At 67.8% G+C, this 56243-nt stretch carries 52 protein-coding genes (1 of these 52 cut by a window edge); 28 read left to right on the top strand and 24 right to left on the bottom strand.

Annotated elements, in window-relative coordinates:
- Nucleotides 1–416 precede the first annotated feature (416 nt).
- Nucleotides 417–815, top strand: coding sequence for a hypothetical protein (locus J3R73_RS02980; RefSeq protein WP_307422242.1), 399 nt, complete (start codon nucleotides 417–419; stop codon nucleotides 813–815).
- Between the two features lie 135 nt (nucleotides 816–950).
- Here the strand turns inward: J3R73_RS02980 and J3R73_RS02975 are convergent, their stop codons facing one another.
- From J3R73_RS02975 to J3R73_RS02935, 9 genes are all read right to left on the bottom strand, one after another.
- The gene (locus tag J3R73_RS02975; RefSeq protein WP_307422241.1) at nucleotides 951–1790 is read right to left on the bottom strand and encodes a hypothetical protein; all 840 of its coding nucleotides are present in this window, start codon (nucleotides 1788–1790) and stop codon (nucleotides 951–953) included.
- A gap of 520 nt (nucleotides 1791–2310) precedes the next feature.
- Complete coding sequence (locus J3R73_RS02970) at nucleotides 2311–2565, bottom strand: helix-turn-helix domain-containing protein (RefSeq protein WP_307422239.1); 255 nt, start codon at nucleotides 2563–2565, stop codon at nucleotides 2311–2313.
- A gap of 130 nt (nucleotides 2566–2695) precedes the next feature.
- Nucleotides 2696–3736: a response regulator gene (locus J3R73_RS02965; RefSeq protein WP_307422238.1), complete on the bottom strand. Its 1041-nt coding sequence runs from the start codon at nucleotides 3734–3736 to the stop codon at nucleotides 2696–2698.
- A 3-nt stretch (nucleotides 3737–3739) separates the two neighbouring features.
- Nucleotides 3740–4186 (bottom strand): response regulator, encoded by a 447-nt coding sequence (locus tag J3R73_RS02960; protein WP_307422236.1) that lies wholly within the window; start codon nucleotides 4184–4186, stop codon nucleotides 3740–3742.
- Entirely contained in the window at nucleotides 4183–5679 is a 1497-nt protein-coding gene (locus tag J3R73_RS02955) for a sensor histidine kinase (protein WP_307422235.1), read from the bottom strand. The genes J3R73_RS02960 and J3R73_RS02955 overlap by 4 nt, the downstream gene beginning before the upstream one ends.
- A 163-nt stretch (nucleotides 5680–5842) precedes the next feature.
- Complete coding sequence (locus J3R73_RS02950) at nucleotides 5843–6790, bottom strand: threonine ammonia-lyase (RefSeq protein WP_307422232.1); 948 nt, start codon at nucleotides 6788–6790, stop codon at nucleotides 5843–5845.
- A 44-nt stretch (nucleotides 6791–6834) separates the two neighbouring features.
- A complete protein-coding gene (locus J3R73_RS02945) occupies nucleotides 6835–7821 on the bottom strand; it encodes an ornithine cyclodeaminase family protein (protein ID WP_307422230.1) in 987 nt (328 codons plus the stop codon).
- Nucleotides 7822–7976: 155 nt separating this feature from the next.
- Complete coding sequence (locus J3R73_RS02940; protein ID WP_307422228.1) at nucleotides 7977–8933, bottom strand: Rossmann-fold NAD(P)-binding domain-containing protein; 957 nt, start codon at nucleotides 8931–8933, stop codon at nucleotides 7977–7979.
- 8 nt (nucleotides 8934–8941) lie between these two features.
- Nucleotides 8942–9892: a threonine/serine dehydratase gene (locus tag J3R73_RS02935; RefSeq protein ID WP_307422226.1), complete on the bottom strand. Its 951-nt coding sequence runs from the start codon at nucleotides 9890–9892 to the stop codon at nucleotides 8942–8944.
- Between the two features lie 482 nt (nucleotides 9893–10374).
- On the opposite strand from J3R73_RS02935, the gene J3R73_RS02930 reads away from it, so the two are divergent.
- A complete protein-coding gene (locus J3R73_RS02930; protein WP_307422224.1) occupies nucleotides 10375–10932 on the top strand; it encodes a FecR family protein in 558 nt (185 codons plus the stop codon).
- Between the two features lie 17 nt (nucleotides 10933–10949).
- Here J3R73_RS02930 and J3R73_RS02925 read toward each other — a convergent pair whose 3' ends face one another.
- Nucleotides 10950–11513 (bottom strand): DNA-3-methyladenine glycosylase, encoded by a 564-nt coding sequence (locus J3R73_RS02925; RefSeq protein WP_307422222.1) that lies wholly within the window; start codon nucleotides 11511–11513, stop codon nucleotides 10950–10952.
- Nucleotides 11514–11789: 276 nt separating this feature from the next.
- On the opposite strand from J3R73_RS02925, the gene J3R73_RS02920 reads away from it, so the two are divergent.
- From J3R73_RS02920 to J3R73_RS02885, 8 genes are all read left to right on the top strand, one after another.
- A complete protein-coding gene (locus tag J3R73_RS02920) occupies nucleotides 11790–13382 on the top strand; it encodes an OpgD/OpgG family glucan biosynthesis protein (RefSeq protein ID WP_307422219.1) in 1593 nt (530 codons plus the stop codon).
- A 125-nt stretch (nucleotides 13383–13507) separates the two neighbouring features.
- On the top strand, nucleotides 13508–14032 hold the full coding sequence (gene purE / locus J3R73_RS02915) for a 5-(carboxyamino)imidazole ribonucleotide mutase (RefSeq protein ID WP_307422217.1): 525 nt from the start codon (nucleotides 13508–13510) through the stop codon (nucleotides 14030–14032).
- Entirely contained in the window at nucleotides 14029–15126 is a 1098-nt protein-coding gene (locus J3R73_RS02910; RefSeq protein ID WP_307422215.1) for a 5-(carboxyamino)imidazole ribonucleotide synthase, read from the top strand. The genes purE and J3R73_RS02910 overlap by 4 nt, the downstream gene beginning before the upstream one ends.
- 156 nt (nucleotides 15127–15282) lie before the next feature.
- Nucleotides 15283–15516 (top strand): 30S ribosomal protein S21, encoded by a 234-nt coding sequence (gene rpsU, locus J3R73_RS02905; RefSeq protein ID WP_307422213.1) that lies wholly within the window; start codon nucleotides 15283–15285, stop codon nucleotides 15514–15516.
- A gap of 258 nt (nucleotides 15517–15774) precedes the next feature.
- Nucleotides 15775–16638: a tetratricopeptide repeat protein gene (locus J3R73_RS02900; protein ID WP_307422211.1), complete on the top strand. Its 864-nt coding sequence runs from the start codon at nucleotides 15775–15777 to the stop codon at nucleotides 16636–16638.
- 278 nt (nucleotides 16639–16916) lie between these two features.
- Nucleotides 16917–17981 carry a CobW family GTP-binding protein gene (locus J3R73_RS02895; RefSeq protein ID WP_307422208.1) on the top strand — a complete coding sequence of 355 codons (1065 nt, stop codon included), beginning with the start codon at nucleotides 16917–16919 and terminating at the stop codon, nucleotides 17979–17981.
- Nucleotides 17982–18131: 150 nt separating this feature from the next.
- Complete coding sequence (locus J3R73_RS02890) at nucleotides 18132–19142, top strand: WD40 repeat domain-containing protein (protein WP_307422205.1); 1011 nt, start codon at nucleotides 18132–18134, stop codon at nucleotides 19140–19142.
- Between the two features lie 4 nt (nucleotides 19143–19146).
- Nucleotides 19147–19416 (top strand): hypothetical protein, encoded by a 270-nt coding sequence (locus J3R73_RS02885; protein ID WP_307422204.1) that lies wholly within the window; start codon nucleotides 19147–19149, stop codon nucleotides 19414–19416.
- A 53-nt stretch (nucleotides 19417–19469) separates the two neighbouring features.
- Here J3R73_RS02885 and J3R73_RS02880 read toward each other — a convergent pair whose 3' ends face one another.
- Nucleotides 19470–20051, bottom strand: a complete 582-nt coding sequence (locus tag J3R73_RS02880) for a TetR/AcrR family transcriptional regulator (RefSeq protein WP_307422201.1) — start codon at nucleotides 20049–20051, stop codon at nucleotides 19470–19472.
- A gap of 229 nt (nucleotides 20052–20280) precedes the next feature.
- Between J3R73_RS02880 and J3R73_RS02875 the strand changes: the two genes are divergently transcribed.
- The 6 genes from J3R73_RS02875 (at nucleotide 20281) to J3R73_RS02850 (ending at nucleotide 27212) form a co-directional block, all read left to right on the top strand.
- Complete coding sequence (locus tag J3R73_RS02875; protein WP_307437051.1) at nucleotides 20281–21261, top strand: efflux RND transporter periplasmic adaptor subunit; 981 nt, start codon at nucleotides 20281–20283, stop codon at nucleotides 21259–21261.
- 98 nt (nucleotides 21262–21359) lie between these two features.
- Nucleotides 21360–22433: an efflux RND transporter periplasmic adaptor subunit gene (locus tag J3R73_RS02870; protein ID WP_307422199.1), complete on the top strand. Its 1074-nt coding sequence runs from the start codon at nucleotides 21360–21362 to the stop codon at nucleotides 22431–22433.
- Complete coding sequence (locus J3R73_RS02865) at nucleotides 22430–25477, top strand: efflux RND transporter permease subunit (RefSeq protein WP_307422196.1); 3048 nt, start codon at nucleotides 22430–22432, stop codon at nucleotides 25475–25477. Before J3R73_RS02870 ends, J3R73_RS02865 begins: the two co-directional genes overlap by 4 nt.
- A 168-nt stretch (nucleotides 25478–25645) precedes the next feature.
- Nucleotides 25646–25948, top strand: a complete 303-nt coding sequence (locus J3R73_RS02860; protein WP_307422194.1) for a cupin domain-containing protein — start codon at nucleotides 25646–25648, stop codon at nucleotides 25946–25948.
- A 45-nt stretch (nucleotides 25949–25993) separates the two neighbouring features.
- A complete protein-coding gene (locus J3R73_RS02855) occupies nucleotides 25994–26575 on the top strand; it encodes an NAD(P)H-dependent oxidoreductase (RefSeq protein ID WP_307422191.1) in 582 nt (193 codons plus the stop codon).
- Nucleotides 26576–26717: 142 nt separating this feature from the next.
- Nucleotides 26718–27212, top strand: a complete 495-nt coding sequence (locus J3R73_RS02850) for a MarR family winged helix-turn-helix transcriptional regulator (protein WP_307422190.1) — start codon at nucleotides 26718–26720, stop codon at nucleotides 27210–27212.
- Nucleotides 27213–27317: 105 nt separating this feature from the next.
- On the opposite strand, the gene J3R73_RS02845 is transcribed toward J3R73_RS02850, so the two are convergent.
- The 4 genes from J3R73_RS02845 to J3R73_RS02830 form a co-directional block, all read right to left on the bottom strand.
- Entirely contained in the window at nucleotides 27318–28262 is a 945-nt protein-coding gene (locus J3R73_RS02845; RefSeq protein ID WP_307422188.1) for a 2-hydroxyacid dehydrogenase, read from the bottom strand.
- Nucleotides 28263–28378: 116 nt separating this feature from the next.
- Complete coding sequence (gene denD / locus J3R73_RS02840) at nucleotides 28379–29383, bottom strand: D-erythronate dehydrogenase (RefSeq protein ID WP_307422185.1); 1005 nt, start codon at nucleotides 29381–29383, stop codon at nucleotides 28379–28381.
- 462 nt (nucleotides 29384–29845) lie between these two features.
- Nucleotides 29846–30607 (bottom strand): VOC family protein, encoded by a 762-nt coding sequence (locus J3R73_RS02835; protein WP_307437049.1) that lies wholly within the window; start codon nucleotides 30605–30607, stop codon nucleotides 29846–29848.
- A 136-nt stretch (nucleotides 30608–30743) separates the two neighbouring features.
- Nucleotides 30744–31490 (bottom strand): DUF899 domain-containing protein, encoded by a 747-nt coding sequence (locus tag J3R73_RS02830; RefSeq protein ID WP_307422183.1) that lies wholly within the window; start codon nucleotides 31488–31490, stop codon nucleotides 30744–30746.
- A 64-nt stretch (nucleotides 31491–31554) separates the two neighbouring features.
- Between J3R73_RS02830 and J3R73_RS02825 the strand changes: the two genes are divergently transcribed.
- From J3R73_RS02825 to msrA, 4 genes are all read left to right on the top strand, one after another.
- Complete coding sequence (locus J3R73_RS02825; protein ID WP_307422181.1) at nucleotides 31555–32001, top strand: MarR family winged helix-turn-helix transcriptional regulator; 447 nt, start codon at nucleotides 31555–31557, stop codon at nucleotides 31999–32001.
- A 188-nt stretch (nucleotides 32002–32189) separates the two neighbouring features.
- Nucleotides 32190–33812, top strand: coding sequence for a GMC family oxidoreductase (locus tag J3R73_RS02820; protein ID WP_307422179.1), 1623 nt, complete (start codon nucleotides 32190–32192; stop codon nucleotides 33810–33812).
- 65 nt (nucleotides 33813–33877) lie between these two features.
- Nucleotides 33878–35248 carry a glutamine synthetase family protein gene (locus tag J3R73_RS02815; protein WP_307422177.1) on the top strand — a complete coding sequence of 457 codons (1371 nt, stop codon included), beginning with the start codon at nucleotides 33878–33880 and terminating at the stop codon, nucleotides 35246–35248.
- A gap of 147 nt (nucleotides 35249–35395) precedes the next feature.
- Nucleotides 35396–36109 carry a peptide-methionine (S)-S-oxide reductase MsrA gene (msrA, locus tag J3R73_RS02810; protein WP_307422175.1) on the top strand — a complete coding sequence of 238 codons (714 nt, stop codon included), beginning with the start codon at nucleotides 35396–35398 and terminating at the stop codon, nucleotides 36107–36109.
- Between the two features lie 63 nt (nucleotides 36110–36172).
- On the opposite strand, the gene J3R73_RS02805 is transcribed toward msrA, so the two are convergent.
- The 6 genes from J3R73_RS02805 to J3R73_RS02780 all read right to left on the bottom strand — a co-directional run bounded on the left by J3R73_RS02805 (nucleotide 36173) and on the right by J3R73_RS02780 (nucleotide 40927).
- Nucleotides 36173–36667 carry an RES family NAD+ phosphorylase gene (locus J3R73_RS02805; RefSeq protein WP_307422174.1) on the bottom strand — a complete coding sequence of 165 codons (495 nt, stop codon included), beginning with the start codon at nucleotides 36665–36667 and terminating at the stop codon, nucleotides 36173–36175.
- Nucleotides 36664–37092 carry an antitoxin Xre-like helix-turn-helix domain-containing protein gene (locus J3R73_RS02800; RefSeq protein ID WP_307422173.1) on the bottom strand — a complete coding sequence of 143 codons (429 nt, stop codon included), beginning with the start codon at nucleotides 37090–37092 and terminating at the stop codon, nucleotides 36664–36666. The genes J3R73_RS02805 and J3R73_RS02800 overlap by 4 nt, the downstream gene beginning before the upstream one ends.
- 53 nt (nucleotides 37093–37145) lie before the next feature.
- Nucleotides 37146–37613, bottom strand: coding sequence for a GNAT family N-acetyltransferase (locus J3R73_RS02795; RefSeq protein WP_307422172.1), 468 nt, complete (start codon nucleotides 37611–37613; stop codon nucleotides 37146–37148).
- Nucleotides 37610–38278: a GNAT family N-acetyltransferase gene (locus J3R73_RS02790; RefSeq protein ID WP_307437044.1), complete on the bottom strand. Its 669-nt coding sequence runs from the start codon at nucleotides 38276–38278 to the stop codon at nucleotides 37610–37612. The genes J3R73_RS02795 and J3R73_RS02790 overlap by 4 nt, the downstream gene beginning before the upstream one ends.
- 27 nt (nucleotides 38279–38305) lie before the next feature.
- Complete coding sequence (locus J3R73_RS02785; protein WP_307422170.1) at nucleotides 38306–39001, bottom strand: DUF2865 domain-containing protein; 696 nt, start codon at nucleotides 38999–39001, stop codon at nucleotides 38306–38308.
- 120 nt (nucleotides 39002–39121) lie between these two features.
- The gene (locus J3R73_RS02780; protein WP_307422169.1) at nucleotides 39122–40927 is read right to left on the bottom strand and encodes an IlvD/Edd family dehydratase; all 1806 of its coding nucleotides are present in this window, start codon (nucleotides 40925–40927) and stop codon (nucleotides 39122–39124) included.
- 297 nt (nucleotides 40928–41224) lie between these two features.
- Between J3R73_RS02780 and J3R73_RS02775 the strand changes: the two genes are divergently transcribed.
- From J3R73_RS02775 to J3R73_RS02755, 5 genes are all read left to right on the top strand, one after another.
- The gene (locus tag J3R73_RS02775; protein ID WP_307422167.1) at nucleotides 41225–42412 is read left to right on the top strand and encodes a pyridoxal phosphate-dependent aminotransferase; all 1188 of its coding nucleotides are present in this window, start codon (nucleotides 41225–41227) and stop codon (nucleotides 42410–42412) included.
- Nucleotides 42409–43323, top strand: a complete 915-nt coding sequence (locus J3R73_RS02770; protein WP_307422165.1) for a sugar kinase — start codon at nucleotides 42409–42411, stop codon at nucleotides 43321–43323. The genes J3R73_RS02775 and J3R73_RS02770 overlap by 4 nt, the downstream gene beginning before the upstream one ends.
- A 476-nt stretch (nucleotides 43324–43799) precedes the next feature.
- Nucleotides 43800–46490 (top strand): bifunctional lysylphosphatidylglycerol flippase/synthetase MprF, encoded by a 2691-nt coding sequence (gene mprF / locus J3R73_RS02765; protein ID WP_307422163.1) that lies wholly within the window; start codon nucleotides 43800–43802, stop codon nucleotides 46488–46490.
- A complete protein-coding gene (locus J3R73_RS02760) occupies nucleotides 46490–47839 on the top strand; it encodes a virulence factor family protein (RefSeq protein WP_307422161.1) in 1350 nt (449 codons plus the stop codon). The genes mprF and J3R73_RS02760 overlap by 1 nt, the downstream gene beginning before the upstream one ends.
- Nucleotides 47840–47956: 117 nt before the next feature.
- Nucleotides 47957–49486, top strand: a complete 1530-nt coding sequence (locus tag J3R73_RS02755) for a bifunctional metallophosphatase/5'-nucleotidase (protein ID WP_307422160.1) — start codon at nucleotides 47957–47959, stop codon at nucleotides 49484–49486.
- Between the two features lie 17 nt (nucleotides 49487–49503).
- Here J3R73_RS02755 and J3R73_RS02750 read toward each other — a convergent pair whose 3' ends face one another.
- On the bottom strand, nucleotides 49504–50829 hold the full coding sequence (locus tag J3R73_RS02750) for an AcvB/VirJ family lysyl-phosphatidylglycerol hydrolase (protein WP_307422158.1): 1326 nt from the start codon (nucleotides 50827–50829) through the stop codon (nucleotides 49504–49506).
- 293 nt (nucleotides 50830–51122) lie between these two features.
- Here J3R73_RS02750 and J3R73_RS02745 point away from each other — a divergent pair, with 293 nt between their 5' ends.
- The gene (locus J3R73_RS02745; protein ID WP_307422156.1) at nucleotides 51123–51488 is read left to right on the top strand and encodes a hypothetical protein; all 366 of its coding nucleotides are present in this window, start codon (nucleotides 51123–51125) and stop codon (nucleotides 51486–51488) included.
- A gap of 45 nt (nucleotides 51489–51533) precedes the next feature.
- On the opposite strand, the gene J3R73_RS02740 is transcribed toward J3R73_RS02745, so the two are convergent.
- Complete coding sequence (locus tag J3R73_RS02740) at nucleotides 51534–52445, bottom strand: DMT family transporter (protein ID WP_307422154.1); 912 nt, start codon at nucleotides 52443–52445, stop codon at nucleotides 51534–51536.
- Nucleotides 52446–52565: 120 nt separating this feature from the next.
- Here J3R73_RS02740 and J3R73_RS02735 point away from each other — a divergent pair, with 120 nt between their 5' ends.
- Nucleotides 52566–53432, top strand: coding sequence for a LysR substrate-binding domain-containing protein (locus tag J3R73_RS02735; RefSeq protein WP_307422152.1), 867 nt, complete (start codon nucleotides 52566–52568; stop codon nucleotides 53430–53432).
- Here J3R73_RS02735 and J3R73_RS02730 read toward each other — a convergent pair whose 3' ends face one another.
- On the bottom strand, nucleotides 53433–54059 hold the full coding sequence (locus J3R73_RS02730; protein ID WP_307422150.1) for an SDR family NAD(P)-dependent oxidoreductase: 627 nt from the start codon (nucleotides 54057–54059) through the stop codon (nucleotides 53433–53435). It abuts the gene before it with no gap.
- A gap of 379 nt (nucleotides 54060–54438) precedes the next feature.
- Here J3R73_RS02730 and katE point away from each other — a divergent pair, with 379 nt between their 5' ends.
- Nucleotides 54439–56243, top strand: partial view of a catalase gene (gene katE, locus J3R73_RS02725; RefSeq protein WP_307422147.1) — the 5' portion only. It continues 313 nt past the right edge of the window; only the first 1805 of its 2118 coding nucleotides appear in the window; its start codon is at nucleotides 54439–54441; its stop codon lies beyond the right edge, outside the window.

Below are 56243 nucleotides of genomic sequence, written 5' to 3'. Positions count from 1 at the left end.
CCGACGCGGGCAGAAATGGGGCCAGCCCCGCAGGCCAGGCCCCGCGAAGGGGCGTCGCCGGGTCCATGCGCTGTCTCGAGGTCTCGGCGCAGCGCTGCAAGGCCGGAACGCAGTCTCGCCACCCCGGAAGGGGGCAGGTCAGCAGCGCGATGGCCCCCTGATGGCATCATCGCGTCTGCACCACGCCCGGGGACATGATCACAGCCCCACTATCGACCAGCTTGCGACTTATTTCTGCCGTGCACGAGCGGCAATACTGCATCGGTCCTCAAGGGATCTGCGCGAATAGGCTGCCGGCTGCGTCCGTTGCATCGGGTGATCTTGCCGGCGCGATCGTCCGTGAGGACGCAGGCGGGGCCTGGGGTGTGCAGCGGGCATTGAAGGGGCGATCCATGGTGTCGAAAGAAGCGGGAGCAATGTCGGAATCCCCTGCCGTCGCGCCGGTTGCCGACGCTGCGCGCCTCGCCGCGGCACGCGACGAGGGCGTCCCTCGCCCCGTGGTCGTGCGGGTGCCGTTCGAGCGGGGCGGCAGGCGAGCCGGCTCCGCATCGGCGGCGACGGCCTCCCTCCACGCCTTTCCCGCGGGGCGAGGCCACCCCATGCAGAATGTCCGGCCGCCTGCGCCGCAGATCGAGGGCGCCGGCGACGCGATGCGCGTCATCCCGAAACTGGCGATGCCGCGCGAGGGGCGGGCCGGGTGGCGGGCGATGGGCTTCAGCGGCGACGTCTGCTCCGTCTGCAACAGCGCCGAAATGGTGCGCGAGACGGAGCGGCTGGCATGCCGCAACTGCGGCACCACGACGAGAATAGCCTGACGTCCGCCCGATGCCGGCCGCAGCGCACCCTTCCCTTTTCCGGCTATTCGAGCTGGCCGGGATGGATCGGCCGGGACGAAGAACCGCTTTCCGCCGTCCTGCCCGAGGCGGTGACGCGACTGCAGGGCGGCCCGCTTATCCCAGCACGCCGTAGCGATAGCTCGGGCTCGGGGCGGACGGGCCATATTCGAGTTCCAGGATCAGCCGCGGCTTCGTCCGGCACAATGTTCCCGTATGAAAGGTGAAGGGGTCCTCGGCAAATCCGGCCCCCGCGTCTCCGGTGACCGTCTTGATCGCGTCCGGGCCGTAATAGGCGAGCAATTCCTCGAATTCGTGCCCGACCATCAGCGTGAACTGGTGCCGGAGGCGGCGCTTGCGATGGCTTGCCTCGATATAGCGATGGGCGCCGGACTGTTCGTCGGTCGGCGTGATGTAGAAGAAGAACTTCAGGGTTCTCCAATCGTTCATGTCGAAGTGGAACTTTTCCTGTGCCGCGGCGTGGAGATCGGCATCGTCCACCCTCTTTGCCGGAAAGCTCCACCACAGCCGCGTGCGGATATTCTGCACGTCCTCGCCGAGATAGGCGTTGGCGACGCCGCAGATCAGCGGATCGACCTGCAGGCGCTCGATGGCGGCGCAATCCTTGACGCGGTCGAAATAATAGGCGGCGATGACGTCCCGCTGCCTCTCCGTATTGGCATGCTCGAATTCGCGGGGAAGAAAGCCCTTTCCCGAACCGTCGCGGGGATAGCAGACCGTGTTTTCAGCAAAGTCGAGAATTTGCCGGACGTCTTCCGGCAGAAGGCGAAAATCGGTGCATACGCCGTTCTTCACGAGGGTCGGCACCACCGAAGCGACATCGTCGGTCTGGATGCGCGTCCCGTCCGCCACCTCGACAGATTTCGGAGCCGCGCCATGCAAGAGACGTTCGGCCTTGCGTGCCGCCAAAAGCCGGGCGAAAATGAGCATGAACAACCAGGCTGGCCGTTCCTTGATATAGACTGCATAAGTGGGCAACCGTCGTAATATTCGGCTTACCTTTGAATTCATGCCCTACTGTACCCCCGCCTCGAAAAGCTGATATCGCGATGACAATCTTCTCGGGTGTGTGAATGACATCCTTGAAATGAAATGATGTCTTTGGAAAAGCCCGGCAGAACGGGAGGTCAAGCCAGCTCTGCCTCCGTCTGCACCTCTTATGGGCTGTGATACAGTCGCGATCAAGCCCCGGTCCGCGCATGCCAGCGGGCTCGGTGAAGCATCCCTCGCCAAGTCTCGACGGTGGAAAGCTTGAACGGTGACGGTGCGCGCGCCGGCGAGCGGCAAGCTTACGCGGGGAAGGACGCCTTTTTCCCGGTACGGCACGCGGACTCCATGCATGATGCCCCGTGGCAGGCATCCGGCCGCGAACGCGCAAAGCTGTTGAAAGTTCCGCAGGAAACCGCATGTCGCCGGAATTCTCCGCCAGGCGACCGGCCGGCGGGCGCAGGACCGCTCAGGCCTCGCCGTCGGCCCATTCCATGTCGGGCGGGATGTCCGGGCAGATCATCAGGCGCAGGCGGCAGGCCAGCGGGGGCGGCACGTCCTCGCGCCCCGCGATCCATCGCCGCAAGGTCGGCTCGTCGACTTTCAGGAAACGCGCGGCGTGATGCTCCGACAGGCCTATGCCGGCGAGGGTGCTGCGGAACTCCGCCGCGCCCATAGCGGAGGACCGGCCCATACCGCCCTCGCCGCCGTCCAGAATTGTCATGCTGCCTATCCGCCACGTTTCGCCGGATTGCAGTATCGTCCTTCGACGTTAAAGTTCGAGGCGACGATTGTTTCTGGATTGTAGCAATTCTTTTATAATACGTCCTCGGCCGGCCGGGGGGCATGCGCCCTCAGATCTCGAAGTCGAAGCTTACGCAGCAGCCGGCCGTTTCTCTATATTCGACCGTGGCGGCAAGGCTTCGCGCCAGCGCCGTCACGATACGGCTGCCGACGCCCGTCCCCTTCAACGGGCCGGTTCCGTTCCAGCCGACCCCGTCATCCTCGACCGTCAGATTGGCGCTGTTTTCGGACGTCCTGTGAAAGCGCACCCGGATGTCGCCGCTGCTGTCGTCGGGATAGGCATATTTGAAGGAATTGGTCACGAGCTCGGTGACGATCACCCCGATGGAGACGGCCTTGTCCGTCGGCACGGCCACCGGCTCGGCGATCAGGCGGATCGTCGACGTCTTGCCCGACGGATTGAGCGTCGTCTCCAATTCCTGCAGGACATTGGCGAGATAGCCGGAAATCTCGACCGAGCGCACATCCTCCGAGGTATAAAGCCGGCGGTGAACGCCGGCGATCGCCGAGATGCGGGTCTGCGTCTCCGCCAGCGCACGCTTGGCGGACGGCTCGGCGATGGCGTTGGCCTGCATGCGGACGAGCGCGGCCACCAGCGCCAGGCTGTTGGCGACGCGGTGGTTGACTTCGTGCAGGAGGATCTCCGCGCGGTCGCGCGCCTCGCGCACTTCCCGCTCGGCCCGGTCGCGCTCGCGCTCGAGGCGGGCCTTCTCGATCGCCTGGTCGACGGCGCTGCCCAGCAGTTCCAGGAATTCCTCGCCGGTGGTCTTGGCGACGTAATCCGCCGCGCCGGCCTTCAGGGCGGCGACCGCGACCGAGGTTTCGGCCGAAGCCGTCACATAGACGACGGGCGGCGGCGACGGCCGGGCATGCAGCTCGGCCAGGAATTCCAGGCCGGTGCCGCTCGACAGGAAGTGATCGAGCGCGATGACGTCGATGCCGCCCCTGTCCAGGCGTTCGAACCCCTGCTTGCCCGTCAGCGCCGTCTCCACGACGTAGCCGCGCCGTCCCAGCGACTTCTGCACGAGGCGCGCCAGTCCCGGATCGTCATCGATGTAGAGAATGGAAATCGGCGATGGCTGGCTCGCCATGGATCAGTTGACCTCTGGAATCTTCATGACTGAAAAGAACAGGCCCAATTGGCGAATGGCATTGGCGAAACTCTCGTAATTCACAGGCTTGGTGATGTAGACATTGGTGCCCAGGTCATAGCAGCGCTGGATCTCGCGGCTGTCGTCGGTCGTCGTCAGCACGACCACGGGCGAGCGGCGCGTATGCGGGTTCGACTTGACCTTCTGCAGGATGTCGATGCCGGTCATGTCCGGGAGGTTGAGGTCGAGCAGGATCAGCAGCTGGCGCCCCGAGCTGATGCTGCCCGAGCCGTCCGGGCCGAACAGGAACGCCAGCGCGTCGGTGCCGTTGGAAAAGGGAACGATCTCGTTGTTGACGCCGGCGCGGCGGATGTTCTTCTCGATCAGGCGCGCATGGCCCTCGTCGTCCTCGATCATCACGATGCTGACGGGTCTGGCATCCTCGGTCATGTCGCATTTGCTCCGCTGACGTCCCGCAAATCCGGCGGGAGGCTTACTGTAAAGGTGGTGCCCTGTCCAAGCGAGGACTTGAGCGTGATCTCGCCGCCGAGATTGCGCACGATGACCCGGACATGGGCGAGGCCGATGCCTTCCCCGCGCTGGTCCTGGGCGCCGGACCGCCGGAAGAGGTCGAAGACGCGCTCGTGATCATGGCTGGCGATGCCCCTTCCATTGTCCTCGATGTCGATGACGATGCGCCGCCCGCGTATCTGCCTCGCTTTGACGCGAACCTTCAGGGGCCGGCCGGGCTGGCTATATTTGACGGCATTGTCGACGAGATTGCCGAAGACCTGTTCGAGGGCCAGGCGGTCGGAGACGATCGGCGGCACCTGCGCGTCGACCTGGACCTCCCCGCCGGCTTCGATCGCCTGGTGCTGCAAGCTCGAAGCGGTCGCCTGCAACAGGGCGCCGAGATCGATTTTCTCCGGCTTGAGCGTGCGGCGCCCCTCGCGCGAGAGCTTGAGGATGGCGTTGATCAGCCCGTCCATCTTGCCGGTGGAGGTGCGGATGAAGCCGATCGCCTCGGGCAGGTCCTCCTCGACGGCCAGCCGCGCCGCCCCGGCGACGGCGTCCTCGCCCGTCGGCGCGCTCTGCGCCATATAGGCCTTGATGGCCGTCAGGCTCGTCTCCAATTCGCTGGTGAAGCCCATGATGTTGACGAGCGGCGCCCTCAGATCATGCGTCACGATATAGGCGAAGCGCTGGATCTCCTCATTGGCCCGCTGGAAGTCGGCGGTGCGTTCGCGCACCCGTTCCTCGAGGCCGGCATTCAGCGCGCTCACCTCGCGTTCCGCGGCGACGAGCTGGTTCATGTAGCGCAGCACCGTCCACACCGATCCGCCGCCGAGCAGGAGGATCGCCAGCGCGCTCAGCAGCGTGACCCAGCGCAGATAGGAAATATTGTCCCGCTGCTGGTCGAGGCTTTGCCGGACGTTCGAATCGGTCGTCTCGATCAGGCGCTGGAAGAGGTCCTGCGCCGCGTCCATGAGGTTCTGCCCGACATCGGTCCGGACGATGGCGATCGCGTCCTCATGCCGCCCGGCCTTCTGCAGATCGATCGTGCGGCGCAACTCGTCCAGCTTCCTGGTCAGCACGTCGTTGAGGCGGTCGACGATGCCTTCGATGTCGGCCTCGCCGTTGAGATAGGAGCGGACACGGGCCAGCTGCGGCTCCAGGTCCCGCCGGGCGTTTTCATAGGGCTTGAGGTAGTTCTCGTCGCCCGTGAGCAGATATCCGCGCTGCCCCGTCTCCGCTTCCTGGACGAGGCGGACGAGGTCGACGACGGCGGCGCGCTCCCGCCGCGCATTCGTCACCTTGTCGGAATAGGCCTGGGTCTGGCCGACGAGCCAGAATGTCGCGGCGACGATGAGGACAAGAGCCGCCAGGCCCAGAAGAATGAGCAGCACGGTCGAGCGGACAAAGGTGACTTTCGAAATCGGCATGATGATCGGGAAAAAACCTACCAAGCCAATATAGCAGCGCCGGCAGATGTGCACGCGCTATTTGCCTCGTTTCGAGCCGAGCCGGGAAGTGCCGGAAGAGGAAGACAGATGTTCGTGAGTGCGACGAGCACGAACCCTGCGGAGGCGGACGCTGCGGAAGCGATCAGAGCCATTCCTTGAGGAGCTTGAGGTCGACATTGCCGCCGGAGACGATGCACACGATCGGGCCGTCGCCCTTCACCCGGCCGGCATGGGCCAGCAGCCCGGCGAGGGCGGCCGCACCCGCCGGCTCCGGCGTCAGCTTGCAGCGCTGCATCAGGAGCTTCATCGCCGCGAGGATGGCGTCGTCCTCGACCAGGACGACGTCGCTGAAGCGCTGCTTCACATAGTGGAAGCAGCGCTCGCCGGCGCTCGGCGCGGCAAGGCCGTCGGCGACGGTCTTCACCGCCTGGAGGCGGACGGCATGGCCGGCCTGGAGGCTGCGAACCATGGCGGGAGCGCCGGTCGGTTCGACGCCGAACAGCTCGGCCGGCCGGTCCAGCGCCATGGCGGCCTTGGCGAGGCCGCCGGCCATGCCGCCGCCGCCGATGCCGAGGAAGATCGCCGCGGCGTCGGGCAGCGCCTCGAAGATCTCGCAGCCGAGCGAGGCGTGCCCCGTCATCAGCGCCTCGTCGTCATAGGAGGAGACATAGGTGAGCCCGCGCGCCGCGGCGACGTCGAGGCAATGCTGCGCCGCCTCCTGCGGGGTGCCGTGCAGGATGACCTCCGCGCCATAGTCCTTCGTGGCCTGGACCTTGGTCGGGTTGGCGGTCGCCGCCATCACGACGACGGTCGTCACCCCGAGGACGGCGCCGGCATAGGCCAGGCCCTGCGCCGCGTTGCCGGCCGAAAAAGTGATGGCACCGGCTGCCCGCTGGGCGTCGGACAGCGACATCAGGGCCCAGATCATGCCGCGCGGCTTGTAGGAGCCGGTCTTCTGCAGCAGCTCCGCCTTGATGTGGACGTCACGCCCCAGCATCCGGGACAGGGTGCTCGAACGCCACAGCGGCGTGTGATGAATATGGGGGCCGATCGCCGCCCGGGCCGTCCGGATGTCTGCGAGCATGTCCATCGGGGCAAACCTTTCATGATGTCTCGGTGTGGAGGCCGGAACGGTCAGAACGACGCATCCGTTCCGAGGCCGCGCTGCTGCGCGGTGGTGAAGAGGTGGTGGGCGCAGACCAGGTCCTCGGCGGCGATGCCGAGCGACTTGTAGAGCGTGATGTCGGTCTCGGAGCGCCGGCCTTGCAGGAGCCCCAGCAGCACGGCGCCGATCTCGCCGAGGATGTGGTCGTCCGTGACGCGCCCCTCGCGCTTGGCTGCGAGGAACTCGCCGCCCTGCAGGAGCGTCGAGGGCTTGTAGTCGACGAAGAAGCGCGCCTGGACCACGGCATCGCTGTCGATCTCGCGGGCGGCGGCGACACTGGAGCCGACGACGTTGAGATGGGCGCCCTGCGCGACCCAGCGACCCGCGAGGATCGGTTCGGCGGCGGCGCTGACGGTGCAGATCAGGCTGGCATCCTTCACCGCCGCCTCGGCCGAGCGCATGACCTCGATCGGCACCCCGGCGAAGGCCTGGTTCTGCCTGGCGAACGCCTCGGCCCTCTCCGGCGAGCGCCCCCATACCCGCACGCGCTTCGGCGGCCTGACGATCGCCATCGCCCTCAGATGCTGCATCGCCTGCTCGCCATAGCCGAGGATGGCGAGGTCGTCGGCATCGGCGCGCGCCAGCAGGCGTGTGGCGAGGCCGCTCGCAGCGGCAGTCCGGATGGCGGTGACCTCGCCGCCATGCACGATCGCGACCGGCGCACCGTGCTCCGTATCGAAGAGCAGGATCAGGCCCTGATGGGATTGCAGGCCCCGGGCGTGATTCTCCGGATAGACCGCCGTGACCTTGGCGCCGAAGCAGTCGGGCTTCGCCATCACGCCGGGCATCATGCCGAAACCCCGGCCCTCGCCGCCGGGCAGGCCGAGGATCCAGCGCGGGGGCTGGATGGTCTCGCCGCGGGCCGTGGCCCGCATGGCATCCTCCATCAGGCGGATGCAGCCGTCCATCGGCAGCAATTCCCGGACGAGAGAGCGGTCGATGATGCGCAGCGCCATGGTCGCAACTCGCTTTCCGGACGTGGAGAGGGCCGCCCTCGCCCATGGCGACGACGGCGCCGATTGGGGTACCCCCGCTTGAAGCCGATGCGAACGCCGATGTCCAGATGCAGGGGCTTCCTCCCTCGCCACCTGCCGGCGCCGGCGGGAGGGTCTCAGCCGGGCCCGCCGGATGCCCGCGCCAGCACGGCCGAGGCGATCGCCACGTCCTGGACGGCGAGGCCGGTGAGGGCGGCGACGGTGATTTCGCTCTCATCGGTGCGGCCGGCGGCCCGTCCGTCGATGATCTCGCCGAGTTCCACCACGCGATCGAGCGTGATCGCACCGGCCGCGAGCGCGTGCCTGAGATCCCCACGCAGCGCACCCTGCGCCCGGCTGTCGACCGCGACGACGCGAGCCGCGCCGAACAATGCCGGATCGAGCTCCTGCTTGTCGGGCGTATCCGCCCCGATGGCGGTCACATGCGTACCCGGCCGCACCATGGCGCGCTCGAGCAGCACGGCGGCGCTCGGCGTCGCCGTGACGATCAGACGGCATCGCTCCGCCACCTCGGCCGGCGAGGCCGCGATCGTGACGGAGAAGCCTCGCTTTCCGAGCCGTTCGGCATAGTCCCGCGCCGCTTCCGGGCGGCGTCCCCACACGACCACATCCCGGCAGGGGCGCACGGACTGCAGCTGCAGGACCTGCATCTCCGCCTGCATGCCGGTGCCGATGATGCCGATGGCATCGATCTCGGCGGGGGCGAGGTGCCGGGCGGCGACGGCGCCGGCCGCCGCGGTGCGCAGGTCGGTGAGATAGCCGCGATCGTCGAGAATCGCCGCCGGCTCGCCGGTCCGCCGGCGGAAGGCGAGCACCAGGCCGTTGCCGCTCGGCAGGCCGTGGCGCGGATTGTCGTAGAAGCCGGAGGCGATCTTGACGACGTAGTAATCGCCGCCGGCGATGTGGCCATATTTGATGTGCACATCGCCGGGCGGGTCCTGGAACAGAAGCTCGCCCGGCGGCGGCACGACGGCCTCGCCGCGGGAGAAGGCCCGGAAGGCGGCTTCCATCGCCGGGACAGGATCGAAACCGTCCAGCGCCGCCCTGATGGCCTCGGGCGTGAGAAGACGCATCGGCGGGCTCACAGCACGCTCCTGAGCACCGGACGGCTGATATTGGCGCCGCAGATGACGGCCACCGAGCGTCCCTGCGTCCAGGCGGGCCCGGCCTTGCACAGGCCGGCGAGCGCCACCCCCGCCGCGCCTTCCAGCAGCATGTGGTGGCCGTCGATGAAGAGGCGCATCGCCTCGGCGATCTCCTCTTCATCGACATCGATCCAGTGATCGACGTGGTCCCGGCAGAGCGCGAAGGTGATGGTGCCCGGCTCGATGCCGCCCGCGGTGCCGTCCGACAGGGTGGCGCCGGACGGCAGGTCGAGCACCTCGCCGGCCTCGACCGAACGGGCCATGACGCAGGAGGCCGCCGGCGAACAGCCGATGATCCGGGTCCGCGGCGAGACCGCCTTCAGATAGGTGGCGATGCCGCCGATCAGGCCGCCGCCGCCGACGGAGACGAAGACGTTGTCGATCGGCCCGCCCTGGCGCAGCAGTTCGGCGGCGATGGTGCCCTGCCCGGCCACGACGTCCGGGTCGTTGTAGGGCGGGACATAGGGCCATCCCCTCTCCTCGGCATAGCGGCGGGCATGGGCCTCGGTGTCGGCGCTGTCCTCGCCGACGAACTCGACCTCGGCGCCGAGCCTGCGGATATTGGCGACCTTGGCCGGCGAGGCGCCGTTCGGCACGAAGATCAGCCCGCGGCCGCCGACGCCGCGCAGCGCATAAGCGACGGCCGCGCCGTGATTGCCGGACGAGGCCGTCACCACCTTGGTATCCGGCGCCGGCGTCCCCAGGCTCAGGATCTTGTTGGCGGCGCCGCGCAGCTTGAAGGAGCCGGTATGCTGGAGATTCTCCAGCTTCAGCAGCACCTCCTGCCCCGTGCGTTCCGAAAAGGGCGGCGAGGCTTCCAGCCCGGTCTCGCGGACGACCGGCCGGATGCGCCGGTCCGCGGCATGGATGGCGTCGAGGAATGTCATGCGGGTCTCCACTCCCTCTGCGGCGGGTTCGACCGCCGCCGGACGGCGGGCCGCCGATCCCTTATGCGCCGGAGCGAAAGGAGAGCTATTCAACGGATCGGAGAATTTTTCAAACAGGAGGATCGGCCAGGCGCCGATGACGATCGAGGCGTGTCGATGCCTTGCCCTCACGACCGGCGCCGGAGTTCGCAGGGCCTTTCGTCATCCGGCGCTGTATCTTGCGCAGCCTTATTGTGACAGTTTTCTCCGAAGTCAGGCGGCGGCGTTTTTTCGGCACAGCAAGTCAAATGGACTTCCCATTCACCTTCCTTCTGTCTAGAGTAAAAACCCGCCCGTCCCATCCGCAAAATCCCACTTCCTGGTTCGATACTGTCATGATCTTACGTTTCCTGCGCCTGATATCCGCAGCGCTTGTTTTATGCGCCCTATGTTCCGTTAGGACAGCATCGGCAGATCCCGCCGCCGCGCAGCCAGGTCCGGCGGTGATCGGGAGCGTCGTCGGCCTGACGCCGGCAGTCCATGGCAGCCTATCCGGGCTGCTCTCCATCGGCTCGCCCGTGCATCTGGGCGAAACCATCCGGACCGGGCCAAGCGGCGTGGTCGAAGTACAGTTCCTCGACAACACCCATCTGATGCTCGGCTCGAAATCGTCGGTGACGCTCGACAGCTTCGTCTATGAGGGCAATGGCAAGGCCAAGTCCGTGGTCCTGCAATTCGCGAAGGGGGCCTTCCGTTTCGCCACCGGCGATTCGGCCAAGCGGGCCTACCGGATCCATGCGCCCCAGGCCTCGATCGGCGTCCGCGGCACCAAGTTCCAAGTCGATTCGCGCACGGAGACCAGCAGCGTGACGCTCTATGAGGGCAAGACCTATATCTGCCCGCCGCATCGGCCGCAGCGCTACTGCAAGCTCGTCACGCCCGGCCAGACGGCCCTGATCGGTCCCGACCGCATCATCCGCATCGTGCCGGCCTCGGATACGCCGACCGAACATTGCACCGGCTCGCCGAATTCCAAGATCTGCGACATCTTCGGCAAATAGAGAACGCCGCGGCCTCGTCAGGGAAATTTCCTGCTAAGGAATTTCGAACCGGCCCAGCCGAAGCGCCAGGGCTGCTCGACCGCCTTGGTGATGCCGATGCGCGGCCCGACCGCGATCGGCGGCTTGTCCTCGCCGGCGAGGACCTCGAAGGGCGGCGCATCGACGCGCAGGCCGTTCTGGGCCTGCGTCAGCCCCAGCGCCCGGCATAGCCGCCCGGGGCCGGCACAGAGCAGGGATCGCGCGACCTGGCCGCGCCGCTCTTCCATGCGCTCGATCCCGGCGAGCGGCATCAGCGCCCGCAGCAGCACCGCGCTCGCCTGCCCCTCTTCGCCGCAGACGATGTTGGCGCACCAATGCATGCCGTAGGAAAGATAGATGTACATGCGGCCGGGCGGCCCGAACATCACCGCATTGCGCTGCGTGCGGCCGCGGAAGCCGTGCGAGGCGGGATCCTCCTTTTCATAGGCCTCGGTCTCGACGATCACGCCGCCGACGCCGTCGACCAGCAGGATCGCGCCGATGAGGTCGCGGGCGACGGCGAGCACGGGCCGGGTATAGAAGGCGGGAGGAAGGGCGGGCATGGCGGTCCGGCGTGAAGGGTTTGGCCGCCCATCCTGCCCCATCGCCGCCTCGCCCGACAATGACCGCCTTCCCGGCGCCGGCGGGGTGCGATCATCGTCGCACCCGGCGCGCACCCGGTGCGGGCGCGCCCGGCGAGCGCGGCACGCTCCCTTCCGCCGAAGCCTGCCCTCCCGTTAAGCTATTGATCAGAAAATGCCGGCGGTTGTGCCGGCGCGGCATTGACACGCCATATTCGCCGGCTAGCTTGCCGCCAACTCGCGCTTGGGATTTTCTCGATGAATGACGCTTTCGATCGGCGGCTCTTTCTCCAGGGTGCCGTAAGCCTGTCGACCCTGATGGCTCTCGGCCTGCCCGCGTCGGCGGCCGCCGACGAAGGCGCCCTGTCCTTCGGGCACGTCAAGCCGTTCTCTTTCGGCGTCCTCGTGGATCGTGCCCGCAAATCGGCTTCCGAGGCCTATGTGCCCCCGGAGAAGCCGGCGCCCGGGATCACTTCCAAACTCACCTATGAGGAGCTCGGCAAGATCAAGTTCAAGACCGAGGATGCGCTGTGGGCCGACGGTCCCGCCCCCTTTCCGGTGACGTTCTTCCACCTCGGCACCTTCTTCCAGAAGCGCGTCACCATCAATGTCGTCGACGGACCGAACGCGCGCGAGATCATCTATCGCAAGAAATCCTTCGACATGCCCGCCGACAGCCCGGCGCAGGCCATGCCGGACGGCGTCGGCTTTGCCGGCTTCCGCTTCCAGGAGCCCCGCGCCGGCCAGGTCGACTGGAAGAAGAACGACTGGGTGGCGTTTCTCGGCGCCTCCTATTTCCGTTCGATCGGGGAACTCTTCCAATACGGCCTCTCGGCCCGCGGCATCGCCGTCAACGCCGCCGATCCCAATCCGCCGCATCAGGAGGAATTCCCCGACTTCAAGGAATTCTGGCTGGAGCCGGTGCCCAATTCCACCAACCAGATCCGCGTCTACGCGCTGCTCGACGGCCCATCCGTCACCGGCGCCTTCAGCTTTCTGATGACGCGCGAGAAGGCGGTGCTGATGGACATCGACGCGCACATCTTCACGCGCAACGACATCAACCGCTTCGGCCTGACGCCGCTCACCTCGATGTACTGGTTCTCCGAACAGGCCAAGCCCACGGCGATCGACTGGCGCCCCGAAGTGCATGATTCCGACGGCCTCGCGCTGTGGACCGGCGCGGGCGAGCATATCTGGCGCCCCCTCAACGACGTGCCGTCGACCACCACCTCCTCCTTCTCCGATTCCAATCCCCGCGGTTTCGGCCTGCTGCAGCGCGACCGCAATTTCGACCATTACCTCGACGGCGTGCGCTACGAGCTGCGGCCCTCGCTCTGGGTCGAGCCGCTCGCTCCCTTCGGGGAGGGCTCGGTGCAGCTGATCGAAATCCCGACCAATGACGAGATCCACGACAATATCGTGGCGATGTGGGTCCCGAAGGATCCGGTGAAGGGCGGCCAGTCGTTCAACCTCAAATACCGCCTGCACTGGGCGGCGGACGAGCCTTTCCCGTCGAACCTGGCCCGCTGCGTGGCGACCCGCCTCGGCAATGGCGGCCATCCCGGTACGGCCCGTCCGGCGGGGCTGCGCAAATTCGTCATCGAGTTCCTCGGCGATGCGCTCAAGAGCCTGCCCTATGGCGTGAAGCCGGAAGCGGTGGTCACCACGGGACGGGGCGAGCTTTCCTACATCTTCACCGAAGCCGTCCCGGACGGCGTGGCGGGGCATTGGCGCGCTCAGTTCGACCTCCTGGTCGACGGTCCCGAGCCGGCGGAGCTGCGCTGCTACCTCAGGAACGGCGAAGAGGTGCTGAGCGAGACCTGGCTCTACCAGTATCATCCGTTCTGACGGCGACGGGGCGCAGGCCGGCGGCCGCAGCGCCCCCGCATCGAAGCTGCACGTCGCCGATGTCGTCCCTTCTTCCAAAATCGGCGATCTTGCTCTAGAGACGCCTTTTGCCGAAGGAAGTCTCGATGCCGCACAATGTCGTGACGGGGCAGGACAGGCCCGTCGCCATCATCATGGGAAGCCAGTCCGACTGGACCACCATGCGCCACGCCGCCAAGATCCTCGACACGCTCGGCGTCGGCTACGAGGCCCGCATCATTTCGGCGCACCGCACGCCGGAGCGCCTCTACGACTTCGCCCGCACGGCGAAGGCCCGGGGCTTCCGGGTGGTGATCGCCGGCGCGGGCGGCGCGGCCCATCTGCCCGGCATGACCGCGGCGCTGACCGCCCTGCCCGTCCTCGGCGTTCCCGTCGAATCGAAGGCGCTTTCGGGCGCCGACAGCCTTCATTCCATCGTGCAGATGCCCGCCGGCATCCCGGTCGGCACGCTCGCCATCGGCAAGGCGGGCGCCACCAATGCCGGGCTGCTGGCTGCGGCGGTCCTCGCCCTCGGCGACGAGGCCCTCGCGGAACGGCTCGAGCGCTGGCGCGCGGCGCAGACCTCGGCGGTGGCCGAGCACCCGCTCGACGAAGAGGCACCCACGGCATGAGCGGCGCGGGCAAGACAGGCGTCCGCGTCGCGCCCGGCGGCGTGCTCGGCATTCTCGGCGGCGGCCAGCTCGGCCGGATGCTCGCGCTGGCGGCGGCCGAACTCGGCATCGAGAGCCACGTCTATTGTCCGGATCCGGCGAGTCCGGCCTTCGGCATCGCCGCCCGCCACACCTGCGCACCCTATGAGGACGAAGCCCGGCTCGCCGCCTTCGCGGCGGACGTCGACGCGGTCACCTATGAATTCGAGAACATACCGGCGAGGACGGCCGCCATCCTCTCGGCCGCCCGTCCCGTCCTGCCGGCCGTCGGCGCGCTCGAGACCACGGCCGACCGCTTGACGGAGAAGACCTTCATCCGCTCGCTCGGCATCGGCACGGCCGAGTTCCGGGCCGTCGACAGCCATGCCGACCTCGCCTCCGCCGTCGGCGCGCTGGGGCGGCCCGCCGTCCTCAAGACGCGCCGATTCGGCTATGACGGCAAGGGACAGACGCTGATCCGCCCCGGCCACGACCTCTCCGAGGCGCTGGCGCGCATGGGCGGGCAGCCCGCCATCCTCGAAGCCTTCGTGCCTTTCGCGGCCGAGGTCTCCGTCATCGCCGTGCGCAGCGACAACGGCTCGGTCAGGACCTACGATCTCGTCGAGAACGAGCATCACGAGCACATCCTCGACCGTTCGGTGGTGCCCTCGCGCTTCGCCGCCCTCGTCGAGGAACGCGCCCGCTCGATCGCCGCGGCCATCATCGCCGCGCTCGACTATGTCGGCGTCCTTGCGGTGGAGATGTTCGTGACCGAAAGCCATGACGTGCTGGTCAACGAGATCGCCCCGCGCGTCCACAATTCCGGTCACTGGACCCAGGATGCCTGCGTGGTCAGCCAGTTCGAGAATCACGTGCGCGCCGTCTGCGGCTGGCCCCTGGGCTCGACCGAGCGGCACAGCGATGCCGTGATGACCAATTTGATCGGCGACGACGTCAATGCCTGGCTCGCTTTGGCCTCCGAACCTCGGGCCGCCCTGCACCTCTATGGCAAGAACGAAGCCCGCGCCGGCCGGAAAATGGGCCACGTGACCCGGCTTTCCCCCCGCAGCCGCTGACATCGGCCGTTCCCGCCCGAACCGTCGCGAAGGCTGTGGACACAAGACCTGCGATCTGATATGACGCCGCTTCCGAATTCGGCGGCGCTCCGATATCGAGGTTTCCTTGCGTCTGGCCGCCGCAGCGTTTCACATCAGGAAAATAGGACGGCCCGCGTGCAGGTTCTCGTTCGCGACAACAATGTTGACCAGGCTCTGAAGGCTCTCAAGAAGAAGATGCAGCGTGAGGGCATTTTCCGTGAGATGAAGCTGCGCGGCCATTATGAGAAGCCCTCCGAGAAGCGGGCCCGCGAGGCGGCGGAAGCGGTCCGCCGCGCACGCAAGCTCGCCCGCAAGAAGCTGCAGCGCGAGGGCCTGCTCCCGGCCACGCCGCGCGTCGTCAAGAAATAAGCCGTTTCGGCGGAGCAGGTGGATGATGCTGACGCCCGGGCATTTTGGCCGGGCGTTTGTATTTTCGCGGGTCCGGATGAGGCGGCGGATCGCCGTGCGCGGGTGACCCCGTGACGATATGCGGGTTCAATTGCCCGGGCGATTGGAATAGGCTTCCGCGCTGTCCCCGGAAGGCTTTACCTTCCAGCAAGGTTAATGCAGCAAATTGCCTCGTCGAGGGCCCGAAGGCCTGAAGCGAGTCGTCTCGAAACTGTTCGGATGAACATGATGGCAAACCCGGCACGTCCAGTCGCATCGCTCTCCGCCAGGCCCCTCCGGGCGATGGTCGCGGCGGTCCTGCTGGTGGGGTTGATGGGCTGCGAGACCGTCGGCAAGGTCGGCGGCGGCGACGACAGCGGTGAGAGTTCCCAGGTCGCCTCCACCGACATCTCGTCGCTATCGGGTGTCATCGAAAAGAATCCGAGCGATCCCGAGGCCTGGAACATGCGCGGTTCCGCCTATGCGCGCTCCGGCCAGTTCGGCCCGGCGATCTCCGATTTCAATCACGCGCTGCAGCTCGATCCCGACTTCGCGCAGGCCCTCGCCAACCGCGCCCTCGTCTTCCGCAAGACGAACCAGACCGCGCAGGCCCTGGCCGACTACAACCACGTCATTGCGGTCGATCCGAATTATGCGCCCGCCTATGTCGGCCGCGGCAACATCTATCGCCTTCAGGGCCAGACGCAGCAGGCGATGGCCGATTACGACAAGGCGATCCAGATCAAGCCGGAGACGGCCGAAGCCTATTACAATCGCGGCCTGATCCGCCAGGCGGCCGCCAACCATGAAGTCGCCATCGACGATTTCACCTCGGCGATCTCGAACGATCCCCTCGCCGAAGCGCCCTATTATTCGCGCGGCACCTCCTATCTCGTCCTGCACAAATACAAGGAAGCCCTGGCCGACTTCAACCAGGCGCTGGAAATCAACAACCGCAATCCCGCTTCCTGGGCGGGGCGCGGCCTGGCGCAGGCCGGCGCCGGCGACACGCAGAAGGCTCGCGAGAGCTTCCAGCGCGCCCTCACGCTCGATTCTTCCAATGTGGCGGCCAAGAACGGCATGGCGCAGCTCGGCAGCACCTGAGGCGCGGCGATGCGCCGGCTTGGCCGGAAAATCGGCCCGGGGCCTTCCATCCCGACCCGCCGACCCAATATAACGCTGGAGCGGGGGCGGCCGGATGATTCCGGCCGCCGTCGTTCCGCTTGAATTCATGACACGCACTGCTTTTCAAACCTCGGCATGGTCCCGGCGGCCGGTGGGCTTCCGGACAGGATCATGCGCTGAAACAAAGGGTTAGAACGTGATCGCCCGCTCGGGGCGGATCGCGCTCTAGGGCGCTTCCCGGCGCTTCGGAGATTGCCATGGCCGATACAGTTGCTTCCGACACGAATGCCTCCGCCAAAATTCCGGTGACCGTGCTCACCGGCTATCTCGGGGCCGGCAAGACCACGCTTCTCAACCGCATCCTCACGGAGCCGCACGGCCAGCGCTTCGCCGTCATCGTCAACGAGTTCGGCGAGATCGGCATCGACAACGACCTCATCGTCGACGCCGACGAGGAAGTGTTCGAGATGAACAATGGCTGCGTGTGCTGCACCGTACGCGGCGACCTGATCCGCATCATCGACGGCCTCCTGAAGCGCAAGGGCAAGTTCGACGCCATCCTCGTCGAAACCACCGGGCTCGCCGATCCCGCCCCGGTGGCGCAGACCTTCTTCGTCGACCAGGACGTCGCCGAGAAGACCCGCCTCGACGCCGTCGTCACGGTGGCGGACGCCAAATGGCTCAAGGATCGCCTCAAGGATGCGCCGGAAGCCAAGAACCAGATCGCTTTCGCCGACGTCATCGTGCTCAACAAGACCGATCTCGTCAGCCCGGCCGAGCTGCGGGAAGTCGAGATGCGCATCCGCGCGATCAACCCCTATGCCAAGCTGCACAAGACGACCCGCTCCAATGTCGCGATATCAGACGTGCTCGGCCGCAACGCCTTCGACCTCGACCGCATCCTCGATCTGGAGCCGGCCTTCCTCGAAGCCGACGACCATGACCACGATCATGACCACGGCCACGACCATGGCCACGACCACCATCATCACGATCACGGCCACGGGCTGAAGCACTACCATGACGAGACCATGCAGTCGGTTTCGTTCACCATCGACGGCGACGTCGTTCCGGAAAAATTCATGCCGTGGATCAACCAGATCGCGCAGAGCGAGGGACCGAATCTCCTGCGCTGGAAAGGCATCCTGGCCTTCAAGGACGAGCCGAAGCGCTTCGTGCTGCAAGGCGTCCACATGATCGTCGACGGCGATCTCCAGCGTGACTGGAAGCCCGGCGAGAAGCGCCAATCCCGCCTGGTGTTCATCGGCCACGACCTCAAGACCGCCGAGCTCGAACAGGGTTTCCGCGCCTGCGCGGCGTGAGCCGGCATACGCCCCGACAGCGGCGGGCGGGGTGACCGTCCGCCCCTCGATCGGAGACCCTACGCCCGGCGCCCGACGCCTTCCCGGAGCGCGGGTCTCCGGCCCCGTTGTCGATCGCGGATCGGCACTCCATTTCGAGAGACCCTCCTAGTGAGCACCACGAGCTTCCCATCCCTCTCCGAACAGGTCACGCCCGTCGCAGCCGGCAGCCATGTCGTCGCCTGCAGCTGGCTCGGCCGCACGCCGGTCTTCGCTTCCTCGGACGGGACGGCCGTCCTTGCCGGCATCGGCGAGGAGAAGCGCGGCACCCTGTTCGAGGATGCCGGCCTGCTCACGGCGGCGTCCAGCCGCACCATGCTCGTGGCCGGCAGCGATGATGGCCGGATCGCCGCCATCGGCGCCGACGGCGGCATCGCCGCGCTCGGCGAGATCAGGGGCAAATGGATCGATGCGGTGGCGGTGGCGCCGACCGGCGGGGCGGTCGCCTGGTCGGCGGGCAAATCGGTCCATGCACGCGACGACAAGGGCGTCGTGCGCAGCTGGACGGCCCCCTCCAGCGTGCGCGGCCTCGCCTTCTTCCCCAAGGGCTATCGCCTGGCGATCAGCCACTATAACGGCGTCTCGCTGTGGTTCCCCAATGCGAGCGCGGCGCCCGAATTCTACGAATGGAAGGGCAGCCATATCGACGTCACGGTTTCGCCGGATGCGCGCTTCATCGTGACCTCGATGCAGGAGAACACCCTGCATGGCTGGACGGTGGCCGACAAGAAGCACATGCGCATGTCCGGCTATCCCTCCAAGACGCGCTCCTTCTCCTGGTCGCATGACGGCAACTGGCTGGCGACCTCGGGGGCGGACGCCGCCATCATCTGGCCCTTCCAGGCCAAGGACGGCCCGATGGGCAAGGCGCCGCGCGAATGCGGCATACGCCATGCCAAGGTCTCCCGCGTCGCCTTCCATCCCAAGGCGCTCGTGCTCGCCATCGGCTATGAGGATGGCTGCATCCTGCTCTGCCGCCTCACCGACGCCTCCGAGATCCTGGTCCGCCGTTCGGTCGAAGGCTCGGGCATCACCGCCATCGCCTGGGACGCGACCGGCGCGCAGCTCGCCTTCGGCGCCGAGGACGGCGCGGCCGGCATCCTCACTCTGCCGGCGGCCTGACGCGATGTTCGGCCTGTTCCGCAAGCCCAGCGCCCCCGAACGCGAGAAGGCGGCCGCCATCAAGGCGATCGTCCGCGAGATCCAGGGGCTCAGCGACGACGCCACCCTGTCGGTGAGCGAGATCCAATGCGGCGACGCGAGCTGTCCTGGCACGGAAACCGTGATTCTCGTCATGCGCCCTGGCCTGAAGACGCAGGCCTTCAAGGTGCTGGCCCCCCTCCTCGAGGTCGACCGCGCCGCAGTGGAAGAGGCCTTGGCCACGCCGCAGGCCTAGAGATCCGGGGTCATCCTGCGATGCGCGAGGCTTCCGCTCGCAGGCGGTGGCGGCTATCGGCGATCTGTCGCCGCGAACCCGTCCAGCTTCTGGAACAGGCCTTCCAGCTCTTCTTCGCTGGGGCTGAAGAAATTCATGCCACGGCCCACCAGGATACCGAAGGCGGCGAACAGGAAGAGGTTCCGCTCGGCGCTGCCGGCTTCGCCATCGGCGGCCACAAGGCGCTGCAGGGTGCCGAACATGCCGTGGACGGCCTCGGCCGCCTCCGGGAACTCGGCCATGGCCACGAACAGGGCCGGTGAGACACCGCCTTTTTCGCGGGCGATCCGGCGGACATGAAGGGCGAGCGCTTCGGTGAAGGTGCGGGTGGAGCGCGCGGTGTCCTCGATGTCGGCGATCAGCTTCTCCATGTTCCGCCGGACTGCCGCCACAACCACCGCGCTCTTGGCCGGAAAATGGTGCAGGATGCCCCCCTTGCTGATGCCGGCCTGCGTGGCGACCATGTCGATGGTCAGCTTGTGGACGCCGACCGCCTCGATCACCGCGACCGTCGCCGCCAGAATCTGGTCTACGGTCTCGACGCTGCGTTGCTGCGGCTTGCGTGCGGTCTTGGGGGGAGAGACGGATTTCGGCATAATCGTGGAACGATCCTTCCCTTTTAACAAAACCGTCTGGACGGTTTTATTTTAAGCTGTTAAGCGAGCGCTACGCAACCCTTACCGTTCAGACGTCTGGCATACAGCGAGGACAGCGATGATTTCCAGAGCGGCATGGCCAGGCAGGAGTTGGCGCCTTGCAATCGGAATGGCCCTCGCGGGAAGCGCATTGACACCCGCCTCGGCCGGAGGAGTGCCTACGCGGGTGATGGTGGTCACCGCGCATGTCGGTGATTTCAGCCCCGATATCAGCCTCACCGGCGATATCGAAGCGCAGGTGCAGAGCGATATCTCCTTCCGCGTCGGCGGACGCATCGTCGAAAGGCTGGTGGAGGTGGGCGACCACGTCACGCCCGACCAGGTGCTGGCCCGGGTGGACGGCAAGGAGCAGCGCATCGACCTCGACACCGCCAATGCCACCCTCGCCTCCGCCCAGGCCCAGCTGCAGCAGAACGAGGCGGCCTACCGGCGCCAGAAGACCCTGATCGCCACCAACGCGACCGCCCAGAGCTCGCTCGACACAGCCCAGGAAAACCTCAGCATATCCCAGGCGACGGTGGCTGCGGCGACCGCGCAGGTCTCGCAGGCCCGGGAGCAGCTCGGCTATGCCGACCTGCGGGCCGGCGTGGCGGGAACCGTGACCTCCCGGAGCGTGGAGGCCGGCCAGGTGGTGCAGGCGGGGCAGACCGTCGTCAGCATCGCCCAGGACGGCCCGCGCGATGCGGTGTTCGACGTCTACCAGGCCGTGATCAACAAGCCGCCCGGCTCGCCCGTGATCGACATCGCACTGGTCGCCGATCCCAAGGTGACGACCACGGGCACGGTGCGCGAGGTTTCTCCCATCGTCGATGCGAGCAAGGGCACGATCCGCGTCAAGATCGGCTTGAAGGACACGCCGCCCGCCATGTCGCTCGGTACGGCCGTCCGCGGCCGGGCGAGCCTTGCCCCCAAGAGGCGCGTGGTCCTGCCCGCGTCGGCCCTGTTCATCTGGCACAGCAAGCCGGCGGTGTGGACCGTGGCCGCGGACACCCGGAAAGCCTCGCCGCACGAGGTCACGCTCGATCGCTACACCACCCGGTCCATCGTGCTGTCGGCGGGCGTCGAGGATGGCGACATCGTGGTGACCAAGGGCGGCCAACTCCTCCGCCCTGGGCAGACGGTCGAAACCGTCGAGGAGCAGCATCAATGAGAGCGACCCTGATCCGGATTGCTACGGCCGTCGGCGGCAAGGCCGGTGACGTGCCGCGCGCCCTTGTCCTCCCTTTCCGAGGGCGGGCGAAAGGGCGCATGGCACTGGCCACGGCCCTCCTCCTCGCAGCCGTGCCCGCCCTCGCCCAGGAGCCGGTCCGGCCCGTCCTCACCGTCACCGCCCACGCCCGCAGCATCGCGACGTTCGGCCCGTTCATCGGCAGCGTCGAGGCGCGCTACCAGACCAATCTCGGCTTCCAGGTCGGCGGACGCATCATTGCGCGCGAGGTCAATGTCGGAGATCAGGTCAAGCAGGGCCAGAGGCTCTCGGCCGTGGACGCCACGCTGCTGCGGCTCGCCGTGCAGTCGGCGCAGGCCGACCTCGCCAACGCCAAGGCCCAGCTTGCCAATGCCGTGCTGACCGAGAACCGCAGCAAGACCCTCGCCGTCACCGAAACGGCCTCGAAGGCCCAGGTCGATACGGCCACGGCTGCCCGCGAGACGGCACAGGCAAAGGTCGCCCAGTCCGAGGCCTCGCTGCGCCAGGCCCAGAACGTGCTGAGCTATGCCGAGCTGATCGCTCCCTATGACGGTGTGATCACCGCGGTGAATTCGGATGTCGGCAAGGTCGTTTCGGCCGGCGATGTCATCGTCACCCTGGCGCGGCCGGATGTGCGGGAAGCCGTGGTGGACGTGCCCGACTATCTGGCGCCGGAACTCCAGGCCTATCCCCGCTTCGACGTCACGCTCGCCGGCGAGGCGAGCATCAAGGCGGGCGCCACGCTGCGCCAGCTCGCGCCGGCCTCGGATGCGGTGACGCGCACCAGGCGAGCCCGGCTGCCGCTGGACAATCCTCCCCAGGGCTTCCGGCTCGGCTCGACGATTGCGGTTTCGGCGGTACGCACCGTCGCCCCCTTCATCGAAGTGCCCAGATCCGCGCTCGTCGGGACGGGAGACAAGCTCTCGGTGTGGATCGTCGATCCCGGCAAATCGGCGGTCACGACGCGTCCGGTGACGCTGGTCACCAGCAGGGACGGCTACGCCGTCGTCGACGGCCTCCATGAGGGCGACGTCGTGGTGACGGCCGGCGTCGATTCTCTCCAGGCCGGGCAGGCCGTGAAACTTCCTGCCGCGGCAATTTCCGGCGACAAGATCCCAGAGGGGCAGCAATGAACGGTCTCAATCTGTCGGACTGGGCGCTGCGCCACCGTTCCTTCATCTGGTATCTGATGATCGCGGCCGTGATCGCGGGCGCCCTGTCCTATACCAGGCTCGGCCGCGAGGAGGATCCGTCCTTCGACATCAAGACCATGGTCGTGCAGGTGCAGTGGCCGGGCGCGACGCTGGACGAGACGATCAACCAGGTCACCGACCGGGTGGAGAAGGAACTCCAGCAGATCGCCACGCTCGACTACACCCGCAGCTACACCAAGCCCGGCAGCGCGACCATCATGGTCAACCTGAAGGACACCACCAACGGGCGGGCGCTGTCGGATGCCTTCTACCAGATCCGCAAGCATGTGAACGACATCTGGTACACGCTGCCGAGCGGCGTGCAGGGCCCCTATTTCAACGACGAGTTCGGCGACGTCTACGGCAATGTCTACGCCTTCACGGCCGACGGCATCAGCTTCCGCCAGTTGCGCGACTATGTCGAAGTGGTGCGCAACCGCGTGCTCTCGGTGCCGGGCGCCGGCAAGACCCAGATCCTGGGCGCCCTCGACGAGGTGATCTATCTCGACTTCGACACCGGGCGGCTGTCGAGCCTGGGCGTCGATCGCCAATCCGTCATTGCCTCGCTCCAGGCGCAGAACGCCGTGTCGGCCTCGGGCGTGGTACAGGCCGGAGAAGATCGCGTCAGCGTCCGCGTCGGCGGCGGCTTCAAGTCGGAGGACGATCTGCGCGCCATCAATCTGCGGGTGAACGACCGCTTCTTCCGCCTCAGCGATGTCGCCACCATCACGCGGGGCTACGAAGACCCCCCATCGTCCCTGTTTCGCTATGACGGGCAGCCCGCCATCGGCCTTGCCGTCGCCATGGCGCCGAACGGCAATCTGCTGCAGTTCGGCGAGGACTTGAAGGCGGCGATGAAGGACGTCACCGCCACGCTGCCGATCGGCGTCGGCGTCCATCTCGTCTCCGACCAGCCGGCGGTCGTGGAGGAGGCGATTTCCGGCTTCACGCGTGCGCTGATGGAAGCGGTGATCATCGTGATGGCGGTCAGTTTCGTCAGCCTCGGCCTGCGGGCCGGGCTGGTGGTGGCGATCTCGATTCCGCTGGTGCTCGCCATCGTCTTCATCGTGATGGAATATAGCGGCATCTCGCTGCAGCGTATTTCGCTCGGCGCCCTGATCATCGCGCTCGGCCTGCTCGTCGATGACGCCATGATCACCGTGGAGATGATGATCAGCCGGCTCGAGGCGGGCGATACGCTCCGCAAAGCCGCGACCTATGCCTTCACCTCCACCGCCATGCCGATGCTCACCGGCACGCTCGTCACGGTCGCCGGCTTCATTCCCATCGGCCTCAACGACAGTTCGGCCGGCCAGTACACCTTCACCCTTTTCGTGGTGATCGCCGTCGCCCTGCTGGTCTCCTGGATCGTCGCGGTGGTCTTCGCGCCGCTGCTCGGCGTGACCATCCTGCCGAGGAGCATGAAGAGGCATGACGAAAAGCCGAGCCGCTTCACCGCAGCCTTCAAGGCGCTGCTGCTCGGCGCGATGCGCTGGCGCTGGTTGACCATCGCCGTCTGCCTCGGCCTGCTCGCGGCGTCGGTGGTGGGCATGGGCCATGTGCAGCAGCAGTTCTTCCCCTCGTCCGACCGGCCGGAACTGCTGGTCGACATGACCTTGCCGCAGAACAGCACGATCGCCGAGACCAAGGCGCGGATGGACGATTTCGAGAAGGCCTTCGTCGGCGACGACGATGTCGAGCGCTGGAGTTCCTATGTCGGACAGGGGGCCGTGCGCTTCTATCTGCCGCTCGACCAGCAGCTTTCCAATCCCTTCTTCGGCCAGATCGTGGTGGTGACCAAGGGGCTCGAAGCCCGCGAACGCGTACGGGCCAGGCTCGATACGCTGGCACGCGACAAGTTCGTCGGCATCGACGTGCTGGTGCATCCCCTCGAACTCGGCCCGCCGGTCGGCCGGCCGGTGCAGTATCGCGTCAGCGGCCCCGACATCCAGGGCGTGCGCGAGCAGGCGATCAAGCTGGCCGGCGTCATCGCCGACGATCCCAGCCTGGGTACGATCACCTATGACTGGAACGAGCCGGGCCGGGTGCTGCGCGTCGAAGTCGACCAGAACAAGGCCCGCCTGCTCGGCGTGACCTCGCAGGACATCGCCTCGATCCTCAACGGGACACTGGCGGGATCGGCCTTCACGCAGGTCCGTGACGACATCTACCTCGTCAACGTGGTCGGGCGCGCCCAGGCGGACCAGCGCGATTCGCTGGAAACGCTGGAGAACCTGCAGATCTCCCTGACGGGCGGCACGGTGGTGCCGCTGCGCGCGGTGGCGACTATCGGCTACGCCATGGAACAGCCGATCGTCTGGCGCCGCTCGCGCCTGCCGACCGTCACCGTCAGCGCCGCCGTCGTCGGCGACATCCAGCCGGCCACGGTGGTGCAGCACCTGCAGGCGAAGATCGCGGCCTTCTCGGCCCAGTTGCCGCCCTATTTCAAGCTGGAGGTCGGCGGTGCGGTGGAGGCGGCCGGCAAGGGCCAGTCGCCGATCGTGGCGATCGTGCCGATCATGCTGCTGACGATGCTCACGGTGCTGATGATCCAGTTGCAGAGCTTCCAGAAGCTGTTCCTGGTCGTCAGCGTGGCGCCCCTCGGCCTGATCGGCGTGGTGCTCGGGCTGCTCCCCTTCGGCCAGCCCCTCGGCTTCGTGGCGATCCTCGGCGTGCTCGCGCTGATCGGCATCATCATCCGCAACTCGGTGATCCTGGTGAAGCAGATCGAGGATCACGAGCGGGAAGGCATGGAGCGCTGGGCTGCCGTGGTCAACGCCACCGTCCACCGCATGCGCCCGATCCTGCTGACGGCCGCCGCGGCGAGCCTCGGCATGATCCCGATCGCGCGCGAGGTGTTCTGGGGCCCGATGGCCTACGCCATGATCGGCGGCATCCTGGTGGCGACGCTGCTGACATTGCTCTTCCTGCCGGCGCTGTATGTGACGTGGTACCGGGTCAAGGAGCCGAAGGCGGCCGGCTGAACCGCAACCGCCTTCCCGACCGGCGGCAGGAGGCGGCGGGCCGGACGCCTGTCCGTCCTGTCTCTTTCCGCCGCCTTAACCTTCGACAAAGCCCGCGTTCCGTTTCACACTCCGTCCGCGCACGGCCGCCGGCCGATGCGTTGCGGTATCGGATCGGGAGGATGACCCATGTGCGGCAGTCAGAGCGGCGACAATCTCGCCATCGCCACGCGCCAGATCGACGACGAGCGTGTGCGGATCACGCGGTATGATTTCTCGCCGGGCACCGAAACCGGCTGGCATCGCCACGAGTTCCCCTATGCGGTGGTGCCGCTGATGGACGGCGTCCTGCGCATGGTCGACGCGCAGGGCGAAAAGCTCGTCCCGCTCACGGCAGGTGTCAGCTATTCGAGGCCGGCGGGCGTCGAGCACAACGTCATCAATGCCGGAACCGGTGCGATGGCGTTCGTGGAAGTCGAGATGAAGGCCTGACGGGCACGGCGCCGGCCTCGCCGTGGCCCGCAGGTGGGAGGCCCGATGCGCGTCCTCGTGCTCTATGCCCATCCCTGCGGGGAATCCTTCGCGGCGGCGCTGCATACGAGGGCGGTGGCGGTCCTGCGCTCGGCGGGCCATGAGGTCGACGATTGCGATCTCTATGCCGAGAATTTCCAGCCGGTGCTGACGGCCGAAGAACGGCGCGCCTACGACGATCCGGCCCGCAATACCGGGCCGGTGGCCGGCTATGTCGAGCGGCTGCGCAAGGCGGAGGCGCTGGTGATCATGTGTCCGGTCTGGAACTACGGCTTCCCGGCCATCCTGAAAGGATATTTCGACAGGGTGTTCCTGCCCGGCGTGTCCTTCCACATCGTCGACGGCAGGACGAAGGGATGCCTGCACAATATCCGCAAGGTCGTCGCGGTGACGAGCTATGGCGGCTCGCGCTGGGCCGCCTTCCTTCTCGGCGATCCGCCGCGGCGCCTGGTCATGCGCATGCTGCGCGGGGCGGTGAAGCCGTTCGCCCCGTTCCGCTATCTCGCCCACTATTCGATGAACGAATCAACCGAGCGCACCCGCGCGGCGTTCCTGCGCCGCGTGGAGGCGGCATTCGCCCGATTCTGAGGCCGCCGCGGCGCGGGAAAGCGCCCTCCGGCCGGCAAAGCCGGCGCCGGCGGCATGCAGAGGCATGGCAAGCTCGACATTTTCCGCCAGAAAGTGCATGTTCAGCCGGCTACCTCATTTTCTCAGCCGGCGGACCATTGCCATGCGACACCCGGCCTCGAAGACGATCGGCTACCAGTTGATCCATGTCGCCCGCCTGCACCGGGCCCGCACGGCCAAGCTGCTGGAGAGCCTCGGCCTGTTTCCCGGCCAGGAACAGGTGCTGGAAGCGCTGTCCGGGCGGGAGGCGATCTCGATGAGCGAGCTTGCCGAAATGCTGCGGGTGCGCCCGCCCACCGCCTCCAAGACCATTGCCCGGCTCTCCGCCGCCGGGCTGATCGAGCGCAAGCTGTCCGATGGCGACGGACGGGTCGTGCGCGTCGCCCTCACGGCCGCCGGCCGCGACAAGGCGACGGCGATCGCCGCCCTCGCCATCGACATCGAGGCCGAGGCGACCAGCCATCTCGACGGCAAGGAGCGCAAGCGCCTGCGCAAGCTGCTCCGCCGCGTCGAGAAGGGCTTCCGCCATGCCCAGGGCAGCGAGATGGAAGCCGACGAGGACGAGGCCGCCGACGAAGGCGATGCCGACGAGGCGTGATCGTCCGATCGCCGGTGCGCCCCTGCGTCACGCCTGCCGGCGGGCATGAAGCTTGAAACGCCCCGCTCATCGCTGCGAGGCGAGGCCCCTTCTCCGGAAAATGCTCTACGCGCGCGGCCAGGGCGTTTCGGGAACCGGCGTCAGCGGCCCCTTGCCGTCGCGCCACGAAACGAGATTGTCGATCAGCAATTGCCCCATCGCCTCGCGCGTATGCACCGATGCGGAGCCGATATGCGGCAGCAGCACGGTATTGGCGAGGCCGATCAGGCTGGCCGGCACATTCGGCTCGTCGGCGAAGACGTCGAGGCCCGCCGCCAGGATCTGTCCGGAGGCCAGCGCCTCGGCCAGCGCCGCCTCGTCGACCACGGTGCCCCGCGCCATGTTGATCAGGATGCCGTTCGGGCCGAGCGCCTTCAGCACCTCGGCATTGACCATGTTGCGGGTTTCCGCGCCGCCCGGCACGATCAGCATCAGCGTGTCGACCGCTTCGGCGAGTTCCAGCAGCGTCGGATAATAGGCATAGGGCGAATCCGCCTGCCTGCGGCGGCTGTGATAGGCGATCTTCAGGCCGAAGGCCTCGGCGCGCTTGGCGATCGCCTTGCCGATGCGGCCGAGGCCGACGATGCCGAGCGTACGGCCGCGCAGCGTGCCGCGGGTCAGCGGATAGGCGCTCTTGAGCCATTTGCCCTCGCGCAGATAGCGGTCGGCCTGCGGGAATTCCCGCGCCGTGGCGATGAGCAGGCCGAGGGCGACGTCGGCGACTTCCTCGTTGAGGACGTCCGGCGTGTTGGTGACGACCACGCCATGGCGGGCGGCGGCAGCGGCATCGACCGAATCATAGCCGACGCCGAAATTCGCCACCAGCTCGAGCTTGGGCAGCGCCTTGATCAGGGCTTCGTCGACCGGGGCGTGCGCGCCGGCGGCGATGAAACGCACGAGGCCGGCGATCTGCGCCATCGCCGCATCCGGGTCTTTCGCCTCCCAGAGCTTGTGCACGGTGAATTCCCGCTCCAGGGCGGCGATGGTCTGCGGCAGGAGCGGACGGGGCATGAGAAGATCGGGAGCGGGCATGGCGGGCGGCATTCCGGTATGAGGCGTCGGGGCAGCGAGCATAGGGGGCGGGAGCGCGGCTGTCCGGCGGACATCTCGCCGCGCTCGCCGGGACTTCAGAATTGGGGACGCTTGCCGCCCAGTTCCTCGTCGATATAGGCCTCGACGATCGCATCCATGTCGCGGTCGGCGGTGAAGCCGAGCGAAAGGGCGCGGGTGGTGTCGAAGTCGCGCGCCCAGCCCGCGACGATCTTCTCGATCACCGGATCGGATTCGCGCCGGATCAGCGCCACCGCCTTGTCGCCGGCGGCCCGCCGCAGCGCCTCGATCTCCTCGGCGACCGTCGCGGAGAGGCCGGGCATGTTGAGGTTGCGCCGCGCCCCGAGGCGGGACGTGTCGATCGCGGCGGCATGGTGCAGGAAGCCGACGGCCGAGCGCGGGCTCGCGAACCAGTGCCTGACCTGGTCGGAAACCGGAAGGACCGCCTCCTGGCCGTTCAGCGGCTCGCGCAGGATGCCGGAGAAGAAGCCGGACGCCGCCTTGTTGGGCTTGCCCGGGCGGATCGCGATGGTCGGCAGGCGGATGCCGATGCCGTCGAAGAAGCCGCGCCGGCTGTAATCGGCGAGGAGGAGTTCGCCGATCGCCTTCTGCGTGCCGTAGGAGGTGAGCGGCGTGGTGAAGAACTCGTCGCCGATGCGGTCGGGGAACGGCGCGCCGAACACCGCGATGGAGGAGGAGAAGATCACGCGCGGGAAATAGCCCTCGCCGGGCCGGCTCGCGCCATGCGCCAGGCGGATGGCATCGAACAGGCGCTGCGTGCCTTCGAGATTGATGCGGTAGCCCTTGTCGAAATCGGCCTCCGCCTCGCCGGAGACGATGGCGGCGAGATGGATGATCACGTCGGGCCGCCCGCCGATCAGGCGCTCCACCACGCCCGGGGCCGGCAGATCGTCCTGCGAGGCGCTGCAGGCGAACGGCAGGCCGGCCGGGACAGCCGGCAACACGACATCGCTGAGCACGGCTTCGTCGACGCGCTTGCCGCCGAGCGTGCCGTCCCGGGCGATGCTCTCCAACAGCTTGCGGCCGATCATGCCAGCCGCGCCCAAAATCAAGACCTTCATTGCCACGCCTCTTCATTTCCTCCGGCGCGCGCCCCGCCGCACCGGAAACAGTTCCATCCCAAAATTTTCTTCTAGCGCATAATCCGGTTCAGGAAACCCGTCGGCCCGAATTAATGCCCAGGGATAGGATCTTTGGGAAGGGGAGGCAAGCCGGGCCCGGCAGCGCCAGGGCTCCGAATGCAGGTTGACAAAGGCCTGACGAGACGGGGTGGGAGGGCGGCTCGATAACGCTCCGTCATTCTCGGCGAGCCGCGCAGCGGCGAGGGAAGAGAAACCATGGGCCAGAACGCCGCCCCTGCGTCATGGATCCCCTTTCCTCGCTGCGCTCGCCGGGGATGACGGACACGACGCCTGTTGGAAATGAACCTGAATTCGCAACCCTGGGCGGCGCCTCGTGCCGGCCGGAACGACGATGCCCGGCGCAGGGCCGGGCATCGAAGAATCATCGGGGAATGCGACGCGTCAGCCGCGGGCGCCCACCAGGGCGAACATCTCTCCCTGCGGATCGCGGCATTGCAGGATCCACAGGCCTCCGGGTACTTCCTGCGGGCCGAACACCACTTGCCCGCCCTTCGCCGCCACCCGCGCGCCGGCGGCGTCGATATCCGCGACATGGACGTAATAGAGCCAGAACGGCATCGGGATATGGGGGGCCTTGGTCATGATGCCGCCGAGGTCGACGCCGTTCCTGCCGAAGATCTGGTAGACGCCCATCGGGCCCATATCCATGGCCGCGCCCTTGGTCCAGCCGAAGAGCTCCGCATAGAAATCGAAGGCGGCCGGGCCGTCGCCCGCGTGGAGCTCGCGCCAGCCGAAATGGCCGGGCGTGCCCATGGCCGGCATCGCCGGCCCCTCGCCCTGGCCCTTGAACAGGCAGAAAACCGCGCCGTGCGGGTCGGCGGCGACGGCGAAGCGCCCGATGCCGGGGATGTCGTCGGGCGCGCGCAGGACCTTGCCGCCGAGTTCCTCGATGCGCGCGGCGGTCGCATCGACGTCGTCGGCGCCGACATAGCCGATCCAGCCCGGCCTGGCGCCCATTGCAGCCGCGTCCGCCTGAACCGTCGTCAGCCCGCAGACGGGAGTGCCGTTGGCCGAGAACAGGGTGTAGGACATGCCGGGCAGCCCCGAATCGGCCGCATCCCAGCCGATGACGTCCCGATAGAAGGCCTCGGCCGCCTTCATGTCGCTCGTCATCAATTCGTACCAGACGAAAGTCCCGGCAATCTCCGACATGTCGTTTCTCCCTTTCCATTGATGGTTTCTACGGCGAGAAGATAGCGCGCGAACGTGACGGAGATCGGACCGCCGCGTCGTCTGCGGTCCGGGTGTGCCCCGCCCGCCGCCCGCCTGTTTCGATGCGTCAGGCCTCGGCCGGCCCGCCGCAACAGGTCTGCGCATGCGGCGCGGCCTCGTATTCGTCGTGCCGGCGGACGAAATCCAGGGTGGTGGTTTCGTTGCGACCCTTGGGGGCGCGGTCGAGGATCATCAGGGCGCCGATCAACTCCTCCGGACCCCGCGCATAGCTCGAATAGGTGTGGAAGACGCCGCCGTCCTCGTCCCTGGCGAAGGCGCTGAGGCCGGGCAGCTCGTCATTGGCCTCGCCGGCCGGGATTTGCCGAAAATTGTAGGACACGCTGTCCTGCCCGAGCGCCTCCTCGGAGAAGGAGACGTGATAGTCGAAGTTGAAATCGCTGCCGAAGGAGGAAACCCAGGGAAAGCGCCACCCCATCCGCGCCTTGAAGGCCTCGATCCTGGCGAGCGGCGCACGCGACACCACGACCAGCCGGACATCGTGATGTTCGAGATGCGGCAGGGCGCCGTCGAGATGGTCGGCCAGGAAGGAGCACCCGGGGCAGCCTGCCTTCCAGTCCGGGCCGAACATGAAGTGATAGACGACGAGCTGGCTAAGTCCGCCGAACAGCTCGGCGAGCGTAAGGCGGCCTTCCGGCGCATCGAACGCATAGGCCTTGTCGACCTCGACCCATGGCAGCGCGCGCCGTTCGGCATTGAGCCTGTCGCGCGCCCTCGTCGCCTCCTTTTCCCGGACCAGGAGCGCCCTCCTCGCCTCGAGCCATTCCTCCCGCGATACGACCGGATTGTTCTGCATGTCGTTCTCCATGACAGCGCCGGACTTTCTTGACAGGATAGGTTGATATCAACATCATCGCGCGATGTCAAAACCCTTGTCGGTGCCCTTCGAGACGACGCTGCTGGTCCGCGATACCTGCCTGTGCCTCCATGTGCAGCGGGCGGCGCGCCGGCTGGCGCGGCGTTTCGACGAGGCGCTGCGTCCCGTCGGCCTCACCAACAACCAGTTCTCGCTGATGATGGCGCTGAACCGGCCGAGTCCCCCCACCATGGCGCCGGTGGCGGCGCTGCTGGCGATGGACCGCACCACGCTCACCGCCGCGCTCAAGCCGCTGGAACGGCGGGGCCTGGTGGAGATCGGCACCGATCCGGCGGACCGGCGCTCGCGGCTCCTCGCCCTCACGCCGGCGGGGCGGAGCCTTCTCGCCGCCGCCGTGCCGATCTGGCAGAGCACCCATGCCGAGGTCGAGGCCCGCCTGCCCGGCGCCGATGCCGACCAGCTGCGCCGGGACCTCGCCGCGCTGGGGTGAAGCCTCGGGGAACGAGGTCCGGCCGCTCCCGCCTCCTGCGCTTGCCACCACCATGGCGCGCAGGCCGCCGCAGCGGCACTTTTTCGAAACAGGTTGCCCCGCGGCGTTCTTCATGGTCGAACGCGTATCGGGACCTCCCCGCGATCCGCCGGGTCGCAGGCGGGGATCCGCGGCCGGGAGCGCGTGCGATGGAAGCCCCTTCATCCGAGGACGTCTATGACTACATCGTCGTCGGCGCGGGATCGGCGGGGTCGGTGCTCGCCAACCGGCTGTCGGCCGATCCCTCCAGCCGGGTTCTCGTGATCGAGGCGGGCGGCCGCGACGACTGGATCTGGTTCCACATCCCCGTCGGCTATCTCTTCGCCATCGGCAATCCGCGCGCCGACTGGTGCTTCAGGACCGTCGCCGAGGCCGGGCTCGGCGGCCGGACCCTCGCCTATCCGCGCGGCAAGGTGATCGGCGGCTCCTCCGCGATCAACGCCATGATCTATATGCGCGGCCAGGCGGCCGATTACGATCACTGGCGCCAGCTCGGCCTCGAGGGCTGGGGATGGAACGACGTCCTGCCGCTGTTCAAGAAGCATGAGGACCATTATCTCGGGCCGTCGGAATTCCATGCCGCCGGCGGCGAGTGGCGCGTCGAGCCCCCGCGCATCGCCTGGGAGGTGCTCGACCGCTACCGCGACGCCGCCGCGCAATGCGGCATCCGCAAGATCGACGATTTCAACCGCGGCGACAATGAGGGTTCCTCCTATTTCCAGGTCAACCAGAAGCGGGGCGTGCGCTGGTCCGCGGCACGCGGCTTCCTGAAGCCCGCGCTCGGCCGCCGGAACCTGAAGCTCGAGACCGGCTGCCTGGTCGACAAGCTCCTCATCGAGGAGAACCGCGCCGTCGGCGTGCAATGGATCCAGGGCGGCGTGACACGCAGGGCCTCGGCGCGGCGCGAGGTCGTCCTCGCCTCCGGCTCGATCGGCAGCGTACAGGTCCTCCAGCGCTCGGGCATCGGGGCGGGCGAAACCCTGTCCACCCTCGGCATCCCGGTGATCGCCGACCGCCCCGGCGTCGGTGCCAATCTGCAGGACCACCTGCAGCTGCGGACGATCTACAAGGTCTCGGGCGTGCGCACCCTCAACGAGACCTATGCCAATCTGCTGCGCCGCGGCTGGATGGGCATCGACTATGCCCTGCGGCGGCGCGGACCGATGACGATGGCGCCGTCCCAGCTCGGCATCTTCGCGCGCTCCTCGCCGGAGGTCGAACGGGCCGACCTCGAATTCCATGTCCAGCCTTTGTCGCTCGACAAGTTCGGCGATCCCCTCCATCCCTATCCGGCGATCACCGCGAGCATCTGCAACCTGCGCCCGGAAAGCCGCGGCCATGTCCGCATCACCTCGGCCGATCCCGCCGCCCCGCCCGAGATCGCCCCCTGCTATCTGACGGCGGAGAACGACCGCCTCGTCGCCGCCCGCGCCATCCGCCTGGTGCGCAGGGTGACGGCGGCGCCCGCCTTCGCCAGGTTCCGGCCGGAGGAGGTGCTGCCCGGCCCCGCCATCGGCGACGGCGACGAAGATCTGGCGCGCGCCGCCGGCGCCATCGGCACCACCATCTTCCACCCCGTCGGCACGGCGAGGATGGGGCTGGCCTCCGATGCCATGGCGGTCGTCGACCAGCGCCTGCGCCTGTTCGGCATCGCCGGCCTGCGCGTCGCCGACGCCTCCGTCATGCCCGCCATCACCTCGGGCAACACCAATTCGCCGACGATCATGATCGCCGAGAAGGCCGCCGGCATGATCCTCGCCGACAATCGCTGAGTCTGCCGCCGGGCCTTGACGGCGCTGCCGCGCTCGCGTTCTGTGGCGCCTCACCGAGAGCCATCATGCCAGCAGACGCCCGCCCGCCCCGCCATCCCGAACTCGCCGCCTTTCTCGCCGCCCATCCGGACACCCGCTTCATCGAGGCCTTCACGCCCGATCTCACCGGCTACGGCTTTGGCAAGCGCCTGCCGATCGACGACGCCGATGCGCTCTACCGCAGCGGCATGGGCTTTTCGGCGGCGCCCTATGTGCTCGACGCCCGCCATGACGGCTACGGGTCCGGCGGCATCGGCTGGGACGACGGCGATCCGGACGCCACCGGCTCGCCCATTCCCGGCACGCTGAAGCCGATGCCCTGGGCCGCCGTCCCCACGGCGCAGGTCATGCTCGACGTCGTCTTTTCCGCCAGCGGCGAACCGCTATGGACCGATCCGCGCCACCTCCTCAGGGGCGTCGTCGCCCGCCTGGAGGCCGACGGCCTGTTCCCGACCGTCGCCTGCGAGTTCGAGTTCTTCCTGACCGACGGCGCGCGCGAGGCCGATGGGCGCATCCGCCCGCCGGTGCTCCGGCGCACCGGCCGCCCGCTCGGGCCGCCCACCAACCTCTCCGTCCTCACGCTGGAGGAAGTCGCCCAATGGTCGGCCCGGCTCGACGAGGCCGCCCGCAGCCAGGACGTGCCGCTCGGCAGCCTCATCGCGGAAATGGGCATCGGCCAGTTCGAGACCAACCTCGCCCACCAGGACGACGCCGTGCGGGCGGGCGACCATGCCGTCCTGCTCAAGCGGCTCGTGCGCGGCACGGCGCGGGCGGAGGGGTGGGACGCCACCTTCATGGCCAAGCCCTATGCGGACCAGACCGGGTCCGGCCTCCATGTCCATCTCAGCCTGCGCGACGCGGACGGGCGCAACGTCTTCGCCGATCCCGAGGGCGGAGAAACCCTGCTCCGCCATGCCGTGGCGGGCATGCAGAAGCTGATGGCCGAATCGCTCGCCCTCTTCGCGCCGAACCACAATTCCTTCCGCCGCTTCGGCGGCCTGTTCGCGCCGGTCAACCGCCGCTGGGGCGAGGACAACCGCACCGTCGCCCTGCGCATCCCCACCGACAAGGGAGCCGGGCGGCGCATCGAGCACCGCGTCGCCGGCGCGGACGCCAATCCCTATCTCGTCCTCGCCGCGATCCTGGCCTCGGCCCATCACGGCATCACCCGCAAGCTCGAGCCCGACGCGCCGGTGGTCGGCCGGCATGCCGGCTTCAAGCGGGACCGCGGCCTTCCCGCCGACGTCTTCGAGGCCTCGCGCCGGCTCGCCTCGGCGCCGGTGCTGAAGGAGTACCTGCCCAAGCGCTACCTGGAGACCTACGCCCATCTCATCCACGGCCAGCACGAGGCGCTGCTCTCCGAACTCACGCCGCGGGAATACGACTTCTTCTTCTGACGCCCGCGCTCGGAAAGGCGATGGACGTCCGTCAGGGCGCAGCACCCCTCGCCCGGCCTCCCGTCGTCACATTCCGGTGAGCGTGAAATTTTCGGCGAGAGGATACGTATACGCCGATATGACGTCGAAATCCGGCAGGAGCGCCCCATGACGAAGCCTCGCGCAACGCAGATCCGCACTATTCTGATCACCGGCCTCCTCTTCTCGGCGGCCGCGGCCCTCCGGCTGTCGCCCTCGCAGGCTGAGGAGGCGCCGCATGTCGTGCCCGCGCCCCAGGCCGACGAAACCGCACAGGCGGGCGGCCCTGAGGTGGCGGTGCTCGCCGGCGGCTGCTTCTGGGGCGTCCAGGGCGTCTTCCAGCATGTGAAGGGCGTCACCAGCGCCGTTTCCGGCTATGCGGGCGGCGACAGGCAGCATGCGCAATACGAGATCGTCTCCACCGGCACCACGGGCCATGCCGAGTCCGTGCGCGTCACCTTCGATCCCAGGCAGGTCAGCTACGGCAAGATCCTGCAGATCTATTTCTCCGTCGCCCATGATCCGACCGAGCTCAACCGGCAGGGACCGGACAGCGGCACGCAATACCGTTCGCAGATCTTCACCACCACGCCCGAACAGGCCCGCATCGCCGCGGCCTATGTCAGGCAGCTCGACGGCGCCCATGCCTTCGCGGCGCCGATCGTCACCCGCATCGGCACGCTGAAGGGCTTCTATCCGGCGGAAGCCTATCACCAGGACTTCCTGACCCTGCATCCGGACTATCCCTATATCGCCATCAACGACATCCCCAAGGTCGAGGCGCTGCAGAGCCTGTTCCCGGCTCTCTATCGCCCGGATCCGGTGCTCGTCGCAGCGAAGTAGCCTCGCAGGCGGCTTGGACCCTCGTGTCCCGATCCTTCGGGCATGGCCGCCTCGAACAGGTCCTCAGCTTCGTGGCGGCGGCCCGAACAGCCGCCGGTCCCAGAACACCGGCTCGTGCAGAGTTTTTTCGATATGAGGAAATTCGGGATGGGCGGGATTGATGAGGACATTCCTTTCAGGCCGCGCCACCACGCTCGGCACGATCAGGATGAGACTGCGCTTCTCCAGGCACCATCTCTCGCCGAACGTCCGGCTCACCGTGGCCGGCATGCTGTCCCATTCCGGCAGGGTCGGGGGTGAAAAGACCTCGTAGCCCAGCCCGGGCGGTACGGCGATGGTGATGAAGTGCTGGTTGGGCGGCAAGCGGCCACTGCCGTGAACCAGCTTTTCGAGGAGCGCCGTGGCATAATGCGCGCTCGCATAGATCACGGCGCTTCCGGCGGTGTTCCATCGCCCCGGGGCGATCGTCGATCCGGTCGCATCGAAGATCGCAAAGCGACCGGCGGGATCGCCGATCCGAAAGCAGGTCAGACTGCGATCGAGGATCTGGGCGGTCAAGCCGCCGTTCCGTATTTCACCCGTTCGAGGATATCGGCCACCAGCTCGGCCCCGAACTCGCTCTGGATGACGACATCGATCGGGCGCTTGTCCTCGATCATCGCATGGGGCCGGAAAAGAAAGTCCCGCGCCTCGTCGTCGCTTTGCCAGACATCGCGCGCCAGGCCCCAGACACGCGCCACCCGGGCCAGCCTCGAACCTTCGTCGGAGGACAGTCTATGCGTGCTCTTGCGGCGCTCATAGGTCGCCTTGGGCACGAGGCGGTATTTGAACTGAGCATCCCCGGGCGCCAGCAGCCGGGCCACCCGATCGAGTGCACCGACCGGCAGCCCCTCCTCGATCTCGATGATCAAGGCGAAGGCCGAACGTACGGGATCCCGAGCAGGCAGGCCGAGGATATCAGCGACGTCGGTGAAGGCGAGCATCTTTCTCTCTCAGCATCATTTGAGACATTATATAGCCTCGAATGATACTCCCATCAAGCTCGCACGGCACGGCGGAAATGCACGACGCGCCGATCGGGGCGCTCCTCGATGCGCTCGACGGCATAGCCCCGGCGCCGGTACCAGGCGACGTTCTCGGTGAAGCGTTCGTTGGTGTAGAGCCTGACCTCCGGCAGGCCGGCCTCGGCGGCGCGGGCTTCGGCGAAATCGAGCAGCGCCGAGCCGAGCCCTGCACCCTTGCGCTCCGGCGCCACCGCGATGCTCCAGATCAGGAGATGGTCGGGTTTCGGGTCGAGGATGAGCGCGGCATCGAGCTTTTGCGAAGGTCCGGCGAGCCAGATCTCCGTCGTCGCGAAGACGGCGGCGAAATCGGCATCGTAGGGCTGCAGGCTCATGCCGATCCGCGCCCTGAGATCGGCATAGGCCGCGCGCTGCAACGCCGCCAGCGCCGGAACGTCGCCCGCCTCGGCACGCCGCAGCGGCAGAGCCGGGTCGTCCGTCACGGCGCGGCGAAATGCAGCTTGCTGCGCTGCCGGCCGTCCGCGTCGAAATTGGCCGGGTCGAGCCAGGCCTCGTAGCCCGCCTTCAGCCTCGGCCAGTCGGCGTCGATCATCGCGAACCAGGCGGTGTCGCGATTCTCGCCCTTGGCGACCATGTGCTGGCGGAACACGCCCTCGAAGGTGAAGCCGAAGCGTTCGGCCGCGCGCTTGGAGGGCTCGTTGAGGGCGTTGCACTTCCACTCGAAGCGGCGGTAGCCCAGCGTCTCGAAGACGTGGCGGGCAAACAGATAGAGCGTCTCGGTGGCCACGCGGCTGCGCGCGATCGCCGGTCCCCACAGGATGCTGCCGATCTCGATGACGCCGTGCACGGGATCGATCCGCATCAGGGCCTGGCGCCCCTCCGCGCGGCCCGTCCGCTTGTCGATCGTCGCGAAAAACAGGGGATCATTGCCCGAAGCGGCCTTTTCGAGCCAGGCCGTGAACGCCTCGCGGCTGGCGGGCGCCGCCTCGAAGAGATAGCGGAAGCGGCTCTCGGCCCCCTCCTCGACCGCGGAGGCGAACAGGTCGTCGCCATGGCGGGCCGCATCGAGCGGCTCCAGCCGCGCATAGCGGCCCTCGAGCACCACCCGCTCGGGGCGGGGCACGCCGTTCCACTCGGAAAGAGACATGCCAAAGGACATGGGCGAATTCCAGATTTACTGCGGGGTGGCGATGCGCTGCTCGAGCGACAGGACTTCCTGCCGCACGACGCCGGGAAGCGATTTGGACGAAGCGACGGATGTGAAGTCGCTGTCGGGATGCGGCGTGGCAGTATCGCCGCGGAAGACCTTCAGCCCGTCCGGCATCACCACGATGTCGCCGTTGCGCAGCGTCGGGTCGAGCGAGATCGGGATCTGCGGCAGGCCGCGCGGCGTCGCCTGGCAGGTGCAGGCGGGATTGTCGCCGTTGCGGAAGGCATAGGCCGAGGGCAGCGACGTATAGACGTTGCCGTCCTTGTCCACCGCGCTCTCGATCGCCGGCTTGGTGTTGCCGTTGCTGCCGCTGTTCTGCACCGTCGCGGTGTAGAGCACCGTCTGGCCGCCGGTGCAGGAGGATTCGCACATCGAGGCCTGCATGTCCTCGTCGCGCGGCGAGCGGATGAAGCCCGTGGCGAAGTAATAGCCGTCGCAGGTGCGCACGCAATAGCCGCGCTCGCGGGCCGCGCTGACCACGGGAGCCGGCGCAGGGCGATATTGCGGCTGGGGCCGGGGCTGGATCGGCGCCGGCGCGACCTCGGGCTGGCGCGGCGGTCCGAACAGGAAGTCGAGCAGTCCTGCCTCGGCGCCGCCTGCCGCGATGCCGGCCAGAAGCAGCCCGGCGGTGACGGAAGCGAGCAGACGAGCGACAGCCATGGCAACATCCCGAGAGGCACGTGAGGACAGGCCGGAGGCGCCTTCGCCATCCCCCGGCCGAGCCCGTCTATGCCGCCATCCCGACGAAATCATGTCGAGACGGCATCTCCCGATGCAGCCTCAGTGATTGTCCCGGGGCACGCCATAGGTCTGGGCGACCTTCTGATACTTGACCGCGGGCTTGAGCACCATCCCCTGGCCGAGCTGATCCACCATGGAACGCTGGATCTCCTGCCACGGCGTCTGGCTCGCCGGGAAGTGGAAGCCGCCCTCGGCTGCCAGTTCGGCACGGCGCCGGGCGAGTTCCTCGTCGGAGATCAGGATGTTGGCTTCGCCCTTGTCGAGGTTGATCCGCACCATGTCACCCGTCTTGAGGATGGCGAGGCCGCCGCCGGCCGCCGCCTCCGGCGAGGCGTTGAGGATGGAGGGCGAGCCCGACGTGCCGGACTGCCGGCCGTCGCCGATGCAGGGAAGCGCGGTGATGCCGCGCTTGATCAGGGCGGCGGGCGGCTGCATGTTGACGACTTCCGCCGCGCCGGGATAGCCGATCGGGCCGGCGCCGCGGATGAACAGCATGCAATGCTCGTCGATGTCGAGGGAAGGATCCTCGATGCGGTGGTGATAGTCCTCCGGCCCCTCGAACACGATGGCGCGCCCTTCGAAGGCGTTGGGGTTGGCGGGATCGGACAGATAGCGGTCGCGGAATTCCTTGGAGATCACGCTCGTCTTCATGATCGCGGAATCGAACAGGTTGCCGTGCAGCACGATGAAGCCGGCATCGTGCACGAGCGGATTGTCGAAGCTGCGGATGACGTCGGGAAGCTCGATCTTGGCGTTGCGGCAATTGTCGCCGATCGACTTGCCGTTCACCGTCAGCGCGTTCTCATGGATGAGGTTGTGCCTCATCAGCTCGGCCACCACCGCCGGCACGCCGCCGGCATGCTGGTAGTCCTCGCCGAGATATTCGCCGGCCGGCTGCATGTTGACCAGCAGCGGCACCTTGTGGCCGATCGTCTGCCAGTCGCGCACGTCGAGCGGCACGCCGATATGGCGGGCGATGGCGTTGATGTGGATGGGCGCGTTGGTCGAGCCGCCGATGGCCGAATTCACCACGATGACGTTCTCGAAAGCTTCCCGCGTCATGATGTCGGAGGGCTTCACATCATCCCAGACCAGCTGCACCGCGCGCTTGCCGGTCTCGTAGGCCATCTGCTGGCGCTCGCGATAGGGCGCGGGAATGGCAGCCGAACCCGGCAGCTGCATGCCGAGCGCCTCGGCCAGCGAGTTCATCGTCGAGGCCGTGCCCATGGTGTTGCAGAAGCCGGTGGACGGGGCAGACGAGGCCACGATGTCCATGAAGCCGTCATAGTCGATCTCGCCGGTGGCGAGCTGCTGGCGGGCCGCCCACACCACGGTGCCGGAACCCGTGCGCTCGCCGTGCCACCAGCCGTTGAGCATGGGGCCGACCGAGAGCGCGATCGCCGGGATGTTGACGGTCGCCGCCGCCATCAGGCAGGCCGGCGTGGTCTTGTCGCAGCCGATGGTGAGCACGACGCCGTCGAGCGGATAGCCGTAGAGCAGTTCGACGAGGCCGAGATAAGCGAGGTTGCGGTCGAGCGCCGCGCCCGGCCGCTTGCCGGTCTCCTGGATGGGATGGACGGGGAATTCCATCGCGATGCCGCCGGCTTCGCGGATGCCTTCGCGCACGCGCTCGGCGAGGACGAGATGGTGCCGGTTGCACGGCGACAGGTCCGATCCCGTCTGCGCGATGCCGATGATCGGCTTGCCCGACTGCAGCTCCTTGCGCGTCAATCCGAAATTCAGATAGCGCTCCATGTAGAGTGCGGTCATGCCCGGATTTTCCGGATTGTTGAACCAGGCCTGAGACCGCAATTTGCGATTTTCGCCACCCGTCGATCCAGCCATCTGCGGCCTCCCTGTCTCCGTTTGCCGCACCCCGCAGACGGGCGGGACCGGCATATTCGTCTTTCACGCCGATGGGCGTAGCACTATTGTCAGACCATTCGCAACGACAAAGCGATACCTCCCAAAGCGGTTCGCGCTTGGGCGGTTCATGCTTTCCATGGCACATGGGATCGTCCGATCCGGAGCGCCCTGCCGAGCCCCCGGGAGAGAGCATCGATGCTTTGACCGCATCCCCTCTCGAACCCTATATGTCGACATCGACCATAGAAGACTCACGGCCCAACGGAAATGCTCAAAATGCCTCACCTGGTTCCAGCCTTTTCCCGCATCGGCGAGGAAAACGCCTTCGCCGTGCTCGCCCGCGCCACCGACCTCGCGCGCCAGGGACGGGACATCATCAATCTGGGCATCGGCCAGCCGGACTTCCTGACGCCGCCCCATATCGTCGAGGCGGCGGTGAAGGCCCTGCGGGACGGCCATCACGGCTATACGCCGGCAACCGGCATCCTGCCTCTGCGCGAGGCGGTGGCGGCCGATGTCGAGAAGCGCATCGGCGTGCCGGTCTCGCCGGACGAGGTGATCGTCGTGCCCGGCGGCAAGGTGACCATGTTCATGGCGATCCTGATGTTCGGCGAGCCCGGGGCCGAGATCCTCTACCCCGATCCCGGCTTTCCCATCTATCGCTCGATGATCGAGTTCACCGGCGCCACGCCGATACCGGTGCCGATCCGCGAGGAGAACGGCTTCGCCTTCTCGGCGGCGGAGACGCTGTCGCTGATCACGCCGCGCACCCGGCTCCTCATCCTCAACTCCCCGGCCAATCCGACCGGCGGCATCACCCCCCGGGCCGAGATCGACGCCCTCGTGGCCGGCCTCGCCGACCATCCCGAGGTGGCGATCCTTTCCGACGAGATCTACAGCCAGATGAGCTATGACGGGCTCGAGCACGTCTCGCTGCTGACCTATCCCTCCATCCGCGACCGCCTGATCCTGCTCGACGGCTGGTCCAAGACCTATGCCATGACGGGATGGCGCATGGGCTATGCGCTCTGGCCCAAGCCCTGGGGCGACGCGGCGCGCAAGCTCGCCGTCAACTCCTATTCCTGCGTCAACGCCAGCGCGCAATGGGCAGGGCTCGCCGCGCTCACCGGCCCGCAGGACGCGGTCCACGCCATGGTCGCCGAATTCGACCGCCGGCGCCGGATCGTCGTCGACGGGCTGAACGCCCTGCCGGGGGTTTCCTCGATCACGCCGAAAGGCGCCTTCTACGCCTTCCCCAACATCCGGCAGACCGGATGGAAGGCCAAGCCGCTGGCCTCGGCCCTGCTCGAGGAGGCGGGCGTCGCCACCATCGGCGGGCCGGATTTCGGCGTCCACGGCGAGGGCTATATCCGCCTCTCCTACGCCAATTCGGCGGAGAACATCCGCCGTGCCCTCGCGCGCATGGGCGATTTCCTCAGCGCGAATCCGGGCCCGCGTCCATGACCGACCTCGTCGCCATCGGCGAATGCATGGTGGAACTGTCGCGCCAGCCGTCCGGCGGGATGGCGCTCGGCTATGGCGGCGACACCTTCAACACCGCCGTCTATGCGGCGCGCCTCGGCCTCGACACCGGTTATGGCACCGCGCTCGGAGACGATCCCTATTCGCAGGCGATCTTCGACCTCGCGGCGGCCGAGCGGGTCGGCATGGCGGGGGTGCCGCGCCTGCCCGGGCGGGTCCCCGGCCTCTACGCCATCGAGACCGACGCCAAGGGCGAGCGCCGCTTCTATTATTGGCGCGACAGCGCACCCGCCCGCAGCCTGTTCGAGCTTCCCGACACCGCCGCCCTCGTCGAGCGCATCGAGGGGGCGGCCTGCGTCTATTTCTCCGGCATCACCCTGTCGCTCTACAGCGAGCCCGGGCTCGGGCGCTTCAGGGAAATCCTGCAGGCGGCCCGCGCGCGCGGGGCGAGGATCGCCTTCGACGGCAATTTCCGCCCGCGCGGATGGGCCGGCGACACGGCGCGCGCCAGGCGGGTCTTCGGCGGCTTCCTCGGGCTGGTCGACATCGTGCTGCCGACCTTCGACGACGAGCAGGCGCTGTGGGGCGACGCCTCCCCGCAGGCGACGCTGGCGCGCCTTGCGAGCCACGGCATCGGCGAGATCGTCGTCAAGGACGGCATCAACGGCGCCGTCCTCCAGGCGCAAGGCACGGCCGGCATCGTCCCGGTTCCCGTGGCCGTCACGCCCGTCGATACCACCGCGGCGGGCGACAGTTTCAACGCCGGCTACCTCGCCGGGCGCCTCAGGGAACGGCCCGCCGCCGAGGCCGCCCTGCTCGGCCATCGCCTCGCCGCCCGCGTGATCGGCCACCGGGGCGCGATCATCCCGCCGGAGGCGATGGCCGATCTGTGAGCCGGCGGGGACGGGCGGCAGGCCCGGATTACCAACAATTCATGTCGATGCCGCGGGAATGCCATGTTCCCGCAGCATGGAGGCTGTATCGAGGCGATCGGGGGCATATCAGCGCTTTGCCGCCGCCATCCGGCGGCGTGGCGGATATGCGGGTGACGGCGGGCTCGCTTGCGATTGTTCCCGCCGGCGCGGCGGGGCGGCTTGAACGGCGGCTGTTCGCTTGCTAGTGGTTCCCTGTTCGGCAAGCGGTTCGTCGGGACCGTTCGGATCATGTCGCCGATGGTCGAGGTCGAATCCCGTCCGGGCAGCCCCCACATGGCCGAAGCCATGGTTGATTTTGCTTTCGGGAGCGAAATCAAGGCTGGTCGATCGTCGTGAACGGAAGCGGGCCGATAGGTTCGCCTTGGGGCAATCTGGAAAGCGCTGATGCAATCTTCCGGCCGGAAGACATGTGCGCCGAGGAGCGAGGCTGACTCATGGTGGGTGTCGTGGGCTCTCTCGATCGCGCCGTAAGCCGCGACGAGCATGCCGGCGCGATCGTGCCGCCGGCCGACGGCGCCGCGGCCGGTGGCGAGGGCGGGGCTCCCGCGCCCGGCTCCTGGTTCGGGCGGGTGGACTGGAGCAAGGCCGGGCTCGTCGTCGGCCTGATGCTCTTCGTCGTCGCCTCGCTGGTCCTCTACGACATGCTCGAGGATCTGACCTGGGCCGAAGTCTCCGACGCCCTGTCCCGCATCGCCTGGCACCAGGTGATCCTGGCCTTCGGCGCGACGGCGCTCTCCTATACCGCGCTGATCGGCTATGACCTGCTGGCGCTGCGGCATGTCGGCGCCAGGCAGGTGCCGCTCGCGGCGGTCGCCTTCACCTCCTTCGTCAGCCAGGCCTTCACCTTCACGCTCGGCTTCGGCGTCCTGACCGGCGGCGCCGTGCGCTGGCGCATCTACCAGGGCTACGGCCTCAAGCCCGGCCAGATCCTCGGCGTCGGCGCCCTCACCACCCTCACCTTCTGGCTCGGCATCGCCTCGGTGGCGGCCGCCTGCCTCCTGTTCCAGCCGAGCGCGCTGGCGCCGATCGACGACCTTCCCCCCAGCCTCAACCTCCTCGTCGGCATCGCCGTGCTGGCGGGCGTCGCCGCGTGGATGGTGATCGCCGCCATCCGCCCGCGGGTGGCGACCTTCGGCGACTGGACCATGCCGCTGCCGGGGCCGCAGGCGACGCTCGGCGCCATCCTGGTCGGCCTGCTCGACACCTGCGCCGCCGCCGCCGCGCTTTGGCTCATCCTGCCGGCCGGGCCGGACGCCGGCTTCCTCAGCTTCCTCATCGTGTTCGCCGTAGCGACCGTGCTCGGCGTCATCAGCCATGTGCCGGGCGGCGTCGGCATCTTCGAGGCGACGCTGCTGCTCGCCCAGCCGCAGATCCCGCGCGCCGACATGGTCGGCTCCCTGCTGCTCTTCCGCCTCGTCTATTATGCCGTTCCCTTCGCCATCGCCTGCCTGATGCTCGGCCTCTACGAAGCGCGCCAGCGCCGCCAGGCCGTCGGCCGCGCGGCGCAGGCGGTGCAGTCGATCGCCCGGCCGCTGGCGCCGCGCGTCGCCGGCATCGCCGTCTTCATCGGCGGCGTCATCCTGCTGATCTCGGGTGCGACGCCGGCCGAGCAGTACCGCCTGGTGATCCTGCACCGCCTGGTGCCGCTGCCCTTCGTCGAGACCTCGCATTTCGCCGCCAGCGTCACCGGCTTCGTGCTGCTGATCGTCGCCTACGGCCTCATCCGCCGCATGGCCAATGCCTGGCGCATGGCGGTGCTGCTGCTCACCGCCGCCGCGGTGTTCTCGCTGCTCAAGGGCCTCGATTTCGAGGAAGCCATCGTCTGCAGCGTCGTCGCCGCCTTCCTGGTGTTCTACAAGGACGAATTCTACCGGCAGGCCGACCTGTTCTCGGTGCGCCCCTCCTTCGAGTGGGTCGTCGCCTGCATCGTCGCCGTCGGGGCCTCGATCTGGCTCGGCTTCTTCGTCTCGCGCAACATCGAATACCAGAACATGCTGTGGTGGGACTTCGCCTACCGCGAAGACGTGCCGCGCTTCATGCGGGCGACGCTCGGCATCGTCGTCGCCGCCGTCGGCATCGCCGCCTACATCATGATGAATCGCAGCCGGGTGGCGTTCGATCCGGCGACACCCGAGGAAATGCAGGCGCTGATCCCGCTGATCGAATCCTCCACCCGCTCGGACGCGCATCTGGCCTTGCTCGGCGACAAGCGCTTCCTGCTCTCGGCCGGCGGCAAGGGCTTCACCATGTATGCGGTGCAGGGCCGAAGCTGGGTGGCGATGGGCGATCCGGTGGCGCCGGAGGAGGAGATCGACGGGCTCGTGTGGCGCTTCAAGGAACTCGTCGACCGCCATGGCGGCACCGCCGTGTTCTACCAGGTCACCACCGGCCATCTCCCCACCTATCTCGACGCCGGCTTCTCGCTCGCCAAGCTCGGCGAGGAGGCCTGGGTCGACCTCGCCAAGTTCACGCTGGAGGGCAGCGAGGGCCGCCGCCTGCGCCAGGCCAAGGCCAAGGCGGAGCGGTCGGGCGCCACCTTCGACATCGTGCCCGCCGCCGGGGTACCGGCGATCCTCGGCGAGCTCGAGGCCGTCTCCGACGCCTGGCTCAACGAGAAGGGCAAGAAAGAGAAGGGCTTCTCGCTCGGCTTCTGGTCGCCCGACTATGTCAGGCGCTACGATCAGGCGGTGATTCGCCAGAACGGCCACATCGTCGCCTTCGCCAATATCTGGCGCGGGTCCGACAAGAAGGAATATACCGTCGACCTCATGCGCTACCTTCCCGACGGTCCGGCCGGCATGATGGACCTGCTCTTCATCGGCCTTCTCGCCCAGGCCAAGAGCGAGGGCTATCGCTGGTTCAATCTCGGCATGGCCCCGCTGTCGGGCCTGCCGCACCACCGCCTCGCCTCGATGTGGAGCCGGATCGGCGCCTTCGTCTACCGGCGCGGCGACCGCTTCTACAATTTCGAAGGCCTGCGCGCCTACAAGGACAAGTTCAAACCGGAGTGGCGACCTAAATATCTCGCATTTCCCGGTGGACTGGCCCTCCCGCAAATTCTAATGGACGTAACCGGCTTGATTGCATCGAGCCCGAGACGAGCTTTGTCCGAGGAGAATAGTTGATGCGTCGCATCGCATTGTTCTGCGTTGCCATGCTGGCTCTTGTGACGACCGCAGCGGCGGCGCCACGCGAAATCCAGGTTCAGGAAGAAATCCTCGGCAAGGCTACCGTTCTGGCGCCTCAGGACGAACCCACCAAATTCGTCGCGCTGCTGTCCGACACGGATGGCCTGTCGCCGGCCTTCCGGGCCGTGGCCGAGAAGCTGGTGGCGCAGGGCAGCGCCGTGCTGCTCGTCGACTCGCAGGCCTTCATCGCCGCCCTCGCCAAGGGCGACGAGGAAGACTGCCACTATGCCTTCGGCGACATCGAGGACGCCTCGCGCGAGGCGCAGCGCCAATTGGGCATGCAGACCTGGCGCTGGCCGGTGCTGCTCGGCCTCGGCACGCTCGGCGGCACATTCGCCTATCTGAACATCGCCCAGGCGCCCGAGAACACGGCGGCCGGCGCGGTCAGTACCGGCTTCACCACTCAGATGGCCTCGAAGCTGAAGATCTGCGAAGGCGCGGCCAGCGACAAGGTTTCGGACGGATTGTGGGCCTACAAGCCGTTCTCCGACATTCCCGGCCGCTGGACCTATGTCGGTGCCGCGGCGCCGGATGCGGTGACGCAGTCCTTCATCTCCGCCAGCAAGAGCGCCGCCTCCATCGTCGCGCCCGGCGGCGGTGATGCGGTCGTCGATGCCGCCGTCAAGGCGGCGCTGGAGATGGGCGCGCCGCCCAATGAGGAACTCGGCGACCTGCCCTTGGTCGAACTGCCGACGGTCGGCCCGCCGGCGGGCCTCGCCATCTTCCTGTCCGGCGACGGCGGCTGGCGCGACATCGACAAATCGATCGGCGAAATCCTGCAGAAGGAGGGTGTCGCCGTCGTCGGCGTCGATTCCCTGCGCTATTTCTGGAGCACCAAGCAGCCGGAGGTCATCGCCGCCGACCTCACCCGCATCATCGCCTACTACACCAAATTGTGGGGGGCCAAGCGTGTCGGCGTGATCGGCTATTCCCTCGGCGCGGACGTCATTCCCTTCACCTGGCAGAAATTGTCGCCGCAGACCCGCAACAAGATCAACCTGCTGGCCCTGGTGGGGCTCGAACCGACGGCGGATTTCGAGATATCGGTGTCCGGCTGGCTCGGTGTCGCCTCCTCCTCCGACGTCGACCTCAAGCCCTATCTGCCGAGCCTGCCGCCCGAGAAGACGATGTGCTTCTACGGCATCGACGAGGTCGCGGACCAGGAGACGGCCTGCGTCTTCCCGGAGATGAAGAACGCGACCCTGGTGGAACGGCCGGGCGGCCATCATTTCGACGGCAATTACGAGCCGGTGGCCCGCATGATCCTGGAGCGGATGAAGAAGTGACCGCCGCGCCGCCGCGCGCGAGCCATCCTCTCCCGCCCGCTCCCCGCTGCCCCCTTCCCGGAGACCCCGCCCGGGCGTGACAAAGCTGCGCCGACGAGATCGGCGATGGAGCCGCCGATGTCGAACGTCTCACGCCGCCAGACCCTCGGCCTCGGGCTCGCCGCGGGCTTCTCCGTCACCCTGCTGTCGGGAGGACGGGAGGCGCAGGCCGCGCCGGCGCCCGGCACCACGTTTTCGCTGCTGCTGGTCAACGACATCTACAAGGCCGGCGACACCGATGGGCGAGGCGGCTTTCCCAAGCTCGCCGCCGTGGTGAAGGCCGAGCGGGCCCGCGGCGTGCCGATGCTGTTCTGCCACGCCGGCGACAGTTTCTCGCCGTCGCTGATGTCGGGCTTCGACCGGGGCGAGCACATCGTCCGCCTCACCAACATGATGCGGCCGGACGTGTTCGTGCCCGGCAACCATGAATTCGACTTCGGCAAGGACGTCTTCCTCCAGCGCATGGCGCAGGCGGATTTTCCCTTCCAGGCCGCCAATCTGCGCCAGGCCGACGGCTCGCCCCTGCCCGGCATCGCGGCCAGCCGCATCGTGCCGCTGGGCGGCGTCAAGGTCGGCGTGGTCGGCCTCGCCCTCGCCGCCACCCCGCATATGTCGCAGAGCGGCGATCTCGTCTTCCGGCCGGAACTCGCCACCCTTCGGGACGAGGTGCAGGGCCTGCGGCAGGCGGGCGCCGAATTCCTCGTCTGCGTCGCCCATACCGACCGGGCGACCGACAACGAGATCGTGCGCTCCCGCCTCGTCGACGTGCTGCTCTCGGGCCACGACCACGACCTCGCCATCGGCTATGACGGCCGCACCGTCATGGTCGAATCGAGCGAGGAGGGAAACTACGTCACCGCCGTCGACTTCACGGTCTCGGTCCAGGGCGCGGACCGCCGGCTGAGCTGGCGGCCCAGCTTCCGGGTGCATGACTCCACCGCCGTGACGCCCGATCCCGACATGCAGGCCGTGGTCGACGGGCTGGAGGCGGAGCTGTCGCACCAGCTCGACGTCGAACTCGGCACCACCGCCGTCGAACTCGACAGCCGCACCGCCAGCATACGCTCGCAGGAAACCGCGATGGGCGATCTCGTCGCCGACGCCATCCGGGTCTCCACCGGCGCCGACTGCGCCATCGTCAACGGCGGCGCCATCCGCGCCAACCGGCTCTATCCGCCCGGCAGCCGGCTCACGCGGCGGGACATCCTGTCGGAGCTGCCCTTCGGCAACACCACCGTGCTGGTCGAGCTGAGCGGCAGCGAGCTCGAGGCCGCGCTCGAAAACGGCCTGTCGCAGATCGAGCACCATGCGGGACGCTTTCCGCAGGTCTCCGGCATCGCCCTCGTTGCCGATCCCCGGGCGCCCGCCGGCCACCGCCTCCTCTCGGTCGACATCGGCGGCCGGCCCCTCGATCCCGCAGGGCGCTACAAGGTCGGCTCCAACAATTTCATGCTTGCGGGCGGCGACGGCTATGCGAGCCTCGCCGCCGGCCGCGTGCTGGTCGGCGCCACCGACGGCAGGCTGCTCGCCAACGAGGTGATGGCCTATGTGCGCGGGAAGGCCACCGTCACCACCGGCATCGAAGGCCGGATCGTCCTGAAGCCGTGAGGCCTCGCCAGGCGGGCCTACTGCCTGGCCACGGCGGCATGGCCCGGCGGCGGAGCCAGCCGGCGCGGCGCGGGGGAGGCCGAGAGCAGCGGCGCCACGATGATGTCGGCGAGCCTTTCGGTGTCGCCGTCGAAGCCGTGGCCGCCCGCCTGCGGCACGATGGCGAAATCCGGCCGCGCCGCGGCGAGAGCGGGACAGGCCATCGCCGCCATCCTGTCGTCCTTGCCGTAGATGCACTGCACGTTCGGCGCGTCGATGCGGGCGGCTTCGGGCAGCAGCGGGGTCTCGTTGGGATAGTCGTCGTCGCTGAGCTCGATGCGCATGTCGGTCACCGGCGCGATCGACAGCAGCGAGACCACCGCGACGATGCGCTTGGTGCTCGCCGGCAGGCGGTTATAGACCAGCGGCAGCGCATCGCCGCCGAAGGAATAGCCGACCAGCGCGATCCGCTCCACCGGCCAGGTGGCGCGGAAATGCCGGATCACCCGTCGCAGGTCGGTCGCGACGTCGCGGGGATCCCGCTTGGCCCAGAAATAGCGGCGCGAGTCGATCGTCACCACGCCGATGCCGCGCTCGGCCAGGGCGGCGGCGAGATCGCGGTTGAGCGGCCCCATGCCGCCGTCGCCGGTCAGCACGACGGCGAGGCGGCGCGGGGGCTGCGCCGGCTCGGAGACATAGAGCGGGAGGTCGGCGAGATCGCCCGGCCCGTGCGGCCCGGCATCCCTGCCCAGCGCCTCGGCCGCATCGCTCGCCGCATCGTCGTCGCCGTCCTCGATCTCGCGCAGCGCCTGGAGGCCGGAGGTCGCCGCCGCGCCGGCATCGGCGCTGACCAGCGCCTTCGCATCGACGGCGCAGGCCGATACCGCGTCCGGCGTCATCTGCCGCGAATGCAGGGCGATCACCCCGGCGAGCCGGTGCGCCTTCGCCTCCAGCGCCAGGGCCCGGGCCGCGTCGCTGCCGAGGCCGGCGCCGGCGAGCACCGGCGTGATATAGGGCGCGATGTCCTGCTCGCGCTCGACATGCAGGGTGACGTTCTCGACCCGCAGGGCAAGTTCGGTGCAGCTCATCGCCCGGCCCAGGCTGGTATAGTGCCGCCCGGCCGGCCAATTGAGGCCGATGACGAGATCGCCGCGATGCTGGAACTCCACCGCGAGCGTGCTCTCCTCCCGTCCGAAGCCGTCGGCATCCGACAGGAGGACGATGACGCTCTTGGGCTTTGCGAAGGGCTTGAACAGCCGGACATCGCCGAAGACCGGATCGATCGCCTTGGAAGGCCCGGCCTGCACCGCCGAAAACGGCATCATCGCGATCACGAACGCCGACAGGATCCCGAACGAACGCATTGGCCACCTGATGCCGCGGACGAGCGCCAGACCAGAGGAATTCGTCTTGGGGCCGCGGTCTCCCCTCAACCTAGGTAGCGATTGTTGCGAAGTCGAGGCCGCCGGGCGCGGCCCTCATCACTTCGGATTGAAGGAAAGCCGCATTCGCGTGATCGGGATAGTTCATATTCCCGATGCCGCTCGCGGCTTTGCTTAGCCAGGATCGCCTTCCCGCATGGCCCGACTTCCTGCACCACTCTCGCTTTCTCGCCAATCTCGGTTGTAAGAGTTGAGACTGGGGCTATTGTCGATCCATGGAACACGCATCGCTCGTCGCCTTTCTGAAGGGTGATCTCACACCGGAGGCCTTCGGTCGAGAGATAGAGGCTGAGGTCCATGCCTGCGATCAGGGCTGCAAATCTGAGGGCGTGGGATACATTATTATCACCGATGGCCCAGCGGAAGTGGTTACCCGCGACCACGCGAGAAGGCTCCTTCAGGCCCTGCTCGTGAACCGGCTGTCTTTTCTCGCAGCGAACTATACCGCCGAATGCCTGATCATGAGTGATGACTTCGAGTTTGCCGATGCAGCGGTCACAGCGGCGATAGCGCTCGTAGCGGATGACAGCAGATCTCCGACGTCGGAAGAGACCGAAGTCGCTCTCGCGGCATTGGACTGAGCGCGACGTCGCTGCGCCGGCAAACAAGCAATTCGTCCATGCCGCCTATCGCTGCGACAGCACGACCGCGCCGAGGATGAGGGCGCCGCCGACGATCTGGTCGAGGTTCATCGCCTCGCCGAAGATCAGGAAGGCGAGCGCCGCCGAGAGGATCGGGTGCGAGAGCAGGATGACAGCCACGACGCTCGCCGGCAGGCGGCCGATGCCGACGGCGCTCAGGCCCTGGCCGAGCACCTGGCAGACCAGGCCGAGCGCCACCACCGCCGCCCAATTGCTCCAGCCCTGCGGCCAGAACCGGCCGTCCCCGCCGGCGGCCGACAGGCCGAGCAGCACGATGCCGGCCATGACGGTCGAGACCAGCGTCACGTCGGCCGCGCCGCGCGTCCTGCGCGCCACGCGCAGCGCCACCAGATAGAAGGCATAGGTCAGCGCCGAGCCGACGGCGAACACGTCCCCGAGCCGCATGGCGAAGCCCGAGCGATAGGCGCTGCTGGTGACGACGATGCCGATGACCGCGACAAGGAGCGCACCCAGCGCCGCAGGGCGGAGGCGGTCGCCCAAAAGGACGAAGCCCGCCGCCACCGAGACGACCGGCGCGAGGTTGGAGATGAAGCTGGCATTGGCGACCGAGGTCAGCGGCAACGCCGCATGGTAGCAGACGAGGTCGAAGGCGAACGCCACCCCGGCGAGGAGCGCCGCCAGCAGCCCGGGACGGGCGAGGCCCGACACGCGGCCGGGCTGCCGCTCGGCCCGCGACCACAGGATCAGCACCGGCAAGGCGAAGACAAGCCGCCAGAAGGCGCTCGCGGCCGGATCGAGGCCGGCGAAGCGGATCAGGATCGGCGACCAGGCGATCGCCATCACCGCGCCGGCCATGGCGCCGAGGGCCGCCGAATCCCGGGGCAGGCGCGCCTGTCCGCCGCTCATGGCAGCCGCGGTCGGTGTGAGTTCGCGCATGGGGCCGGCTCGCAGGTCGTGTGGCTGGAAAATTCTTGGCCGCAACCATAAAGCGTACTTTTAATAGCGTGAAACGAATGTATTATATGGTTCGATATCATTTTATTATGGATTGAACCGATGCGGCATTTCGATACCGACAGCCTGGAAACCCTGGTGACGATTGTCGATCGCGGCGGCTTCACCGCCGCCGGCGCCTCGCTCGGCAAGACGCAGGCCGCCGTCAGCGTCATCGTCTCGCGCATGGAGGCGCGCATCGGCAAGCGCCTGCTCGAACGCTCGCGCAAGGGCGTCACGCCCACCCTCGCCGGCGAGATCCTGATCGGCTATGCCCGGCGCATCCTCAGCCTGGAGGACGAGGCCCTGGCCGCCATCGGCGGCGACGAGGCCGAGGGCCGGGTGCGCCTCGCCGTGCCCGACGATTTCGTCGACATGATGCTGACGCCGCTGATCGGCGCCTTCTCGCGGCGCTTTCCGCGCGTGCAGCTGGAAATGCGCTGCGACCTGTCCTTCCGGCTCGAGCCGATGCTGGAACGCGGCGAGGTCGATCTCGCCATCGTCACCCGCGATCCGGTGCGGCCGGTCGGCGAATTGCTGCGGCACGAGCCGCGGGCCTGGTGCGCGGCGCGCGACCATCGCCCCGAATTGATCGATCCCCTGCCGCTCGCCATGTTCCCCGAGGGATGCCGCTGCCGGCCGTCCGCTTTGGCGGCGCTCGATGCGATCGGTAAGCCCTGGCGCATCGCCTATACGTCGAGCCACATGCCCGGCATCCATTCCGCCGTCAGCGCCGGCATGGCGGTCACCATCCTCGGCGTCTCCTCGATCCCCAAGGAATGGCGGCGCCTGGAGGAGGCTGACGGCTTTCCGGAGCTGCCGCCGCTCGACATCGCGCTCATTGTGCCGGACGCGGCGAGCGTCGCCACCCGGCGCTTCGCCGCCTTCCTGCGCGAAGCGATCCTGCAGCAGCCTTCGCTCGCCGCCTGATCAGGCCACGAAGGTCGCGCCGCTGATCCGCCCGGCCCGGACGGACAGGAGGAAGGCCGCGGCGTCGGCGAGGGCGCCGGCATCCTCTGTGGCGGGGGCCAGCAGGTTGACGCGGACGCTCCGCGTCGAAAGCTCCTCGGAAAAACGCCGCGCCATCTCGCCGAGCGCCGCCCGCGCCGCATAGGCCGGCCAGTCTTCCCCGGCCTCGCGGCGTCCGGCGAGCAGCAGCACGCTGCCGGCGGCGGCGATCACCGGCGCCGCCGCCTCGATCGCCTCGGCGGTGTGCCCGACATTGAGGGCGAGCGCCGCCTGCCAGGCAGCGCGCTCCTCGCCCGCGCCGGGCGCCATGCCGGCGTTGCAGACGAGGCCGTCGAGCCGCCCGAAGATCTCCACCACGCTGGCGATGAAGGCCGCGGCCTCGCCGGCGACCGCAAGGTCGCAGGCATAGGCGAGGCAGCGCCCGCCATGGGCCTCGATCGCGGCATGGGCGGCGGCGAGTTCGCCCGCAGACCGCGCCGCCACCGCCACGGCCGCACCCTCGGCCGCCAGACGCTCGGCCACCTTCAGGCCCAGGCCGCGCGAGGCGCCCGTCACGGCGATCACCTTGCCGGCCAATTCGAGATCCATGCCACGCCTCCCTGTGTCACGAGAGTGTCAGATGGCCGGAGCGAGGGCAACATCCCGCCTGCCGAACCCAGGGCAACGCGTTCAGGTTCATTTTCAACGGCCATCATGTCCGTCATCCCCGGCGAGCGAAGCGAGGAAAGGGGATCCATGACGGAGGGTGGCGTCCTGGCCCATGGATCCTCTTTCCTCGCCGAGGATGACGGTGCATTGCCGGGCAGCCCCGCCCCTCGCCGCATTTCCGGCCGCCGAACGCCCCGAAATTTTCGGGCCGCTTCCGGGGACCTTCGCCGTCCCCGAGCGTTAAATCAGCACATCGAGGGCCCGCAAGCGGCGGGCCGATGCGCCCCACGCACCATTGCTCCATTTCGAGAGGCCCCGCATGGCCAGTTTCCGCCAATCCGACAAACAGACCAAGGCCCAGTTCGCCGACGCGGCCGTCCTTCGCGGCGAAGGGGGCGAGACGCATCAGGTCGCCGGCAAAGACGTGCCCGTGCTGACGACGCAGCAGGGCGTCCCCGTATCGGACGACCAGAATTCCCTGAAGATCGGCCCGCGCGGACCCGCCCTCCTGGAGGATTTCCATTTTCGCGAGAAGATCTTCCATTTCGACCATGAGCGCATCCCCGAGCGCGTGGTGCATGCGCGCGGCTTCGGGGCCCACGGCTTTTTCGAAGCCTATGAATCGCTTGCGGACGTGACCTCGGCCGACCTCTTCCAGCGCGCCGGCGAGAAGACGCCGGTGTTCGTGCGCTTCTCCACGGTGGCGGGCAACAAGGGCTCGGCCGACCTCGCACGCGACGTGCGCGGCTTTGCCGTGAAGTTCTACACCAAGGAAGGCAATTGGGATCTCGTCGGCAACAACATACCCGTCTTCTTCATCCAAGATGCCATCAAATTCCCCGATCTCATCCACGCCGCCAAGCAGGAGCCCGACCGCGGCTTTCCGCAGGCGCAGACGGCGCATGACAATTTCTGGGACTTCATGTCCCTGATGCCCGAAACCATGCATATGGCGCTGTGGATCATGTCGGACCGCGCCATCCCGCGCTCGTTCCGCTTCATGGAAGGGTTCGGCGTCCACACCTTCCGCTTCGTCGATGGCAAGGGCAAGTCGACCTTCGTGAAATTCCACTGGAAGCCCAAGCTCGGCATGCAGTCGGTGGTCTGGAACGAGGCGCTGAAGATCAACGGCGCCGACCCCGATTTCCATCGCCGCGACCTCTGGGACGCGATCCAGACCGGCAATTTTCCGGAATGGGAACTCGGCCTCCAGCTCTTCGACGACGATTTCGCCGACAGCTTCGAGTTCGACGTGCTCGACGCCACCAAGCTCATTCCCGAGGAGCGCGTGCCGATCCGCCGCGTCGGCCGCCTCGTCCTCGACCGCACGGTCGACAATTTCTTCGCCGAGACGGAGCAGGTCGCCTTCCACACCGGCAATATCGTGCCGGGCATCGACTTCACCAACGATCCCCTGCTCCAGGGCCGCAACTTCTCCTATCTCGATACGCAGCTGAAGCGCCTCGGCAGCCCCAACTTCACGCATCTGCCGATCAACGCGCCGAAATGCCCCTTCCACACCCTGCAGCAGGACGGCCACATGGCCTTCCACAATCCGAAGGGACGGGCGAACTACGAGCCGAATTCCTGGGGCGGGGCGATGGGCGGCCCGCGCGAGGATCCGGACAGGGGCTTCCGCAGCTTTCCGGCGCCCGAGGCGGGCGACAAGCGGCGCGTCAGGGGCGAACTCTTCGCCGACCACTACAGCCAGGCCCGCCAGTTCTATGTCAGCCAGACGCCGGTCGAGCAGACGCACATCCAGGACGCCTTCGTGTTCGAGCTGAGCAAGGTCGAGACGCCCGCCATCCGCGCGCGCATCGTCTCGCATCTGATCAACATCCATCCCGATCTCGCCAGGAGCGTGGCCGAGGGGCTGGGGCTGAAGGACATGCCGAAGGCGGCGCAGCCGGCCCGCAAGGTGATCGAGGACCTGCCGCCCTCGCCGGTGCTGAGCATCGTCGCGAACGGGCCGAAGAGCTTCAGGGGCCGCAAGCTCGGCGTGCTGGTGAGCGACGGCGCCGACGCCGGCCTGCTCGACGCGCTGACCGCGGCCGCCGAAGCCCAGGGCGCGGTGGTCGAGCTCGTGGCGCCGCGCGTCGGTGGGGTGGCTCTCGGCGACGGCAG

The organism is Labrys monachus, from assembly GCF_030814655.1.
In the GTDB taxonomy this organism is placed as follows: Bacteria; Pseudomonadota; Alphaproteobacteria; order Rhizobiales; family Labraceae; genus Labrys; species Labrys monacha.
This window is presented reverse-complemented; position numbering and strand designations above follow the sequence as displayed.

What these genes read in the sequence shown, in the direction of transcription:
- msrA (WP_307422175.1), top strand. Translation starts at nt 35,396, where the DNA reads ATGACGAAGCCTCGCGCAACGCAGATCCGCACTATTCTGATCACCGGC.
- J3R73_RS02755 (WP_307422160.1), top strand. Translation starts at nt 47,957, where the DNA reads ATGTCGAACGTCTCACGCCGCCAGACCCTCGGCCTCGGGCTCGCCGCG.
- J3R73_RS02970 (WP_307422239.1), bottom strand. Translation starts at nt 2,565, where the DNA reads ATGACAATTCTGGACGGCGGCGAGGGCGGTATGGGCCGGTCCTCCGCT.
- J3R73_RS02775 (WP_307422167.1), top strand. Translation starts at nt 41,225, where the DNA reads ATGCCTCACCTGGTTCCAGCCTTTTCCCGCATCGGCGAGGAAAACGCC.
- J3R73_RS02815 (WP_307422177.1), top strand. Translation starts at nt 33,878, where the DNA reads ATGCCAGCAGACGCCCGCCCGCCCCGCCATCCCGAACTCGCCGCCTTT.
- J3R73_RS02850 (WP_307422190.1), top strand. Translation starts at nt 26,718, where the DNA reads ATGCGACACCCGGCCTCGAAGACGATCGGCTACCAGTTGATCCATGTC.
- J3R73_RS02845 (WP_307422188.1), bottom strand. Translation starts at nt 28,262, where the DNA reads ATGCCCCGTCCGCTCCTGCCGCAGACCATCGCCGCCCTGGAGCGGGAA.
- denD (WP_307422185.1), bottom strand. Translation starts at nt 29,383, where the DNA reads ATGAAGGTCTTGATTTTGGGCGCGGCTGGCATGATCGGCCGCAAGCTG.
- J3R73_RS02935 (WP_307422226.1), bottom strand. Translation starts at nt 9,892, where the DNA reads ATGACATTCCTCGACGCCATCCATGCCGCGGACCGGCGCATCCGGCCG.
- J3R73_RS02750 (WP_307422158.1), bottom strand. Translation starts at nt 50,829, where the DNA reads ATGCGTTCGTTCGGGATCCTGTCGGCGTTCGTGATCGCGATGATGCCG.
- J3R73_RS02925 (WP_307422222.1), bottom strand. Translation starts at nt 11,513, where the DNA reads ATGCCCGCCCTTCCTCCCGCCTTCTATACCCGGCCCGTGCTCGCCGTC.
- J3R73_RS02920 (WP_307422219.1), top strand. Translation starts at nt 11,790, where the DNA reads ATGAATGACGCTTTCGATCGGCGGCTCTTTCTCCAGGGTGCCGTAAGC.
- J3R73_RS02790 (WP_307437044.1), bottom strand. Translation starts at nt 38,278, where the DNA reads ATGTCTCTTTCCGAGTGGAACGGCGTGCCCCGCCCCGAGCGGGTGGTG.
- J3R73_RS02950 (WP_307422232.1), bottom strand. Translation starts at nt 6,790, where the DNA reads ATGGACATGCTCGCAGACATCCGGACGGCCCGGGCGGCGATCGGCCCC.
- J3R73_RS02965 (WP_307422238.1), bottom strand. Translation starts at nt 3,736, where the DNA reads ATGGCGAGCCAGCCATCGCCGATTTCCATTCTCTACATCGATGACGAT.
- J3R73_RS02800 (WP_307422173.1), bottom strand. Translation starts at nt 37,092, where the DNA reads ATGCTCGCCTTCACCGACGTCGCTGATATCCTCGGCCTGCCTGCTCGG.
- J3R73_RS02870 (WP_307422199.1), top strand. Translation starts at nt 21,360, where the DNA reads ATGGCACTGGCCACGGCCCTCCTCCTCGCAGCCGTGCCCGCCCTCGCC.
- J3R73_RS02780 (WP_307422169.1), bottom strand. Translation starts at nt 40,927, where the DNA reads ATGGCTGGATCGACGGGTGGCGAAAATCGCAAATTGCGGTCTCAGGCC.
- J3R73_RS02900 (WP_307422211.1), top strand. Translation starts at nt 15,775, where the DNA reads ATGAACATGATGGCAAACCCGGCACGTCCAGTCGCATCGCTCTCCGCC.
- mprF (WP_307422163.1), top strand. Translation starts at nt 43,800, where the DNA reads ATGGTGGGTGTCGTGGGCTCTCTCGATCGCGCCGTAAGCCGCGACGAG.
- J3R73_RS02910 (WP_307422215.1), top strand. Translation starts at nt 14,029, where the DNA reads ATGAGCGGCGCGGGCAAGACAGGCGTCCGCGTCGCGCCCGGCGGCGTG.
- J3R73_RS02770 (WP_307422165.1), top strand. Translation starts at nt 42,409, where the DNA reads ATGACCGACCTCGTCGCCATCGGCGAATGCATGGTGGAACTGTCGCGC.
- J3R73_RS02940 (WP_307422228.1), bottom strand. Translation starts at nt 8,933, where the DNA reads ATGCGTCTTCTCACGCCCGAGGCCATCAGGGCGGCGCTGGACGGTTTC.
- J3R73_RS02875 (WP_307437051.1), top strand. Translation starts at nt 20,281, where the DNA reads ATGGTGGTCACCGCGCATGTCGGTGATTTCAGCCCCGATATCAGCCTC.
- J3R73_RS02740 (WP_307422154.1), bottom strand. Translation starts at nt 52,445, where the DNA reads ATGCGCGAACTCACACCGACCGCGGCTGCCATGAGCGGCGGACAGGCG.
- J3R73_RS02955 (WP_307422235.1), bottom strand. Translation starts at nt 5,679, where the DNA reads ATGCCGATTTCGAAAGTCACCTTTGTCCGCTCGACCGTGCTGCTCATT.
- J3R73_RS02830 (WP_307422183.1), bottom strand. Translation starts at nt 31,490, where the DNA reads ATGCAGAACAATCCGGTCGTATCGCGGGAGGAATGGCTCGAGGCGAGG.
- J3R73_RS02735 (WP_307422152.1), top strand. Translation starts at nt 52,566, where the DNA reads ATGCGGCATTTCGATACCGACAGCCTGGAAACCCTGGTGACGATTGTC.
- J3R73_RS02885 (WP_307422204.1), top strand. Translation starts at nt 19,147, where the DNA reads ATGTTCGGCCTGTTCCGCAAGCCCAGCGCCCCCGAACGCGAGAAGGCG.
- J3R73_RS02825 (WP_307422181.1), top strand. Translation starts at nt 31,555, where the DNA reads ATGTCAAAACCCTTGTCGGTGCCCTTCGAGACGACGCTGCTGGTCCGC.
- J3R73_RS02980 (WP_307422242.1), top strand. Translation starts at nt 417, where the DNA reads ATGTCGGAATCCCCTGCCGTCGCGCCGGTTGCCGACGCTGCGCGCCTC.
- J3R73_RS02855 (WP_307422191.1), top strand. Translation starts at nt 25,994, where the DNA reads ATGCGCGTCCTCGTGCTCTATGCCCATCCCTGCGGGGAATCCTTCGCG.
- J3R73_RS02945 (WP_307422230.1), bottom strand. Translation starts at nt 7,821, where the DNA reads ATGGCGCTGCGCATCATCGACCGCTCTCTCGTCCGGGAATTGCTGCCG.
- J3R73_RS02760 (WP_307422161.1), top strand. Translation starts at nt 46,490, where the DNA reads ATGCGTCGCATCGCATTGTTCTGCGTTGCCATGCTGGCTCTTGTGACG.
- J3R73_RS02785 (WP_307422170.1), bottom strand. Translation starts at nt 39,001, where the DNA reads ATGGCTGTCGCTCGTCTGCTCGCTTCCGTCACCGCCGGGCTGCTTCTG.
- J3R73_RS02865 (WP_307422196.1), top strand. Translation starts at nt 22,430, where the DNA reads ATGAACGGTCTCAATCTGTCGGACTGGGCGCTGCGCCACCGTTCCTTC.
- purE (WP_307422217.1), top strand. Translation starts at nt 13,508, where the DNA reads ATGCCGCACAATGTCGTGACGGGGCAGGACAGGCCCGTCGCCATCATC.
- J3R73_RS02960 (WP_307422236.1), bottom strand. Translation starts at nt 4,186, where the DNA reads ATGACCGAGGATGCCAGACCCGTCAGCATCGTGATGATCGAGGACGAC.
- J3R73_RS02860 (WP_307422194.1), top strand. Translation starts at nt 25,646, where the DNA reads ATGTGCGGCAGTCAGAGCGGCGACAATCTCGCCATCGCCACGCGCCAG.
- J3R73_RS02745 (WP_307422156.1), top strand. Translation starts at nt 51,123, where the DNA reads ATGGAACACGCATCGCTCGTCGCCTTTCTGAAGGGTGATCTCACACCG.
- J3R73_RS02880 (WP_307422201.1), bottom strand. Translation starts at nt 20,051, where the DNA reads ATGCCGAAATCCGTCTCTCCCCCCAAGACCGCACGCAAGCCGCAGCAA.
- J3R73_RS02895 (WP_307422208.1), top strand. Translation starts at nt 16,917, where the DNA reads ATGGCCGATACAGTTGCTTCCGACACGAATGCCTCCGCCAAAATTCCG.
- J3R73_RS02820 (WP_307422179.1), top strand. Translation starts at nt 32,190, where the DNA reads ATGGAAGCCCCTTCATCCGAGGACGTCTATGACTACATCGTCGTCGGC.
- J3R73_RS02730 (WP_307422150.1), bottom strand. Translation starts at nt 54,059, where the DNA reads ATGGATCTCGAATTGGCCGGCAAGGTGATCGCCGTGACGGGCGCCTCG.